The organism is Hyphomicrobium sp. (assembly GCF_019753045.1).
GTDB lineage: Bacteria > Pseudomonadota > Alphaproteobacteria > Rhizobiales > Hyphomicrobiaceae > Hyphomicrobium_B.
On the sequence record NZ_JAIELN010000012.1, the window covers coordinates 228,236 to 281,715 of the forward strand.

Consider the following 53,480-nt stretch of genomic DNA (forward strand, 5'->3'; position numbering starts at 1 on the left):
GTGCCGAAAGTGACGTCCGCGGCGTTCGAGAAATATGGCTTTCACAGCGCCGAGATCTTGTCGTCGTGGGAAACCATCGTCGGCGCCGACGTCGCAAGGCTTACGCGTCCGGAAACGATCAAGTGGCCGCGTGGCGCCAGGGCGCCGGTCGATGCCGATGACGCCGGGCAAAGCGCGGGCGCGACACTGATCGTTGCCTGCGACCCGGCATTCGCGCTTGAGGTCTCTTACCGCCACAAGGAAATCATCGACCGGATCAACCGGTATTTCGGATACCGCGCGATCGGCCAGCTCAAGGTTCATCAGGTTCCTCGTGTCGAAAGCGCGGCTTCGCCACAGAAGCCAGTTCAGCCCAAACTTCCGGCCGACAGCACCGCCGCTGCTCCGGGGGACATTGCCGCGGCCCTGGAAGCCCTCGGCAGAAGCGTAGCGGCCGCGTCGACGCGCTGACAGCATTCCGGGATATAACTCGGATATTACCGGCCCTTTAGTTGCCATCTCCAGCGGTTTCGGCTTATTCCGGCGGCAGATCCGTGCTAGGCGGCATTCATTGGCCGCCGTTACCCCACGGTTTGCATCGCGATGAGGAGTTGGACCTTGATAGAGTTCAGAAATTTTATGCCGGGCCTGTCCTCTCAGCGAGGCGTTCGCTTTGGTCTGTTGGCTTTGGCCGCCGTCGCCGGACTGGCGTTCGCGAGCGTCAACTCGAGTTTTGCTGCAGGCAAGGGGCCTGCCGAGGTTTCGGTCGACGAATTGATGAAGCCGACGGATCTTCCCGATCTCGCCATCGGGCCCAAGGACGCGAAGGTGACCATCGTCGAATACGCTTCGATGACGTGCCCGCACTGCGCGCACTTCTCCACCGAGGTCTTCGAGCCCATCAAGAAAAAGTACATCGATACGGGCAAGGTCCGCTTTATTTACCGCGAGTTCCCGCTCGATAATCTTGCAGCCGCAGTTTCGATGCTGGCGCGTTGTGCGGGCAATGAGAAAGTCTTCCCGCTGATCGAGACGTTCTACGAGAAGCAGGCGGATTGGGCGTTCGCCCAGGGAAGCCCCGTGCCGAAGCTGTTCGATATTGCGAAGCAGGCCGGCTTCACCCAGGAAAGCTTTGATAAGTGCCTGACGGACCAGAAACTTCTGGACCAGATTACCGCGCAGCGTTCGCGTGCGAGCGATACCTTTGGCGTCAATGCCACACCGACCTTCTTTATCAACGGGAAGCGGTTGCAAGAGGCTCCATCGGTCGAAGCTTTTGATAAGGTGCTGGAGCCGCTACTGGCGGCGAAGTAACTGGAAAATCATTGATGCTCGTCCGTTCGCTGGGCCTTACAGCCATCCTCCTCGTCTCTGGTTGGCTATCTGGCTGCGGCGCGGATATCCCGTCGCTTGCTCCGGGGGCGACGGCGAGCATTTCCGCTGACGGCAGCGCCTCCGGCGCTGCCTACCCGACCATCGGATCTGAAAAGCCCGATGGCATGCCGAGCCCCTTCGGCGATCCAAATGCGACTGCTTCTGGCGTCGGTGGCCGCGAGGTCATTCAGAACCCGACGGTCGCCGACATCATGGCGCCGAGCCCGTTGCCCGAAATGAGCTGGGGGCGGCCTGACGCCCCCGTGACAATCGTGCAGTACGCGTCCCTTACCTGCCCGCATTGCCGCAACTTTCACGAGAAGACATATCCCGAGCTCAAGCGCCGTTTGATCGACACCGGTAAGGTTCGATACATTCTCCGCGAATTCCCGATCGGCAAGACGTCGGGCAATGCGACGATCGCACTACGCTGCGCACCGCCCGATAAGTACTTGGAACTCTACGGGAAATTCATGGAGCAGCAGTCGTCGTGGGTCTCGCAGGAAGTGCGACTAGACGCCATCTACGCTGTTGCGCGACAGGTGGGGATGACTCGCCCGCAGTTTGACGCTTGCCTGCAGAATCAAGGCATGATCGAGAACTTGAAGTGGGTGAAGGACCGCGGTCGCAAACTCGGGATTGTTGGTACGCCGAACTTTTTCATCGGAACCAAGCTCATCAAGAAAGAGCTGACGCTCCCGGAGATCGCTGACTACGTCGAGCAGGCCAGTCGAAGCGGCACGCCAACGGCGGCTGCGACCCCCTAGGGGCAGCACGCGACGGTCCTGAGCCACGACGACACGGCATCGAGGACTGACAAGACGAATGAAAATCACCCGGCTCAGGCTTCTGGGATTCAAGTCCTTCGTCGACGCGACGGAGCTTGTGATCGAGCCTGGCTTGACGGGTGTCGTCGGGCCGAACGGCTGCGGAAAATCGAACCTTCTCGAAGCGCTTCGCTGGGTGATGGGTGAAAGCTCGCACAAGTCGATGCGCGCGGCGGCGATGGACGACGTTATTTTCTCGGGCAGCGGCGGGCGGCCCGAACGGTCGAGCGCCGAGGTCACGATGTTCCTCGATAACAGCTCCCGCAAGGCTCCCGCCGAATTCAACGACGGCGACATTCTCGAGATCACGCGACGCATCGAGCGTGAAGCCGGTTCCGCTTATCGCATCAACGGACGCGAAGTGCGGGCGCGCGACGTCAAAGTCTTGTTCGAAGACGCGGCGACCGGAGCGCGGTCGCCGGCACTCGTGCGTCAGGGGCAGATCGGCGAGATCGTCAATTCGAAACCCGAGCAACGCCGTCGCATTCTAGAAGATGCCGCGGGCATCGCGGGTTTGCATACGCGCCGGCACGAAGCCGAACTCAAGCTCAAGGCGGCCGAGGCCAACATCGAACGGCTGAACGATGTCGTCGGGCAGCTCCAATCGCAGACGGAGTCCTTGAAGCGGCAAGCGCGGCAGGCGCGGCGCTACAAGGAGCTGTCGAACGACATCCGCCAGCAGGAAGCGCTCGCCCTGCATCTGACCTGGCAGGACGCGCACCAAAGCGTCGAGAACGAGGAGGCGCAGCTTACCGATACGATGATGCGTCTTGGCGCGGCGACGGAAGCGGAGGCCAAGGCCTTCAACGAAGAGCTTCGCCTCGCCGAAGGATTGCCGCCGCTTCGCGAAGCCGAAGCTGTGAAGGCTGCGGCTTTAGCCCGTTTCAAGATCGAGCAGGAAAACCTCGAGCGCGAGGCGAGCCGTGCTGCGGAACGCGCGCGCGAACTCGAAGCTCGCGCCAAGCAACTCGATTCCGATCTCACGCGCGAGCGGGGCTTCATTCACGAAGCCAAGGAGACCTTGCTGCATCTCGATGCAGATCTTGCTGCGATCCAGGAGGCCGGTGACAGGGCGATCGACGAAGAGGATCTAGAAAGAATCAAGCTCGATGCGGCCGAAGCGCGCCGCGTTCAGACGGATGCACATTTCGCCGACATCACGCATCGCGCTGCCGATGCACGGGCCCGGCTTCGGAGCCTTGAATCCGCGCTCGCCGAGCGCAAGGACCTCGTTGCGAAGATTGCGCGTCAGATCACGGCGTTCGACGCGCAGATCAACGACCTGAAATCGAAAGCGCCGGACGGCGAGCAAGTTTCCGATATGGCCCATCGCGGCCAGGCACTCGCCCAAGAAATCAGCAAGATCGAAGCCGATACGCTGGCGGCGGAAGAAAACGTCAGGACGACACAGGCTGACGCCAAGGCTCGTCGTGACGAGGCGCAGCGCGTGCGCCTCGCTGCCAACGCGTTCTCGACCGAGCGCGACACGATCGCAAAGCTGCTCGCACGATCGGATGAAGGCGCTTATCCGCCTGCTGTCGATTTCATCCGCGTTTCGCCCGGTTACGAGACTGCGCTCGGCGCGGCGCTCGGCGACGATCTCGAAGCGCCGATCGCGGCGGAAGCAAGTGTACATTGGCGAAGCCTCGATCTTCCCGCCAAGGATCACGCGCTTCCGGCCGATGCCGAACCACTGGTCATGCATGTTGAAGCCCCGCAAGAGCTGACGCGGCGCCTTCGTCAAATCGGCGTCGTCAAACGGTCGGAAGGCGCACGTCTGCAGCCGCACCTCAAAACGGGGCAGCGTCTCGTTTCGCGGGAAGGCGATCTCTGGCGTTGGGACGGGTTTGTGGCGGCGGCCGGTGGCGTTACTCCGGCTGCCCAGCGTCTCGCCCACAAGAACCGGCTGGCGGAGCTCGATCGAAGCGCGCAAGCGGTCCTGAACGAGGCCAAAGATACGATCGACGCGGAACGTATGGCGGCAAACGCTGCTCAGCAGGCCGAGGCCGAGGAACGCCGGTTGCGCCAGCTTTGGCGCGACAAGCAGAACGAGCTTGCACAAGTTCGCCAGCAGCTGACGGTTCTTGAAAAGCTTCAGCGCGAAAGCGAGACGCGGCTTGCGGCAGTGACAGCGCAGCGCGCGCGAGCCGACGAAGAGTTGACCAATGCGCAAGCGCGGCATGTCGAGATCGAAGCTCACATTGTGACGATGAGTGTCGGCGAAGATCTCGAACCGCTGCTCAAGACGGCGCAGACGGAAGCCGAGCACGCGCGGCGCGAGGTGGCGGAATCGCGGGTTCGTCTCGGCAGTCTCGAACGCGACAAGCAGATCCGAGCAGAGCGCATCCGCCACTCGAACGCCGAGATCACGCGCTGGCATGGCCGCCAGCACAGCGCTGAAGCACAGGTTCAATCGCTAGACGCGCGTCTCAAAGAGGCGCGCGATGAAATGGCGGCGACCGCAGATCTCCCGGCGCGCATCGCGGCCCAGCGCGAAACGCTGCTGTCGGCACTTTCGCGTGCCGAAGACGAACGACGCGCGGCTGCCGATGATCTGGCATCGGCCGAGAACGCGATCCGTTCTGCAACGGAGTCCCTCAGATCCATTCAAGCCGAGGTGTCGGCGGCGCGGGAAGCCAATGCCCGCATCGAGACGCGCCTCGAAAATGCGCGGCACCGGCGCCAGGAAGCAGCCCGGCATATTCGGGAGACGTTCGACGTTGCGCCGGAAGCGTGTCTTGTTCTCGCGGGACTTCCCGAGGCGTCCGCCATCCCGGCGCTTGCCGACGTGGAACGGCATCTGACGCGGATCAAGGCTGACCGGGAGCGTCTAGGCGGCGTCAACCTGCAAGCGGACGACGACCTCGTCGAGGTCAGCAAGCAGCTGGAGAACCTCGTCGCCGAACGGGACGATCTCGAACAGGGCATTGCCAAGCTGAGGAGCGCCATTCAGCAACTCAATCGCGAAGGCAAGTCGCGACTCGACGAAGCGTTCGCGACAGTGAACGGGCACTTCGAACGATTGTTCACGCACTTGTTCGGAGGCGGCGAGGCGCGCCTCGAGATGATCGAAAGCCCGGAGGATCCGCTCGAGGGCGGTCTCGAAATCGTCGCGAAGCCGCCAGGCAAGAAGCCTGCAACACTGTCGCTCCTATCGGGTGGTGAACAGACGTTGACGGCGCTGGCGCTGATCTTCGCCGTGTTCTTGACGAACCCCTCGCCGATCTGCGTTCTCGACGAAGTCGACGCGCCTCTCGATGACGCGAACGTCGATCGGTTCTGCCGGCTCCTCGAACAGATGTCGACCGAGACCGCGACGCGCTTTCTCGTGATCACCCACCATCCGATGACGATGGCGCGGATGAACCGCCTGTTCGGCGTCACGATGGCCGAGAAAGGCGTTTCGCAACTTGTCTCCGTGGACCTGCAGACGGCGCAGAGCTTCCGCGAAGCGAGCTAACTCAGAATTATATTTAATTTTCAGCCGCGCATTAGCGGGCCGGCTACCGTGAGGGGAACCCCTCCCGGCGGGCGGACGTTCCCTTTCATCGAGAAAGGAGATCGCCCAATGCAATCACCAATCGATCCTCGGTCGCGACGCGACTCGATCGACCCGACGGAAGCACGGCAGGCTTCGCCCAGGAGAACGAACTTTCGGGTTCTGCTGGGTTCGATGGCGCTTGCGGTCGTGGTCGGTGTCGCGTTGGTCGCAGGGTTCTGGCAGACGACACGAGACAGGATGGATTACTCCTCCGGCGGCAAGCTTAGTGAGCCGAGCGCGACGTCGCAGGCGGCGCCAGCGGGGGCGTCGACAGCACCTTCATCCGAACCTTCAGGGGCGGCATCCCCGCAGGCCAATCCCCCGGCTCAGCAGGCCCCATCCAATCCGTAAAACGAACCCGAAAAGCAGCGGCCCGAGTTGCTGCTTCGAGTTGATGAGCCTTCCCCATCGCGGGAAGGCTTTTCCATTTTGCAGCGCACGCAATATGGCATGGCAGGCCTGCGCGGTTTAGCCGTACCCCGAGGCGATGCTCATATTGCCCAATTCCTTGACACCCCTAGACCCCAAATCTATGGTCCGCGCCGTCGATCTCCCCCGAGAGGCCGTTTTTCCTCGTGTTCTGGAAGGATTGAACCATGTCAGCCGATGGCAAGGGTCAGCGTCCGGAACCTGGTGAAATTAGCCCGGAAGACCGCGAAGCAATACGCAAGCGGTCGGCGGAAATTGGCCAAAAGCTCGATGCGCTTCAATCAAAAAAAGCGCAGCGGGCGAAGGCCGATCGGTCGGCAACGGGTGGATCTTCGAAGTCCGCCTATGGAGCAGCCTCCAAGTTTGCTGCTGAGCTTCTTGTCGGCGTTGTCGTCGGCGGCGGGCTCGGATGGGCACTCGACAGGCAGTTCGGCACGGCGCCCTGGCTGATGGTCCTGCTTGTGATCATGGGCTTTGCGGCTGGTCTTCTGAATGTTGTCCGCGCAGCTCAAAAGGCGCAGGCAGAAAACGAGCCGCTACAAAGAGCGGCACCGTCCGTCAAAGATGACGACGACGGCGAATGAGACACTAGGGGGTTATCTTGGCCGCTGAAGGTGCCGGACATCACAGTCCGATGGAACAATTCGAGATCCGGAAACTTTGGGATCTCAATTTTCTAGGTCATGACATCTCGTTCACGAACTCATCGCTGATGATGGTCGTGGCGCTCGTTCTCATTTCCGGCTTCATGATTTACGCGATGAACGCCCGTTCGCTCGTCCCCTCGCGCATTCAATCGATGGCCGAGATCGTTTACGAATACGTCGCCGGAATGGTCAAAGAGAACCTCGGCGAAGAGGGAATGAAGTTCTTCCCGTGGGTGTTCACGATCTTCATCTTCATTCTCGTGCTGAACGTCATCGGCCTCATCCCCGGTAACTTCACCGTCACCAGCCACATCATCGTGACCTTCGCGCTTGCCGCAATGGTTTGGCTCATCGCGACGTTCATCGGCTTCTGGAAGCATGGCTTCGGGTATCTGAAGCTGTTCGTGCCCTCGGGCGTGCCGTTCTGGCTGATGCCCGTCATCGTGCCGATCGAGCTCATCTCCTACTTCATCCGTCCGATCAGCCACTCGGTGCGTCTCTTCGCCAACATGATGGCGGGCCACACGATGCTCAAAGTCTTCGCGGGCTTTGCAGTGATGCTTCCCTGGTGGGGCAAGATCGCGCCGGCGGGCTTCATGGTTGCCTTTACGGGTCTTGAGCTGCTCGTGGCGTTCCTTCAGGCGCTCATCTTCACCGTTCTCACCTGCATCTATCTCAACGATGCAGTGAACATGCACCACTGATCAGGTCCTGCTACAGGATCTCGAAATTCCAACGCAAAAAGCGAAGCAAAGGGAGACTTTGAAATGGAACTCGCAGCAGCAAAGATGATCGGTGCAGGCCTTGCCTGCTCGGCTCTGATCGGCGCCGGCGTCGGCATCGGCAACATCTTCGGCAACTACCTCTCGGGCGCGATGCGCAACCCGTCGGCTGCACCCGGCCAGTTCACGAACCTGCTCATCGGCTTCGCTCTTGCTGAAGCAACGGGCCTTTTCGGTCTTCTGATCGCGCTCATCATTCTCTACGGTTGAGACTGGGCTGAAGACTAGAATACGCCCAAGCAACCGGAGGCTACAATGTTTGCCGGCACGACCATGCTGCTAGCGGTCGCCGCAGAGGCGGCCGAGAAAGTCGCTGAATCGGGTGCGTTGCCTCCCGAGTCCGTCGGCTTGCCGCAGCTCAATACGCAACATTTTGCGCCCCAGCTCTTCTGGCTGGTGCTAACGTTCGTGACGTTGCTCTTCATTATGTGGAAGATTGCGCTGCCGCGCGTCGCCGACGTTCTCGAAGAGCGTCGCGACCGTATCAAACGCGATCTTGACGCCGCATCACGGCTCAAGGCTGACACCGACAAGGCGCTCGCCGATTACGAAAAGGCACTTGCCGACGCTCGTTCCAATGCCTCGAGCATTGCCAAGGACACGCGCGAAAAGCTCGCCGCCGAAACGGAAACGGAGCGTCACCGCGTCGACGATCAGATCGCTGCGAAGCTTCGTGACGCCGATAAGCGTATTGCCGCGACGAAGTCCAAGGCGACGTCGGCGATCGGCGATATCGCAACGGACACGGCGAGAGCCGTCGTCGAGAAGCTCATCGGGCAGAACGTATCGCCTGATGACGTGAAGAAGGTGCTCCGCCCTGTGGCGGGCGAGTGAGGATTTAGAAGATGTTTGATCCAAACGATCCTCTTTTCTGGGTCGCACTCTCCTTCGTCGTATTCGTGGCCGTCGTGCTTTATTACCGCGTGCCGGCCATCGTTACGAAGTCGCTCGATGATCGTGCGGACGCGATCCGCAAGGAACTCGACGAGGCACGGAAGCTGCGCGAGGAGGCTCAGGCTCTTCTGTCGGACTACCAGCGGAAGGCTCGGGAAGCCGAGACCGAAGCGAAGTCCATCATCGAGCAGGCCAAGATCGAGGCTGAGGCGCTTGCGACCGACTCACGAAAGGCGCTCATCGAGAGCCTCGAGAGACGTTCGAAGATCGCCGAGGATAAGATTGCTCGTGCCGAATCCCAGGCATTGAGCGAAGTCCGCTCGACGGCGATCGAAACGGCGATTGCGGCTGCGCACGAAATCCTGAAGACACGCGCATCCGGCACCACGGGCGAAGCGCTGGTGTCCAGCTCGATCAGCGACCTCAAGGGCAAGCTCAACTAAGTCGAGCTTTCCATCATCTGAAATCAAAAAAGGCCAAGCTCACGCTTGGCCTTTTTTGTTATGCGAGGAATGGGGTGGCTGGCTTCTAGTGCCGCTGTGGTTCTGGCCTCGGCCTGGAGCGGCTTCAGCGAGAACTTGCTTCAGCCAGAGCTTGGAGCGTGGCTGTCGAAGCCGACGATGAGCTCATATTCTCCGGGCCGCGATCCTTCCGCGATCGGGAAGGTAACGGTCCGCACTGTCGAGAAATAGCTGATCGGCTTGTCGAGGCCGACGTTGACGTCGACCTTCACGCTGTCGCTCGCGACTTTGGTGCGCTTGGAATCGTTGACGGCGACCGTGATCGGCAACGTGACGTTGCCGGGTTGTCCCTTCGGGCCGAGAAGGAGGCGGCCGGAGAAACCGTATTTCACCGTCACGCGTCCAGGCTCGATTTGGCATTCGCGAGCGGTCTTCGTGATTTCGCCGCGTTGCGCGACGGCGAGAGCGTCGCCCACGCGGCCAGCTTGATAGAATGTGATGTAGTTGTCATGCGGCGCGATAATGAGCCGCGGACAGCCGGCGTCGACCGCGCCCACAAAGGTACTGCCCGTCGTCGGGTCGCTCGATTTGGCGGCGTCGAGCAATTGGGCCTCAGACACCGAGGAAATCTGTGGATTTTCAGACGAGCCGCCGCCGAACATGCCGCCGCCGAGGCCTGACGTCAAAGACGACATCCCGCAGCCGCCCAGCGCCGCCAGCGTGACCGCAAGCGAAGCGGTTGCGCACGTCCGGGCCGGCGCAAACAAACGGCGCGCCGCCGTCACATCCTTGTTGTAAGGATGCCGATAACCCGAATTGAGCAACGTTGACCCCCAAGGTTCAAAGTCCCGGCCCCTTGTATTGTCCGAAAAGCACCGTAGCATCCGATACCTGCGGCCCTCAAATGCATTTTCATGCCTGTCGAACGAGTATAAAGGACGTCTTTCTTCCATGTCGGGCCTTAACCAAACCAAAGCGACCGTGCAAAAGCCGCCTCTCAAGATCCTACTTGCTGCCCCGCGCGGTTTCTGCGCCGGTGTCGATCGCGCGATTCAAATCGTAGAACAGGCTTTGACGAAATTCGGCGCCCCCGTCTACGTTCGACATGAAATCGTGCACAACCGTTATGTTGTTGATTCCCTGAGAGCTAAAGGCGCCGTTTTTGTGAAGGAGCTGGATGAGATTCCAGATACCTCGCAGCCCGTGATCTTTTCGGCACATGGCGTGAGCAAGGCGATCCCCGAAGCGGCGCGCGGCCGGAACATGTTCGTCGTCGACGCGACGTGTCCGCTCGTGTCGAAAGTCCATATGGAAACGGCTCGTCACCACGAGCAGGGCCGCGAGATTCTGCTGGTCGGCCATCGTGGGCATCCGGAAGTTGTCGGCACGCTCGGGCAGCTTCCCGAAGGCGCGATAACGCTCGTCGAATCCGTCGAGGACGTGCGCGCCTTCCAACCGAAAGACCCTTCGAACCTCGCCTATGTTACGCAGACGACGCTCTCGCTCGACGATACCGCCGAGATCGTTGCCGTGTTGAAGGAGCGTTTTCCCGGGATTGGCGGCCCGGTCAAAGAGGACATCTGCTACGCAACGACCAACCGGCAAAACGCAGTCAAAGCCTTGGCCCCGCAGATCGACGGCCTGATCGTTGTCGGCGGTCCGAAAAGCTCGAATTCGCTTCGCCTGGTCGAAGTCGCAGCACGCGCGGGCTGCAAATTTTCCTTCCTCGTCGAACGCGCGGCGGACATTCCGTGGGAGAAGCTCGAAGGCGCGCAGACCGTCGGCATCACAGCCGGAGCTTCGGCGCCCGAGATTATCGTCGAAGAAGTGGTCGAAGCCTTCCGCAGCCGCTATGATATCACCATCGACGTCGTCACGACGCTCGAGGAGCGCGTGATCTTCAATGTGCCGCGAGAAGTCCGAGTCGCGCGCGCTCCCATCGAGCAGCAGCACTAGCTCCATTCAGCGCGCGGGAACATGGCCGTCTATACCGAAGTCAGCGACGACGAACTTGCGCGTTTTATCGATGGATATGCGCTCGGCAGGCTGCTCTCATTCAAAGGTATCGCCGAAGGCGTCGAGAACACCAACTATCTGGTGCACACGACAGACGGAACCTTCATTCTTACGCTCTATGAAAAGCGCGTCGATCCTGCCGACTTGCCGTTCTTCCTCGGATTGATGGAACATCTTTCGGCGGCGGGCGTGACTTGTCCGCTGCCAGTGCGCGACAAGAGCGGCCGCATTCTCAACGAGCTTGCGGGGCGGCAGGCAGCGCTCATTACTTTCCTTGAAGGCGTTTGGCCAAAGCGGCCCAAGGTCGTCCATGTCCAAGAGCTTGGGAAGGCGCTCGCGCAAATGCATATCGCGGGCGAAGGCTTTCCGTTGAAGCGAGCCAATGCGTTGGGTCTCGCCGGCTGGCGGCCGCTATTCGACAAGTTTTCGTCACGAACGGAAGAAATCTGCGACGGCCTTCACGATCTGATCGCGGACGAGCTTCGTTATCTCGAGCTCTCGTGGCCGAAGGATTTGCCGCAGGGAGTCATCCACGCGGATCTCTTTCCGGATAACGTCTTCTTCGTCGAGGACGCGCTTTCCGGCATCATCGACTTCTACTTCGCGTGCAACGATGCCCTCGCCTACGATATTGCCGTGTGCCTCAATGCCTGGTGCTTCGACGCGAAATCGCAATACGAGCCGCAGAAGGGAGCCGCGCTTCTCGCCGGTTACGATAGCGTTCGCCCCTTGACCGATGCCGAGCGCGCGGCAATGCCGGTGCTTGCCCGCGGTGCGGCGATGCGCTTTCTGCTGACGCGCAGCTACGACTGGCTCAACACGCCGAAGGATGCGCTGGTCGCTCGCAAAGATCCCGCTGACTATGTTCGGCGGCTCAAATTTCACCAATCCGTCGGCAGTATTGCCGACTACACGGCACAGCTCACTTCATGACCGACGAACGACCGAAAGTTCTGATCTATAGCGATGGTGCCTGCTCGGGAAATCCCGGGCCCGGCGGCTGGGGCGCGATACTGATTTCCGGCGAGCACCGCAAGGAAATCAACGGCGGCGAGAAACTGACGACGAACAACCGCATGGAGCTCAAGGCGGCAATCTCCGCTCTCGAAGCGCTGAAGAAGAGGAGCGAGGTCGATCTCTTCACGGACAGCGTCTATGTCCGGAACGGCATCATGTCATGGATTCACGGCTGGAAGAAAAACGGCTGGCGGACCGCCGACAAGAAGCCGGTTAAAAACGCCGAACTCTGGCAAGAGCTCGACGCGCTCCGCAGCAAGCATCACGTGACGTGGCACTGGCTGAAGGGCCATGCCGGTCACCCGGAGAACGAGCGCGCCGATGAGCTAGCGCGCATCGCCATGGCGCCGTTCAAGTCCGGCGGCCGCGCTAGTCTGCCTGCCGGCAACTCAAAGTGAGCGGTCGATCATCGAACAGAGCGTCGCCGCGCTCGACTTCTCGGCGATGGGCGTGCTGTCCTCGACGTTCAAGACTTTGACAACGCCGTTGTCGACCAGCATCGCGTAGCGCTTCGACCTCAACCCGAGGCCGAAGTTCGATAGATCGATTTCCAATCCAACGGCCTTGGCGAAATCGCCGGAGCCGTCTGCCAGCATTTCGATCTTGCCGGTCGCGCCGGTGTCCTTCGCCCAGTTCGTCAGAACGAAAATGTCGTTCACGGCCGTACAGGCGATGGTGTCGATCCCCTTTGCCTTGAGTTCGTCGACGCGATCGACGAAGCCCGGCATATGGCTCTTGCTGCAGGTCGGCGTATAGGCGCCGGGGACGGCAAAGATCGCGACTTTCTTGCCGGAGAAGACATCGCTGATCGACTTAGGCTCGGGTCCGTTAGCTCCCATCACTGTGAACTTGCCGTCCGGCAGATGATCTCCGACCTTGATCGCCATATCGTCCCTCTGGGTTTGCGCGCCCCATGTCGCTCCGTCGGCTCGTGGCAGGCGGTTTCTATGTAGCGACTGCAAACGGCTACTCAAGCGTAATCGTCGTCTCGGACTGACCCTTGCCGTCGATCATCGTGACCGTCAGGGGCTTCCCTTTCAGATCCTTGATGTCGACGCCATCGGTCAGATCGACTTCGAATACGGCCTTGCCTGCATCGTCCTTTATCCGTTTCGGCAACGGCACATAAATGCCGCCTGGCCCTTCAACGAAAGCGTCGGCGGTTGGCGGAGCGGCCGTCTCGACGTCCAGAACGAGCTTCGGCTTGCCGGAGCTTTGATCGAGACGCCAAGCGGCGAGCGCCGGATCGATCCCAGGTCGCGGTTTCACGCCTGGAACCTCGGTGAGGACCTTCGACAGCTCGTCGGACGTTCCAACGTCGGGGGGAATGACAAGTTGCAGCTCGGCTTCTGCAGGAATGCAGATGTCTTTGCAGACCCCGTAAGAGACCTTGCCATGGAGCGTGACCGGTTTGCTCGCGTCTTTCGGCGTCACCAATACGGGAAAGAGGACGCCGCCGTTTTTGTATCCGACGACATCTCCCGCCTTGTCGTGCAGGCGATGCGGAGCCGGATAAAGCACGGTCGCCGAGGCAAGGTTGTCGGATCCCTGCCAGTCGAAATCGGGTGGTACGCCGCCCGCGTCACCCGGCGACTTCCAATATGTTTTCCAACCGTCCGGCATCGCCACATCGACGCCCGCGTAGAGTCCGGGCTCTTGCCCCCTCGTCGCGCGTCCGGCCACGAGCCGCGCCTTGTTGTTGAACCCTTCATGCCAATCGGAGGCGACGGGGCCTGGATCGCTCCACGCTGCGACGGTGCTGAGAACAAAAAACGCTATAGCCAATCTGATCACAACATTTCGCCTTTCGATGATTGGTTTCACGATCGCGCCTTCAGAGGCGTTCCCGGGCCGCATAAGTTTTCTCTCGAATTATACGCTGGGGCGAAGCTTGGCGTTAGAGAGGCGTCTTTATTGCATTCTTGGGCATCTTCACGTCGGCGTACTATGGGGTTAGTCTCACCCATATGAAAGCAAGCCGACAGACGGGCCAGACAGGCGGGCCAGACATAAAGCTCGAAGGGCAGCTCCTCATCGCCATGCCCGCGATGACTGACCGGAGATTCCAGCGCTCGGTCATCTACATGTGCGCCCATTCGCCGGAAGGGGCCATGGGCCTCATCATCAATCAGCGCGCTAACCACATCACCGCGCCGGATCTCCTGGAACGGCTGGGCATATCGTCCCGCAATCCCGATGATGAGATCACGAGCGAGGTGCTGTCGCTTTCCATTCAAGTCGGAGGCCCCGTCGAGACGGGTCGCGGGTTCGTGCTGCATAGCTCCGACTATTTTTCCGAGGATTCGACGCTCGCGATCGAGCAGGGCGTTTGTTTGACGGCGACGATCGACATTTTAAAGGCCATCGCGCAAGGCCGCGGTCCCGCCCGGGCGCTGCTGGCGCTCGGTTACGCCGGCTGGTCGCCGGGGCAGCTCGAAATCGAGATGCAAGCCAACGGTTGGCTGCATTGCCCGGCCGATCCGGAACTGATCTTCGACGAGGATCTCGAAAACAAATATTCCCGGGCGCTGGCAAAAATGGGAATCGATCTGTCGCACCTCGTCAGCGACGCCGGACACGCCTAGGGTCCCTGATTTCCCCTATCCCGTTGCCTTAATTCAGGCTCCCGAGCTCACCTTGGGGGCTGCCTTCTGCTCGCTCGTCGTCGCGTCGGGCGTAGCCGGGCCGCCGCTTGTTCGTCCCGTCGGCAGAGGCGTACCGGCTAGTCTTGCCAGGCTGGCTGCGATCGAGGGCGGCAGCGTCGAGAAATCCGGCTGTGTCGACGGCTGAGACGGGAAGCCGGCGCCATTGGACGGCAGGGGCGGCGGGGCGCCCGGCGGCGGTACAATGGTCGGCGTATCGCTTCTCAGCGACGCCGGCACGATCGACGGAGCGGCCAAAGGCGAGGTTGGAAGCGGGGGCATAGCCGCCGGGGCCGGTGGCGGCGCGGCGCTGGCTCGGGCCAACGCGTCCGCCAGCGGAGAGACGATATTCGGCTGGGCCTTTTCGGGGGCCCGATCCTTCGGAGGCTGCATGATTGAAGGCAGCGGACTTCCGTTTTGCAGACTTGGTTGCAACCCCGGCTGCGAATTTGGCTTCTGCAGGCCTGCTGGCGGCGGCGCGAGATGTGGCGCCACGTTGTGAGGCGGTGGGACCGCGTCAGCTCCCTTCGCTGCAAGAGGCCGTGATTGTGCCGGAGGCTGTTGCTTCGGCTGAGCCGACTGCGGGAACGGCGCCGGCATCGAGATCGGTGGGGCGACAGGCGCGTCGTTTGTCCGCTGGCGGTTATCGGAACGCCCATTCGCTGCGCCGTTCAGTGCACCGTTGAGTGCGCCATTCAAAGGGGGTGCGATCGCGGCAGCGCCGTTCATGCGCGCCTTGGCGTTTACGGGTGCCGGGGCTGGTGTCGGTGCCGCTTTCTGACGTTGGCGCACGACGGACCCTGATGGCAGGGCTGCTTGCTTTGCGGCCGCAGCAATCCGGGCCGGGTCGACCGGCTTCTCTTCGGGCGATGGTGTTTTGGCCGGAGGGGCAAGCGCGCGTGCCGGCTTTTTCGCAATCTCCTTGCTTGGACTTTTCGGCTTCGGCCGGAAGAAGCCGCGCGGCTGCAGCTTACGCTCGGAACGCCGGACCATCTTCAAGAGCTGGGAAACGGCGCGATCGGGGATCGGCTCTCCGAAATGGTAGCCCTGCGCGTATTCGCAGCCGATCGAGCGCAAGAAGCTGGCTTCGTCGGCGCGTTCGACGCCTTCGGCCGCAATCGTCTTCGTGAGTTCGTGAGCAAGCGCAACCATCGAGCGCACGATCGCCGCGCCGTCGCCCGTGCCGCTACCGCGGACAAGTTCGCCGTTGATCTTGATCGTGTCGAACGGGAAACGATGGAGATAAGCGAGCGAAGAAAAGCCCGTGCCGAAGTCGTCAAGCGTCAGCTCGACGCCCGAACCGCGCAACAGCTTCAGAACCTCTACTGCCTGCTCCGGATTATCCATGAGCAGGCTCTCGGCAATCTCCAGCCTCATTGTACCGACGGGCGCGATGTTGCGGCCGAGGATTTGTCGGATTTCCTGCACCGACTCGGGCCGGAAAAGCTGGCGTCCCGAAACATTCACGGTGACGAACAGCGGGCGCTCGGAACGCGGCAGCTCCAACACCCAGCGCGCCACGTCCTTTGCCGCTCGCAGCAGGAGATGAGAATTGAGCTTAATGAGAAGCTCGGTATCGTCAGTGTCGGAAATGACCGCGAGCGGGTTCACGAGACCGAGCTTCGGATGGTCCCAGCGCAACTGGGCTTCAAAGCCTGCGAGCTCTTTGGTCGGAAGATAGACGATCGGCTGATAGAGGACCTTGAGCTGGCCCTTTTCGATCGACCGCGCGAGATCGGCCTCGACCTCGGCATTGATATTGCGGTCGCGGCGCATTCCAGGTTCGAAGGTCTCGATACGGTCGGTGCCGCCTTGCTTCGCGCGGTACATCGCAAGCTGGGCATCATTCAGCAGATCGCCGTCTGCGCCCTGCGTTCCGTCCCAAAGTGCAATGCCAATCGAACCGGTCAGCACGACTTCCTGATTTGCGAGCGCTATCGGTGCGCGAAGCGAGCGGCGCACGCGTTCGGCAAGCGCCGGAAGGTTCCGCGCTTCGCGCTCGCCAGTGAACAACATAGCGAACTGATCGCCGCCGACGCGCGCGACGGTGTCCTGCGGTCCGCAATGACGTTGGAGACGGCTGGCAACTGTCAACAGCAGGCTATCGCCGCGGACGAGGCCGAGGGACGCGTTCGCACTCTTGAACTTGTCGATGTCGATGTAGATAACCGCGGGCTTCACGGTGTTGTCGGTCTTGGCGCGGATCATGACCGTCTTGAGACGATCGAGAAACAGCTCGCGGTTTGGAAGGCCCGTCAGGCTGCAATGGACGGCATCGTGCAGGAGTCTCTCATAGGCCCGCTTGGTATCGGACACGTCCCGCAGGAGGCCGACGCAGCGTAGCGTCCGGCCATCGGAGTTCGGCACGCTCGCCGCCTCGAGTTCAAACCAGCGCCAGCTGTTGTCCGCGTGGCGCAGGCGGAAATCGCTTTTGATCCTTATCCCGGAGCGTTCCTGAGCCGACATCAACGTGACGCGGAAGCGCTCCTTGTCGGTCGGGTGCACGTGCTTCAGGAACTCGTCGACCTTGGTCGATAGCTCGCCGGGCATTAACGAGAGCGCGACCTCGACTTCCGGTCCGACCTTGATCTCGTCGCGGCGAATGTTCCATTCCCAAACGGTCGATCCGGATGCTGCAAGCGCCAGCGATCTTCCTGTCAGTTCCGTCGGCGCGCCCGCGTAAGACATATCGGAGGAGCGGAACGCGAACTGCGTTACCGTGAAGCCCATCAGAATGACGACGAGGACGAGGCCGGCGACGAGGCTCGCGACTACGACGTCGCCCGACATGCGGCCGCTGAGCGTCATTCCCGTCGCAAAAATCCAGACGAGGAAGAGCAGCCATGTCGGCACGAGCGAGAGCGCGCGATCCTGTCCTTTCGCCGCCAGGAAAATGGTGAAGAGGCCGCCGACGCCGCCAATCGCAAGGAACGAAAGACGCGCAAACGTTGCAGCGAGACGAGGATCGATGACGGCGACGGCAATGAGCGTCAGCTGCGCCACCATCCAGACGCCGATCATCATCCGGACCAGGCCGTGCCATAACGCGAGGCGCAGAAATGTCGTGAGGAAGATGACGAAACTCGACGCCATCGCGGCTTCGCCCGCCGCTCGGTAGACGGCGTTATCCTCGGGCCGCAAGTTGAACAGCTTATGGAAGAAGCCGAAATCAACGCAGAGATAGGTGAGCACCGTCCAGGCGACGAGCGCCGCAGCGGGGAAGATCAGTTTATGGTTGGCTGCGAAAATCGCCGTCAGGAAGATCGCGAGCAGGCCGGTCAGGCCGAGCATCGCACCGTTGAATAGCTGACGGTCGCGGCTCTTGATTTCGTAATCGATCGGTTGCCAGAGATACATGCGCGCGTAGCGCTCGCCGGCAAGCTCGGCGACGTAGGTGATCGTCTGACCCGGCTCGAGCGTGATGCGGAACACGTCGGCCTTATCGCTCTTGATGCGCTCGGGCACGAAGCCGACCGAGGGCGTGACGCTTTCGATGCGGCGTGCATCGAGATCGGGCCAGACCGTTCCCGAGCCGACGATCGTGTAGCGGTCGGCGGTCAGCAGCCGTTCGAGGGATTTGTCGGTTTTGTTGGTGAGCGCGAACACCATCCAGTTCGGGCTGGTGCCCGGCACGGAGGCTCGCACCGTCATGCGGCCTGTAACGCCGTCAGCGCCCGGGGCGGTTTCGACCTGGAGACTGTCGCCGCGGCCTTCGTAGGCTTCGCCGAGCGTCGTGATCTCGAGGCGATCCTGATCGCCTTGCACGGGAATAGGGGTCAGGGCTTCGGCTCGTCCCGCGAGCGCCATGAGGCACAACGCCAGAACGCCCAGCATGGACAGCCAGGATTTGCCGTATCTCCCCCAGTCCATCCCCCCAGCTCCCATCAGCGCCCCCGCTCCGTTCCGCCGGGGACCGGCCCAACGGCAAGACGCGCGTACAGCAAGTGATCTTCCCACCGGCCATTGATCTTGAGGTAGGCGCGCGCGAGCCCTTCCCGCTGGAAGCCGGCAAATTCGAGAACACGCATGGACGCATAATTCGTCAACATGATCGCCGCTTCGATGCGATGCAGCCGCAGAACATTGAAGGCCATCGGCAGGATCATGCTGACGGCTTCGCGCATGTGGCCACGGCCTGCGTAGTTCACGCCCATCCAGTAGCCGAGCGACGCCGTTTGCGCGGATCCGCGCCGGACATTCGAGAGCGTTACGCCGCCGATCAGGGCGCCCGTCGCATTTTCAAAAATGAAATAGGGATACGAGATGTCGTTGTGCACGTCCTTCGCGTAGGCGCGCAGCCGACGGCGAAACATGGTGCGTGAAAGATCATCCTGCGCCCACGTCGGCTCCCAAGGCGTGAGGTGGGCTCGGCTGGCTTCCCGGAGGTCGGACCATTCGGCGTAATCCGACGCCACCGGTTGACGCAGCGTCAGCGCGGGGCCCTGTACGGTCTCGAAATCTTCATCAGGGCGGATGGAGCGAAGAAATGCCACGCTGTCTCACCTCGTTCCGTCGGCAGCAGCCATCCGCGTTTCGCGTGGCGTGAACCTTCCAGCAATGCGCGAGGCTTGGCCGTTGGACTTTCGGCCTGAACCGATCACCGCGACGGACGGCGCTTCTTCTGTCAACGTTTGCGCGAACGTCTTGATGCGCTCGTGATCGACGGCATCGACCTCGCGGATCAGCTCGGGAACGGGAATGAGGCGGCCCTGCGAAAGCAACTGCCGCGCCATCTGCTCGGCGTTGACGGCTGAACTCTCGAGAGCCATCAGCAAGCCCGCCTTGAGCTGCGCCTTGGAACGCTGAAGCTCGGCGTCCGTCGGGCCGGTCTCGGCGATCTCGGTCAGCTGTTGGACGACGACATCGGCGAGTTCGCCGACCATCTCCGGTCCAGTCGCTGCGTGCACGGACAGCATTCCGGTATCCCTCAGTCCCCAAATCGACGAGTCGATCGAGTAGCAAAGGCCTCGATCCTCGCGAATCTCCTGAAACAACCGCGACGACATCCCACCGCCGAACAACCCTGAGAACACCTGCGCCGTATAGAACGCCGGGTCCAGATACGAGGGTGACGGCAACCCGATCAAAACATGGCTCTGCTCGAACGGTTTACTCGACGCCGCAAAGCCACCCCGGTATTGCGCGGCCGAGTCGAGCCCCCGTGTCCTCTGAGTGAGCCCGCCGAATAGGGCCTCAACGTGGCGGACGATGTCTTTGTGCTGGACGGCGCCGGCAGCAGAAACCACAATCGTGTCAGGGATATAGTGCTCATCCAGATAGGATCTGAGATCGGCCGCGGTAAATCGGCCGACGCTCGCCTTGGTGCCGAGTATGGGCCTCCCGATCGATTGGCCCGGAAATGCAACGCCCTGCATCAGGTCGAAGGCGATGTCGTCGGGGTTATCGTCGGACGCAGCAATTTCCTGCTGGATGACGACGCGTTCGCGGTCGAGGTCGTCAGTTGCGAATTTCGAATTCAGCAGAATATCGGCGATGAGCTCCAGCGCGACGGGCTCGTCGCCCTTCAGGACGCGCGCAAAATAGGCGGTCGTATCGAGGCCGGTCGATGCGTTCAGGTCGCCACCGACGCTTTCGATTTCATCGGCGATCTGGCGGGCGGAGCGGGTTTTCGTTCCCTTGAACGCCATGTGCTCGAGGAAATGCGCGAGCCCGTGCTGGTCTTCGCGCTCGTGGCGCGCGCCGACCGCGACCCAGACGCCCAGCGAGACCGTTTCGAGAGACGGCATCCGGTGCGTGACGATGCGAAGTCCGTTCGGCAGCGTGGTGAGTCCGGTCGCCATCGCTATACCCCCGACGCGACGCGGCTGTGGTGCAGTACGAACTCTTGGATTGCACTCAAGCTGTTCGGCAAAACTTCGAACCGTTCGTCGTCGGTCATAAGGTGCTCAAACCCTTGAGGCAGTGCAGGTCGCTTGCCTGTGATCGCCTCGATGGCATCGGGGAATTTCGCGGGGTGGGCGGTCGCGAGAACAACCGTTTCACCGGCAGGCGCTTGTTCGGCCGCGAAGAGCGCGCACGCCGTGTGCGGGTCAACGACGTAACCGGTTTTCGTTGCGGTCGCGCGAATGGTGGCCGCCACATCGGTCTCGGACGCCGCCGTGGCGGCGAAGTCAGCCTTGAGCGCCGGCCAGAGGGCGCCGAGTTCAAAGCGCCGATTGGCTGCCAGCGAGCCCATCATGCTGCGGACGAGAGCCGCGTCGCGTCCCGAGGCCTCGAAGAGGTAGCGCTCGAAGTTCGAAGAGACCTGAATGTCCATCGACGGCGACGTCGTCGGAACGACGCCTTTCATCGCGTAAACACCGGTTTCCACTGCGCGCGGAAGGATATCGTTTTCGTTCGATGCGATGATGAGCTTGTCGATGGGCAAGCCCATGCGCTTTGCAACGTAACCTGCAAAGATATCACCGAAATTTCCGGTCGGGACGGAGAATGACAGCGGGCCCTGCAGACCGGTCAAACGCGACGCCGCGTAGAAGTAGTACGTCACCTGCGCGACGATGCGCGCCCAGTTGATGGAGTTGACGCCGGACAGCTCGACCCGGTCGCGGAATGCATGGTCGTTGAACATGCCTTTAACGAGCGCCTGGCAGTCGTCGAAGCTGCCGCGAACGGCGACGGCGTGAACGTTCTTTTCCTTCGGCGTCGTCATCATGCGCCGCTGCACATCGGAGACGCGGCCCTCGGGAAAGAGGATCACGACGTCGACGCGCGTTGAGGACCTGAACGCCTCGATCGCGGCGCCGCCCGTGTCGCCAGACGTCGCGCCGACAATCGTCGCCCGCGCGTTGCGCTTGGTCAGAACGTGATCCATCAGCCGCGCAAGCAGCTGCATCGCGACGTCCTTGAACGCCAGCGTCGGACCGTGAAAGAGTTCGAGGATCGTCTGTCCGGGCCGCAACGGGTGGATCGGCGTAACCTCGGCGCTGTTGAACGTTGCGTAGGCTTCCTCCGCCATGCGGGCGAGATCAGCGCGCGTTATGTCATCTCCCACGAACGGGTGAATGACGTCGACGGCGATTGCCGCGAATGACTTTTTCGGGAATGACGCGATCGTGGCGGGTGCGAGGGTGGGCCAGCTCTCAGGAACGTAGAGACCGCCGTCCCGCGCAAGACCAGCGAGGAGAATGTCCTCGAAACCAAGTTTTTCGACTTCCCCGCGCGTTGAGATGTATTTCAAATCTGCTCTCTTTGCCTAATTCTACCGGGCGAGCCTAGTTCGACGGGCGTAAGCGAACAACCGAGCCCTGGTCCGCGCCGACGCGAATCATTCTTTCTTTGGTTGTACTTCGTCGTTATTCGCACTCTCAAGTCGCTGCCGAGCAAAGATCGCGAACACGACAATCAGCGTTGCGGCGAGCCCATACCATGTAACGACGTACTGGAGATGGTTGTTCGGCAGATTGATCTCAGTCGTGCCGCCTTTCGGCCAGCCGCCCGGGTTTTCGGGCAGCGCATCGGCATCGAGGGAGAACGGTGCGTAAGCCTGGCTCTTCTCGGCATTGAATTGCAGCGGCGTGGGCGCCCCTTGAGGTCCCCACTGCATGGCGTCGAGGTCGCGCCAATACCAGCGGTTTCCCGCGTAATCGTTGTCGGGGGCGAACGCCGCTTTGGGCTGGGCGAGGCGCACGAGGCCGGTGACCGTCACGGGGCCCGAAACCTGCCCTTCGGCGCGCTTCGAGGGATCCTTCAACTTGTCGGGGACCCAACCCCGATTGACGAAAATGGGCGGCAAGCCGCCTTCCGGGACCAGCAGCGTGTAGACGTGCCATCCCTGCGAGGCTGTTGTCGGGGCATAGAGATGGCGCTCGCGGCTATGGTCGAACGTGCCCGTGACGCGCATGTGCTTGTATTCGACATCGCCGGATTTGACGTATTCCGACAGCACCTCCGGATAGGACGCGGGGTCGGCCTTCACCCGCTCGTCGATCTTCGCGATCAGCGAATCCTTCCAAGCCATCCGGTGCCATTGCCAGTTGCCGAGCCCTATGAGGACCGGCAGCATGGCGAGGGTCAGAATGGTGGGTACGATCAGACCTGCGGCGCGCCAGCGCGCGAACATAGTCACTCCTTGGCGAGACGGCCTTCCTCGGCCTTATTCTTGAATTGCAGCGCGATCAGCGACGCCTTGAGGAAGCGCAAAAGAAAAACGGCGATGACGGGGGTGAGGATACCCCAGAGCAACACATGCATCCACCACGGCACGCCGAACTTGAATTCCGCGACGAGCGCGCCTCCGACGCAGAGAAACCCGAGAATGAAGATGGCGAAGACTGCCGGTCCATCGCCCGTATCAACGAACTTGTAATCGAGACCGCAATTGTCGCAGCGGTCGCGCATGTTCAACAGATTGACAAAAAGCTTGCCCTTGCGACACCGCGGGCACCGGCATGTCAGTCCGGTTACGATCGGCGAAACGGGCCGGGTGGGAGTGACCACAGCAATCTCGATTTCTGACAGCTCAAATTTGCAGAGGACCCTGGCGCGTCAGGCCCCGCAGTGCAACTCCGAATAGCGCCGCGCCTGAAATACAAGAGGCGGCTTTCGGCCGCCTCCTGCAAAGTTCCGTTTGCTTCCGATGAGCGAGCGTTAGTGGGCGCCCGGCGCGATCGGACCCGCGCCCCAGACGTAGATGCAGGCGAACAGGAACAGCCAGACGACGTCAACGAAGTGCCAGTACCAAGCAGCAGCCTCGAAGCCGAAATGCTGTTGCGGAGTGAATGCACCGCGCAGGGCACGGACCAAGCACACGAGCAAGAAGATCGTGCCGATGATCACGTGCGCGCCGTGGAAGCCGGTCGCCATGAAGAATGTCGCACCGTAGCTGTGGCCAGGGAAGCTGAACGCAGCTTCGCTGTATTCAATCGCCTGAAGCGTCGTGAACGTCATGCCGAGCAGGACCGTGAGGATGAGGCCGATCACGAGGCCACGACGGTCGTTCTTCAGCAGTGCATGGTGCGCCCAGGTGACCGTGCAACCCGAAGTCAACAGAATGAGCGTGTTGACGAGCGGCAAATGCCAGGGGTCGAACGTATGCTTGAAAAAGCCCGGAACCGTCGCTGCAGTCGGATCGACGGCGGCCGGCGGCCAGTGGCCACCAAAGAGCTCGTCACGTGCGACCAAGCCGACGGTCTGGCCTGGGTTGTTCATCAGTTCGTGGACGCCCGCGGGAAAGAGTGCGACATCGAAATAAGCCCAGAACCAAGCGACGAAGAACATCACTTCCGAGGCGATGAACAAGATCATGCCGTAGCGCAGATGCAGCTGAACGACGGGTGTCTGGAAACCCTGATTGGCTTCGCGGATGACGTCGATCCACCAAGCCCATGCGGCTGTGATGACAGCGAACGCGCCAACCCCAAAGAGCCACGGCCCCTTGACGCCAAGGACGCCTTCTCCATCGACGTGCGTGCGCATCCATGCGATGGCGCCGACCGCCATGATGAACGCCGCAATTGAGGCCGCGACCGGCCAAGGGCTCGGATTTACGAGATGATAATCGTGGTGTTTTGCGTGCGTATCAGCCATTTCCGTCTCCGTCCCCTTCAGGCTCTGGCCCGTTCTTGCTTGGATCGAAAGCTCGACGTGGCGGTGTTAGCGCCCCGTCTCGTCCTTCGATCCTCTTTCATGTTTTCTTCAGTCTGCATTCGTCTTCAGCCCCCCGTCTTCGGCGGCGCGGGCGCAACCTCGGCTGTCGCCTTCGGATGCTCGGCTGCGAAGAAGGAATACGACAGCGTGACCTCAGGCTGGAGCGCCGTCGAACTGTCTTCGACCAGCTTTGGGTCGAGGAAGAAGGTCACCGGCATTTCCACACTCTGGTGCGGCTGCAGCGTCTGCTCCTTGAAGCAGAAGCATTCGATCTTGTTGAAGTAGGAGCCAAACGCTTCGGGCGTGACGTTGAACGTCGCCTGCCCTGTTACCGGCTTGTCGGAATTGTTTGTTGCGCGGAAGAAAGCCAGCGCTGTCTCGCCGATCTTCACTTCCATTTTCCTGACGTCCGGCTCGAAGGTCCAGGAAAGACCCGGCGCAATGTTTGAATCGAACCGCACCGTGATCGTGCGGTCGAGCACCTTGCCCGTGTTGGCATCGGCGCGCTGCGTCGTGCCACCGTATCCGGTCGCCTTGCAGAACATCGTGTAAAGAGTCGGCGAGGCCGCGGTTATCGAGCCCATGACCGCGAGGCCAGCAAGGCAACCGTAAACAGCCCGCCGGTTCTGGCGAGCGGACTTTGCGGCAACTTCGGCATCCTGCTGTCCGAGTGGGTTCTTCGTCATGCCTTAGAACGTCCCTTTTGCGACGTTGCCGCCGAGGTGGACAAACGTCGCGACGTAGAATGCGAGAACCATAAAGCCGAGCGTCAGCGCGATCGCGATCGAGCGCCGGCGGCGGATCTTCTCGGCGGCCGGATCAAGGCGTTGGGGAAATTTGGGATCGTCGGTCAAAGGAGCCTCACGCAAAAAAACGATGGAAAATTGCTTCACCAAAAAGAACTGCGAACAGCACGTAGAGATAAAGTATCGAGAACCAGAAAAGCTGCCGCGCCGCCGTATCGGCTTCACGGCCTTCCGTCGTCACGTAGACGCGAAGGGCCAATCCCAAGAAGACTGCTCCGAGCGCCACTGAACACACGAGATACGTCATTCCGCCGAGGCCGGTGAAGAAAGGCACGACCGCCAACGGAACGAGGATGAGGGAGTAAAGAACGATCTGCTTCCGCGTCTCAGCGGGGCCTGCAACGACTGGCAGCATCGGCACGCCGACGCGCTCATAGTCCCGGCAGCGATAGAGAGCGAGCGCCCAGAAGTGCGGGGGCGTCCACATGAAGATGATGAGGAACAGCAGGATGCTATCGATGCTAATGCTGCCCGTCACGGCTGCCCAGCCGACCATCGGAGGGAATGCGCCGGCAGCGCCGCCGATGACGATATTGTAGGGCGTCCGCCGCTTCAGCCACATCGTGTAAACGAATAGATAGAAGGCGATCGTAACCGCCAACAGCGCTCCGGCCGTCCAGTTGACCAAGACGCCGAGCGTCAGAACGGAGCAAACGCTCAACACACCGCCAAAGTTCAGCGCCTCGTCGCCCGTGACGCGGCCGCGCGGCAAGGGGCGGGCGGCCGTACGTGCCATGCGCGCGTCGATATCGGCGTCGTACCACATGTTGAGGGCGCCTGAAGCGCCCGCGCCGATGGCGATTGAGATGATCGCGATGGCGCCAAGAATTGGATTGATCGGGCCCGGGGCCGCGAGCATTGCGGCAAGTGCCGTAAACACGACAAGCGTCATCACCCGCGGCTTCATCAGCTGGATGAAATCGCTAACGCTGGGTTCCAGCGTCAGGTCTGCTTGGCCGACTTCACTTTGAATGCTCATATCGCGGGCGCCGTCATAGAAATTGAGCTTCGAAACCGGATGGCGACGGGGCTAATGCCTCGCCCCGTCGCTCACCCATTTATTGTCAGTGATGGTCCGTCGCGGCGATCCGCGGCAGCGTTTCATAAGAATGGAACGGTGGCGGTGACGACAGCGTCCATTCCAGAGTTGTCGCTCCGACGCCCCACGGGTTCGCCGCCGCTTTTTCCTTACGGATGAAGTAGGCGTAGAACATACCGAACAGGAAGACGACCACGCCAAGCGTCGTGATGTACGAGCCGTAAGACGAGATGCGGTTCCAGTAGGCAAATGCTTCGGGATAATCGGCGTAGTGGCGCTGCATGCCGGAGAGGCCAAGGAAGTGCTGCGGGAAGAACAGCACGTTGGCGCCAATGAACGTCAGCCAGAAGTGAAGCTTGCCGAGCGTCTCATTGTACATGTAGCCGGACATCTTCGGGAACCAGTAGTACCAGCCCGCGAAGATCGAGAAGACGGCGCCAAGCGACAGCACGTAGTGGAAGTGCGCGACGACGTAATACGTGTTGTGCAGCGAACGATCGATGCCCGCGTTAGCGCACATCACGCCCGTCACGCCGCCGACGGTGAAGAGGAAGATGAATCCCAGCGCCCAGAGCATGGGCACGCGGAACTGCAGCGAGCCGCCCCACATCGTTGCGATCCAGGAGAACACCTTGATGCCCGTCGGCACCGCGATGACCATCGTCGCGAACATGAAGTAGGCCTGCGTGTCGACGCTCAGACCCGCCGTGTACATGTGGTGGGCCCAGACGATGAAGCCGACGAGGCCGATGGCGACCATCGCGTACGCCATTCCGAGGTAGCCGAAGATCGGCTTCCGCGAGAACGTGGAGACGATGTGGCTGATCATGCCGAAGCCGGGCAGGATGAGAATGTAAACTTCCGGGTGACCGAAGAACCAGAAGAGGTGAGCGTAGAGAAGGGGATCGCCGCCACCTGCCGGATCGTAGAAGGTCGTACCGAAGTTGCGGTCCGTCAGCAGCATCGTGATGGCGCCGGCCAGAACCGGCAGCGACAGAAGCAGCAGGAACGCAGTCACGAGCACCGACCAGGCGAACAGCGGCATCTTGTGCAGCGTCATGCCGGGGGCGCGCATGTTGAAGATCGTCGTGATGAAGTTGATGGCGCCGAGGATCGAGGACGCGCCAGCAAGATGGAGCGCCAGGATACCGAAGTCGACCGCGGGGCCCGGGTGGCCGATTCTGCCCGACAACGGAGCGACCAGAATCCAGCCTGCGCCAACGCCATCGGCGTCTGCAGTGCCCGGCACGAACAACGAAATAAGGAGAAGCGCGAACGCCGCCGGCAACAGCCAGAACGAGATGTTGTTCATGCGCGGGAACGCCATATCAGGCGCACCGATCATCAACGGCACGAACCAGTTGCCGAAGCCGCCGATCATCGCGGGCATGACCATGAAGAAGACCATGATCAAACCGTGACCCGTGACGAAGACGTTATAGATGCCTTCGTTGGCGAAATACTGCAGGCCCGGCTCCTGAAGTTCCAGTCGCATCATCACCGACAGGAACAAGCCGATGCAGCCCGCGAAAATCGCGAACAGCAGGTAGAGGGTGCCGATATCCTTGTGGTTCGTCGAAAAGAACCAGCGCTTGAAAAATGGCGGGGCGTGATCGTGCCCGTCGCCTTCTGCGTATGCCGTGCTTCCCATTTCGTAGAGCCCTTGTCCCGGAAGTTTTGTCTGATCTTTTCTTGTTGAGCGTCAGATCTGTCGGGCTATTGCCCGGCCATCAATGAACCGCCGTTACTGCGCTTGAGCTACCGACTGAACGTCAACCTTGCTCGCAGTGTCCGCATCGAGGATCTGCTGCGCCTTCTTCTTGTCCTTGGCTTTCACCGCGGCCATCCATGCATCATAGACCGGCTGATCGACAACGCGAACGGCGATCGGCATAGCCGAATGGAGCTTACCGCATAGCACCGCGCACTGGCCGTGGTAGGAGCCGACCTTCGTCGCCTTGAACCACACAGCTGCAACGCGACCCGGAACGGCCTGCATCTTCACGCCAAACGAAGGGATCGTCCAGGAATGGATGACGTCGTTCGACGTGACCAGAACGTCGACAACCTTATTGACCGGCACTGCGATCTCTTGATCGACCGTCAACCGCCGAAGCTTCTTCTCTTCGTTCCAAATCGGAAGCGAAGCTTTGTAAAGAGCGTTGTGAAGTGCGGCGCCTTCGAGCGAGCCGAATTGCTTGTCGTAAGCCTCGTCGCCGATTTTCGCCCGCAGCACGTCCTCGTCGTTGACCATGTTCGAGGTGATGGTCACCTTGTCATCGACGTACTCATGCTCCCAGAACCAGGCGTTGCCGGTCGCCTTGATCGTCAGATCAGGCTTGGGAAAATTGTACTGATTGAAGAGGAGGTGGAAGGAGGGGATCGAAATACCAACGAGGATCAGGATCGGAAGGATGGTCCAGGCAACCTCGAGCATCGTGTTGTGCGAGGTTCTGGATGGGGCGGGGTTACGCTTCTCGTTGAAGCGATACATCACGTAAACCATCAACACGAGCACGAACAAAACGATGACCGTGATGATCGTATTGATGACATGAAAGAGGTCGAAGATCTGGCCCATGATCGGGGTCGCAGGGAGCTGCAGACCGAGCTCACCATTCGAGGGCTGCCCGAGCCCGGCCAACGCTGGGGCCAACCCACCAAGGGCAACCGCCAAACACGCGGCCGCCATAATGGCAACCGCGCCAAACATCCTATTCGACATTCCTTCGCTCCCAATTCGTCGGTTCAGATCCCCCTGGACCGACAGCCTCCCAGATTTACCTGACACCCCGGGCCGGCGTGTCATCCCGTTCTTTATTTGCCCAGCTTGCACACCGGGGATGGCCCGCCGACGTCGCGGACCGAATGCCTCATCGATTTGTTAAGGCGGGTTGATAAAGAGCACAATCTCGTCGCACGCCTCAAGTCAAGCTTTCTGCGTCATTTCTTCGCGAAACAGCTGTGCCGAATCGGCGAATCGATCATCCTCCCCGGTCAGTGGCGTCATTTTTCGCGACAGAATTCGGCCGGATTCCTAGACGACGAAGCGCGCTCTTCCTTCGTCGCTTTATCAATTGGGCGCCGCCCGCGAAAGCAAGGATCATCGATTGTCACCGCATAAAACGGGCTTCTGGGGCCATTCGGCAATTCATTTGCGCAAAATGATCGCTAACCGGATGCTGATCTTGGGAGCGCTCACCGGCCTTCTCGCAATTGCACAACTGGTGGGCGGGCTTGCCTTGCCGGACAAAGCGTTCGCCGTCGATGCGCCGGAGGGAACGGTCAAGTCTCAGCACGGGGATTGGCAGGTCGTTTGCAAAGACCCGCCACCGGGATCCAAGAACCCGATCTGCGCCCTTGTTCAGAGCGTGACGGCCGAGGACAAGAACAATATCGGTCTCACCGTCTACTTCCAGAAATTCTCGAACGGCACGCGCGTTCTCAGGGTTTTTGCACCGCTCGGCGTACTGCTGCCGCCCGGGCTCGGCCTCAAGATCGACGACAAGGACGTCGGTCATGCGCCCTTTCTCCGGTGTCACAGCTTCGCGTGCTACGCCCAGGTCGTTGTCGAGGACTCGCTCGTCGAGCAGCTGAAGACGGGAAAGACCGCGATCTTCATCATTTTTCAGACCGAGGAAGCGGGTATCGGCATCCCGATTTCGCTCAAAGGCTTTGGCGACGCCTTAGTCGAACTCAAATGACGAAGGCCGATTGGCGAAACCAATCGGCCTCTATTTCTGTCGGTCTCGGTTGGCTGACGTGAACGTCAGGCGACCTTGCGCTCGGGAGTTTCGCCGGAAGGTTTCCGATCCAGAAGTATCAAACCGTCCCTAGCCGGCTTGGCCGGCAAGGGCAGCACCTTCGGCGTGACGGCCTCGGCGGCTTTCTCCACCGCAGCAGCGACGCGCGGGACGGTCTCTATGTATTGCCCGGTGACCGTCGCCCAAAACTGAGCATGCGCACTGAAGACGTCGACCGGCGTCGCCGGCTGCATCATTCGATGCGCCCAATGCACAAATGCCTGGGCCTGGCGCGCGTGCAAGCTCGCGACCTCCAGCTGCGTCCGGCCAGCAGCTTTCAGAAACGGCTGCCAGAACATCGATGTATTGTCGGCCAATTCAAAGACTTGCTGATAGAAGGGGTAATATAGTGAAGTATTCGCGGTACGCGTGCCCTCTTCATATGCCATTGCTGCGTCCTCCCAGACACAAAATATCCTGCGGCCTTCGACGGCCAACTTTTTAAAGCTTCTGCGCCAGTAACTCTAACTTGCGCTAATTGTGGGTCAGTAACACGGCAGCCCAGGGGCCGCAGTTCACAGATGCGTGCTTTGGCGATCCATTCAAGGGCAGCAATTGCATCTTTACGATCCGCTTAGGATTGTACGCTCCGTTCACTGCAGTTCGATGACTCAGATCAAATGTAATCGAGTTGAAAAATGTCAGTAGACTGAAAATCCCACGCTACACAACCATAGTTATACATTCGTAAATTTTACTTATTTCTAATTGAACTTAAGTCCTTTGCTTAGTTCATCTTGCGTTCTTCTTGACGCTCCTCTTTTCATTCAGCGTTATGTTCAACGTGGTTAATACCTGCGTTTGTAAGAGCGTCGGCGTCAATGTTGCGTTTGGGGGAGTGCCGTGGGTGCCTGCTCTCCGTTGTGGCCCCTTCGGTCATCGCGGTCGCGCAGATTTTCCTTACCAGCGCTGCTTCAGCGCAAGCGAGTGATCCGCCTACAGACTGGGTCCAGGAGAAGTACGGCTGGCGAGAAGCTTACGGCGGGTTCGACGTGGCTCGCGATCAGTGGCTCGCCTATTCGGGAATGACTTTCGCCCTTGGCAGCCCGGATATCTACAGCGACGGATGGCGTCTTCGTCTGGGCGGAGGATATGGCCGGTACGGCTACGACAGCATCCAGCCGCACACGAATTGCGGAGACGCGACCTCGAACGACATTTGCGGCGAAGACGGGCGCAGCCGGAAACACTACCAAGTCGGGCATTCCTACGCCGAGGTTCTTCTTGGATATTATCTGCAGTTGGGCCGGCTGACTGCGAAAGCGTTCGCCGGCGCGGCGATGTCTTCGAAGGATCATCTCAAGAGCGATCCGGATACCCGCGATGACGGTACGCGTTACGGCGTTAAAGGCGCCTTGGAATTCTGGCTCACACTCAGCGCGGATTCATGGACATCGCTCGACCTCAGCTATTCGACTGCGAGGAACGAGTCCGGGTCGCAGTGGCGGTACGGCTGGCGTGTCTCACCGAAGCTATCGATCGGCCCCGAGCTTCGCTATGACAAGAATGTCGAAACGGGCGACGGCGCCTGGAACGGACGGGCCGGCCTGTTCACGCGTTACGAATGGAGCGGCGGCGAGATTTCACTAGCCGGAGGCGGGCTTTGGAGGGTCGAGAATTGGGCGGCGAAAAATCCCTCGGCCTATGGAACCGTCAATGTGCTTTTTCAATACTAAGCCGTGTCATATCGATTGATTACAAAGCGGCGGGGCAATCTTCGGGGATAAACAAAATGAATACGTCTCTGGCGAGGGTCACGGCTCTGATGCTCGCATTGCTTTTTCTACTCGCCGCCTTTCCAATATCCGTTTTCGCTGGCAGCTGCTCTTCTTCGCCGGTCGTCGCGCGAGGAGAAGAAGCCAGTTACGTCTGGCTCGCGAAAACGAAGGCCCGAGCGAACTGGCGCGCAAAGGTTCGCGCAATTCCATCACTTGGGCCGAACTTCGCAAATTGGGCGCGAGCTCAAGATACGGAAGAACGGTGCCTTACTGGATCAACGGGAACGTTGTGCATCTTTACAGGAACGCCCTGTGCACCCTGATCACGTGAGGCATTTCAATCTCACCTCGCGACGGATTCCATTCAATCAACGCTTATCGGGAAACATTTTAGCGATTTAAGAATTGGGCTTCCTGGAAGTGCGCTATAAGACTGTGGGATGAGACGCGCCCGTGTTGATTGCACTGCCGATCACCGAGGGGCCCGCGATACCGACGACGAACGAAATTACTCAATACCTGCGCATTTCATTGCCGTATGCGATGTTCGGATTACCATTTAGAGGCGCGCCCATATGAGGCGAAGTTCGTCTTCGATCATATAATCAATTTCAGGGATCGCGCGGGGCCGTTTGGTTACCGGCCTGCGACGCGCTATCGATCTCGCGAAATTGCGGAATCCGCCCGGCCGTAGGGCTCGGGCGGTTAAGAGAGGAGCGGTGGGCTGCGGGACCTACTGCTCCTCTTTTTTGCAAAGACGATATTTCCTTGGCCCGGCTGACCGGCCCCGCGCTTTTGCTCACGGATGCGCCGTGTTGCCGCTGCATCTATCCCCGTGACCCCGTGGGATCACCCCAAATATTTTACAAAACGAACACCTGTTCGCCTTGACCTCTCCGCAATCGTTCGACAAACAGAACGCTCGTTCGTTTTTGTTCGAAGCTCCCCGCACGGACTATCGCCGCGATGCCGAAGCTCAAACCAGACACACAGCGCGCCAGACGAGAGCACATTCTCGACGCTGCGCTCACCTGCTTTGCTCGTGGCGGATTTCACGCCACCGCGATGCAGACGATCTGCCGGGAAGCGGGCGTCAGCCCGGGTGCGCTCTATGTTTATTTCGACAGCAAGGAAGCGCTGATTGCGGGCCTCTGCGAGCGCGACCGCGCAGAATTTGCCGAACGCTTCGCTTCGCTCGCCACGGCACCGGACTTCCTCGAGGCGCTCAACGCAATCGGTCAGCACTACTTCATTGATGAGGGCGCCGAGAAGCAGCGGTTCGTCATCGAGATGGGTATCGAGGCGACGCGCAATCCGCGCATCGCCGAAATCTTCCTGAGCGTCGACAAATTTTGTTCCGACAGCTTCGAAGCGCTGTTTTGCCGTCTCCAAGAAGAGGGGCGCATCGCGCCACGGACTGACGTCCAGACACTGGTCAAGGTTTTCAATGTCATCGGCGACGGCATGTTCTGGCGTCGAGCCATCCATCCGACGGCAGACATGCGCGCCGTCCTCCCAGTCATGATCGACCTCATCGGCACATTGCTCAATCCAGTAGAGCCGAAGACTTCCAATTCGAACGTTTCCGCACGCGAGGCGCGCCGATGAATATGAGAAAGTTTTTCTTCGGCCTTCTCGCGGCAAGCGCCGTGGCTGGTGGGGGCTACGTCTACCTCGAGAAAAAACACGCAGCCGCTGTGCAAGCTGAAAGGCTCGAAGCGGCGAAGTCGGTCGCGGCCCCGACAATCACCGTCTCGAAGGTCGGCATCGATAATTTCGTCGAGACAGCCGCAGTTTCCGGGTCTCTCGTGCCGCGTGAAGAGATCCTTGTCTCGCCCGAAGTCGAAGGTCTCAGAGTTCTCGAGCTTCTTGCGGACGAGGGCGACAAGGTCAAAAAGGGTCAGGTTCTCGCCCGCCTCGTCGCGGAGCAGCTCGATGCGCAGCTTGCGCAAAACGACGCCAATCTTGCGCGGTCGGATGCTGCGATCGCGCAGGCCGAGAGCCAAATCGTGCAATTCGAAGCGCAGTCGAAAGAGGCCGCCGCGCAGTTCGACCGTGCGGTACCGTTGAAGCAGTCCGGCTATCTTTCGGGCGCCACCTACGATCAGCGCGAGAGTGCTGCGCACACGACAGCGGCGCAGCTTATTGCGGCGCGCGATGGGTTGACCGCGGCAAAAGCCGAAAAAGCCCAAGTCGAGGCCCAGCGCCGCGAACTGATGTGGCGGCGGAACAATACCGAAGTGACCGCGCCTGCGGACGGCGTCATCAGCCGGCGCGTTGCGCGCATCGGTGCGATGGCTTCGACCGCCGGCGAGCCGATGTTTCGCATCATCCAGAACAGCGAGATCGAACTCAATGCCGAGATCGTCGAGACCGAGTTGAAGAAAGTCAAAGTCGGGCAAAAGGCCATCGTGACGGTGCCGCAGACGGGCGACTTTGAAGGAAATGTTCGCCTCGTCTCGCCCGAAGTCGACAAGGCTACCCGGCTCGGCCGGGTCAAGATTTTCCTGGGCGACAACCCCGTGCTCCGGATCGGGTCATACGCGCGCGGACGAATAGAAACAGCGCGGAGCCGCGGCCTCGCCGTGCCTTCTTCGGCAGTGACATTCGATCAGGGTCTCACATCCGTTCAGGTCGTCAAGGACGATAGGGTTCAAAAGCACTCCGTCACGATGGGCCTGATCGCGGGCGATCTCGTCGAGATCAAAAAGGGCGTCAACGAAGGCGATCTGGTCGTGACGCGAGCAGGGACATTCCTGCGCGACGGTGACGTCGTACGCCCGGTCATTCCCGAGCCGCGGTTGAGCGAGGCGAAGTAATGCGCATCAACATCTCAGCCTGGTCGATCCGCCGGCCCGTCCCCGCTATTGTGCTCTTCGCGGTCTTGATGCTGCTCGGCGTTCTGAGCTTCAAGTCGCTGCCCGTGACGCGCTTTCCGAACATCGACGTGCCGATCGTCTCAGTGAAGGTCATACAGTCGGGTGCCGCACCTGCGGAACTCGAAACGCAGGTGACGAAAGTCATCGAAGACTCGGTGGCGAACATCACGGGTGTCAAACACATCACGTCGACGTTGACCGACGGCCTGTCGGCGACTGTCCTGGAATTCCGCCTCGAAACGAATAGCGACCGGGCTTTGAACGACGTCAAAGACGCGATTGCGAAAATTCGAGCCGATCTGCCGCGCACCATCAACGAGCCCGTCATCGAGCGCATCGACGTCGAAGGACAAGCGATCCTGTCGTTTGCGGCGACGTCGCCCGGCATGACGCTCCAAGAGCTTTCGTGGCACGTCGACGATGTCATAAAGCGGAAGCTGCAAGCAACGAAGGGCGTGGGCCGCGTCGAGCGCTACGGCGGCGTCGACAGAGAAATCCGCGTCAATCTCGACCCTGACAAGCTTCTTGCCTATGGCATAACGGCAGCGCAGGTGAATGCCCAGGTCCGCTCGACGAACGTCGATCTCGGATCGGGCCGCGGGGAAATCGGCAGCCAGGAACAGGCGATCCGCACGCTTGCCGGAGCGCGCGAAGTCGAAGCCTTCGCCGACGCAAAAATCATTCTAGCTGGCGGCCGCGAGGTTCGTCTCCGCGATCTCGGCCGTGTCATCGACGACGCCAGCGAGCAGCGATCGTTTGGCCGCCTGAATGGCCAACCCGTCGTTTCGTTCTCGATCTTCCGCACGAAGGGAACGAGCGAGCTTTCGGTTTCGGATGCCGTCAACGCTTCACTGAAAGCACTCGAAGCAGAGTATCCCGACGTCAAGCTAACGAAGATCGACGATGCGGTCGCGTATACGCGCGGCAACTATATCGCGGCGATGGAAACGCTGATCGAGGGCGCCGTGCTGGCGGTTCTCGTCGTGCTGGTCTTTTTACGCAATTGGCGGGCGACGGCCATTGCAGCCGTTGCGCTACCGCTTGCCGCGATCCCGACGTTCTGGGCGATGAGCTCGCTTGGCTTTTCGCTAAACCTCGTCAGCCTGCTCGGCATCACGCTCGCAACCGGCATTCTCGTCGACGACGCGATCGTCGAGATCGAGAATATCGTGCGCCACATGCACATGGGCAAATCCCCTTATCGTGCGGCGCTCGAAGCCGCAGATGAAATCGGTCTGGCCGTCATCGCCATCACGCTGACGATCGTCGCGATTTTCGCGCCCGTGTCGTTCATGGGCGGTATCGCCGGACAATACTTCAAACAGTTCGGCATGACCGTCGCGGTCGCGGTTCTCATTTCGCTATTGGTCGCGCGCCTCATCACGCCAATGATGGCCGCCTATTTCTTGCGGCCCATTCCTGAGAAGCCGCATGTGGACGGCGCGATCATGCGCACCTACACGCGCTTTCTTTCGGCAACGCTTCGTTGGCGCTATCTGACGCTCTTATCGGGCGTCGCGCTGTTCTCCGCATCGATCTACGCGACGACGCTGCTTCCCACCGGGTTTTTGCCCGATGAAGATACGTCTCGCGTCGTCGTTTCTGTTGAACTTCCACCGGGGACGCAACTGAACGAAACGCGAGACAAAACCGACCAGCTCGTCAAATCGCTCCGGACGATTCCGGAAGTCGAGAAAGTGTTCGTGCTTGGGGGCACGAGCCCGACCGGTCAGCTTGAAGTTCGCCGCGCAGCGCTTTTCGTGGAGCTTGTTCCGAAGACACAGCGCAAGCTCACCCAGAAACAGCTCAAGGCCATCATCGCCGCGAAGATTTCCGACGTTCCCGATACGCGCGCCTGGTACGTCAACGAGCGTGGCGAGCGAGAGTTGTCGTTCTCGATGCTGTCGCGCAGCGGCGAAGATCTCAATCTTGCAATCGGCAAGGTGGAGACGGCATTGCGCAGCGTTCCGGGCTTCCGCAACGTTGCCGCGTCCGGCTCGACCGAACGGCCGGAGATCCGGATCGTTCCGCGCCTCGACGAAGCCGCTCGCCTTGGCGTCGCGCCTGATCAGATTGCGGAGGCCATTCGCGTCGCGACGATCGGGGACGCTGGTTTCAACCTCGCAAAGTTTACGGTTGGCGACCGGCAAATCCCCATCCGCGTACAGCTTGAAGAAAGCACGCGGACTGATCTCAAGCAGATCGAGCAATTGCGCCTGACCAACGCGGCCGGCAAAGCGATCCCGTTGACGGCGGTTGCGACCGTCGAATTCGGACGTGGACCGGCCTCCGTCGAGCGCTTCGACCGGTTGCGGCGCGCCGTCGTAGGTGTCGATCTCGATCGCGGCGTCGCCCTGAGCACGGCCCGCGAAAAGTTTCTCGCTGTCGTCAATGACCTGAAGCTGCCCGCATCGGTGACGCTGCAGCCATCGGGCGATGCCGAGGTTCAGGACGAAGTCGCCGACGGTTTCATCTCGGCAATGGGAACGGGTATTCTGATCGTGCTCGGGCTGCTGCTCCTGCTGTTCGGCAGCGTCTTCCAGCCGATCACTATCTTGCTGTCGCTGCCGCTGTCGTTCGGCGGGGTGGCGTTGGGTTTGCTCGTCACCAACAATCCGATCAGCATGCCGGTTTATATCGGCCTGTTGATGCTCATGGGCATCGTGACGAAGAATGCGATCATGCTCGTCGACTTCGCAATCGAGGAGATCGCTGCCGGTGTCGAGCGCAGCGTGGCGATCATCGATGCCGGCCGCAAGCGGGCGCGCCCCATCATCATGACGACACTCGCTATGGCCGCGGGCATGCTTCCCAGCGCGTTTGCTCTCGGAGACGGCGGCGAATTCCGCGCTCCTATGGCGATTGCTGTCATCGGCGGCCTGTTGGTTTCGACGATGCTGTCGCTGGTGTTCGTGCCATCGTTCTTCACCGTGATGGATGATCTCGGCAAGCTGATGCAGCGCATTTTCGGGCGCTTCGTCGGTCCGACGGACGAGCCGGATGACGAAGCCAAGCCGCCGGCCCATGGCTCGCCGGAGACCACGGGCCATCAGAGCGGGCAGAGCCATCGTCCAATGCCGCTCGCGGCGGAATAAATTCGAAAGGAAAGGTCCGGCATCGGATTGTCCATGACGGGGTGCGTGCCTACCTTTCAGCCAGCGGCCGCAACTGAAGGAACCCCGATATGTTCGACGCCAAATCGTTGCTTGAAAATGTTGTTCGCGGCGCAGCGCCCGCGGGCCCATCGACATCAACACCAACGCAGCAGCCCAACGGCGGCAGCAGCATTGGAGATATTTTGAATGAAATCCTCCGGAGTGCCGGAAGCGGAGCTAATCCCCAAGGCGGAACTCAGGCGGCGCCGAGCGGAAGTGGCGGGGTAGGCGATATCCTGAACCAGATCAGCAGGAGCCTTTCGCAGGGGCAGGCTCATTCGCCCGGAGCAGGAGCAGCGCCCGCTCAAAGCGGCCCTCCAACGGGAGATGCTGGCGATCTTGGAAGCATCCTCAGCCAGATCAGGGAGAAGCTTGGCCAAGCAGGCGGCTCGGTGTCAGCGAGCGGCGGTATCGGCGATATTCTGGGCCGGGTTCTCGCGCAGGCCACGCAAGGCGTCAAAGAGGGTTCAGCGCGGATCGGGCAGGAAACCGGCGCAACCGATGCTCTTGGGCGGCTAACCTCCGACCCGCAAACGGGTCAGCTGATCGGTAAGCTCAAAGACCTCATTCAAAACAATCCATATGCGTCCAGCGCGGCGGCCGGTGGCCTCGGCGGTCTTTTGCTTGGAACACGCACCGGCCGGTCGGTTGCGGCAAGTTCAGCGAAGCTTGGCGCTCTCGCGATGCTCGGCGGCTTGGCCTACAAAGCGCTTCAGAACTACGAGGCGGGAAAGCCGCTGCTTACTGGCGATGACTCGGCAGACAAAACCGGCGCTCCACAGGCCGCCATGTCACCCGAACCGCCTCCGGCGGGATCGGGTTTCGAGCCTGCTGCGATGACGAATGATGCTGCGATCCACTATCTTCAGGCGATGATCGCAGCCGCCTTTGCCGATGGGCGCATAGATCCCAGCGAGAAAGAGAGGATCATGGGCGGGATCAAGCAGGCAGGTCTCGACAGCGAGGCCGAAGAGTTCCTGGCGCGCGAACTCAATGATCCGCCAACAATCGAAGAGCTGGCGCAATCCGTCCGCACACCTCAGGAAGCCATCCAGCTTTACATTGCGGCTCGCATTGCCGTTGCCGACAATTCTACTGCCGAAGAGCGGTTTTTGGCGTCACTCGCGAGCGCGCTCAGGCTCGATCCGAAGCTGACCGCGCAGATCGATGCCACGGCGCGGCAGACGGCCGCTTAACGTCTGCTTGCTCAGTCGAACGGTTTGACAAAGAAAAAGGGCGCCCGAGAAACGCGGACGCCCTTTTTGCTATCAGGCTAAAGTGTTCAGTTGGCTTTCGCCGTGGCGGCCGATGCATTGGCCGCTTGATTGTCGAGCTTGAAGAACGTGTCGACGCGCATACCGGTGAAGAGCGGCGGATGATCGTCAAGGGAGACCATCACTTCGACGACTTCAACATCGTTCGGGCGGCGGGGGCCGCGGGTCGCGATCCGCGGAGCGGCCAACGACTGCGAGATCGACGTAACGGTGCCTTCGAACGTCTTGTCCGGGAAGGCGTCGGCCTTCACGACGACGCGCTGGCCGACATGAACTCTTGCAGCATCGCGCTCTTCGACTTCGGCGCGAAGGCGGAGGCTCGACATGTCGCCAAAGACAACGACGGCGCTCTCCGGCGAGGGCACGGCCGTTTCACCGACGCGTCCCAAAACATTCAGAACGGTGCCGTCGGCCGGGGCGCGGATGCGGGTGCGCTCGAGGGCGAGTTCGGCAGAGGTCAGATCGGAACGGGCAAGAGCCAGCGACGATTCCAGACGCTGCTGCAGCGGCATGTTTGCCTGAGCATTGACCTGCGTGAGCTTCGCCTTCGCAGCCGTCAATGCGTCTTGTTTGGCAACCAGATCCTTGCGAGCCTTGTCGACTGCTTCGGCATTGCCCTTATCGGTTTTCGAGGCGCGGAATGCTGCATCGAAAGCCTCATGGGCGGCGAAAACGCCACGCTGCGCTTTAGAGACTGCATCCTCGGCGTTGCGGCGATCGAGTGCCGGACCGGTTGCCGCTTCCTCACCGCGTTCACGTTCGCGAACGCTCGCTTCAGCGGAGGCGGCGGCAATCTTGTTGTAATAGTCTGCGTCCTCGAGACGGATCAGTAGATCGCCGGCTTTTACCTGGTCGTTCGTGTTGGCCAGGACTTCAGCAATCTTGCCGCCGACTTCGCTCGCAATGCGGACTTCACCATCCTTCGGCTCGACGCGCGCGGTGGCGGATGCCGCCCATTGCGCAGCCGGAGCTGTGGTGTCGGCATGTGCCGTGCCCGCCACGCTGGAGAAAAGCGTTTCGCTTTTCGTCAGCGCATTAAATGCAAAGCCACCTGACAGCGCTATGGCGGCCGCAACCACAATGGCTGAGACGGTGGGATCAATCTTCTTAAGCATGCAGCTTTCGCCTCTTCGTCAAATCCGTGATTTCGGGGGCATCTATGCCTTCCGGCCGGCGCTCTTCGCCGACGATTCTGCCGTCTTCGATGCGTATGACGCGATCGGCGTAACCCAAGGTTCGCGGGTCGTGCGTTACGGCGAGCACGCTGCGATGTTGTTCCTTGGCGATGCGAGATAGGAGAGCCATCACCGCGTGTCCATTCTCGCTGTCCAGAGCGGCGGTCGGCTCGTCAGCGAGCACGACCGACGGCGAACTTGCGATGGCACGGGCCACGGCAACGCGCTGCTGTTCGCCGCCCGAGAGGTTGCGGGGATAGTTGGTCAGCCGATGGCCGAGACCCACCTCACGCAAAACCTCTTCCGAGCGGCTGGTGGCAGCGAAGCCCTTAATGCCCCTGACGTCGAGCGCGATGCGAACGTTCTCGATGGCGTTCAGCGTCGGGAACAGATTGTAGGACTGGAAGATGAAACCGAGGTGCTCGCGTCGCACCTTGGCCAGATCTTCGGCGGAGAGACCGTCGATCACCGTATCCGCGATGCGGAGGGATCCCGATGTCGGTTTCATGATGCCGCCGAGGATCGACAGAAGCGTCGTCTTGCCGGAGCCCGAGGGCCCCATCAGGAGTGTCAGCTCGCCGGGAACCAGCTCCAGCGATACGCCTTTGACGGCGACCACCAGGCCGGCACCTGAGCCAAGCTCCTTGACGATATTGTCCGCCTGCATGACGGGAGTCGTTGTCATCGCGCAAACACCGTAGCCGGATCTATCTTCGTGACCTTGACGATGGCCGAAAGCGCCGAGATCGCGCACATGAAGAGCGTCAGTGCGAAAAGCCAGAATGCCAATCCCGGCGTCATCACCAGCGGCAACGACGAATTCCTACTGAGGTAGAGTATTATTAAGGCGATTATCATGCCGAGCACGTAACCCATGATCGCGCTCAACCCGGCCTGAGCCAAGATCACCTTATAGATATAGCCTCTCGACGATCCGAGCGCGCGCAGCGTCGCAAATTCGTGAATATGGTCTTTCGTGCTCGAATAAAGCGTCTGCGCGACGATCACCGTGCCGACGAGACTGCCGAGGATAGCGCCGCCAATGAGGGCCAAACCCGCACCCGTGCGGAACAGCCACTGCTTCAGGCTGCGGCTTTCGAATTCATCCTTGGTCAACACGTCAGCTGAATCGAGGCGCTTCGCGAGATCTTGCTGAACTTCCGTGATGTTCGCTCCCGGGGCAAGCTTCACGAGGAGGAACGTCGACTTGTCGTCATCGGCACCGAGCAACTGACGAGCACGGTTAAGCGTCGTGTAAGCATACGGCGATTGGGTGAAGGAGCGGATACCTTCCGTCAGCGCACGGATCTTGACGCGGCCACCAGCCGCCTGCGCGGTGTCACCGATGCCGTTGACGCCGAGTTCGCTCAAATAGGTGCTATCGACGGCGATGGCGTCAGGCGCTTTGATGTCCTCGACCGTGCCTTGAATAAGGCCCCACGGAAGGAGGCCCTGATCGTCGGCGTCGGCGCCAACGAGGACCACGCGGGAGGAACCGCCCTCAGGCTTCCGCCATTCTGCAAAGGCGACGACGAGAGGCACGACGCTTTCGACGCCGGGCGTCGCCAAGGCTTGATGGCGTTCACGATCGCCCAAAAGGAGCCCGCCGTCCTCGAAGCTTTTGGCGCCGAAGGTCGTTACGATCAGATCGGCGTTGGAGCGGGCAATGTTGGCCGTGATCATCCGGCTCGACCCGAGGTACAAACCGAGTTGCACTGCCACTAGAACGATGGAGAAAAGAATACCGATAAGCGTAACCGCCAAGCGAACGCGATCGTGCAACAAGTTACGAAGCGCGAGAGTAAAAACCATGTATCTGCCGGATCTCTCAGAATGTTTCTATTGGGCCTTCGGGCCTGCAACAGGCGCGAGCTCCGCATAAATACCGGTGCGCCTCATGCAGGGTCATATAGCTCTATTGTCTCGTCGCGACCACAGTGAAACGCGAAAACGAGCCGCGTCACGTTCCGCCTCGAACCATGCCGCCGGGGTTAATTCACGGCGGAAAAGGCTTTCTCCTAAAGCCTTAGCAAGGGTTTAACAAATAAGTTCCAATGTTTTGCCGTTTTCGGGGCATAGGAGTACTGAAGTTGAACTTTTATCTGCGGTTTATTGTCATGCGTAATATGAACATTGCGAATTGTTCAGGCGTTGCTCTGGTCGCCGCAGCTTGCTTACTCGGTTTCGCAATGCGCCCGACTGCGGCCGCGGCCGATCCCAAAGAAGTGGGCGTCTGGTACGACGACACCGGCAAGGGTGCGGTCAAGATCGAGATCTGCACTCCGACAACGCTTTGCGGAAAGATCTATTGGCTTCAAGAGCCGATGGCCGCCGACGGCCAACCGAAGATCGACAGATATAATCCCGATGCTTCGCAGCGTACGCGTCCGATTTGCGGCTTGCCGGTTTTGGGCGATCTCTCGCAACTGTCGGGCGGCGGTTTCGACAACGGCTGGGTTTATGATCCGAAGGAAGGCAAATCCTACGATGTCGCCTTGGATCTCGTCGACGCCGACACTCTCAAAGTGACCGGCTACAAGGGAATGCGTTTTCTAGGCAAATCGTTCATCTGGACGCGAGCGCCAGCGGACTTGCCGTCATGTGCTCCCGATGCCGCAGCCGCGCCGACCCAAGTGAAGCCGGGCGATGCGAAAAAGCAGGCGGCAGGCACTGCGAAAAAGACGACGAAGTCCGCGTCAGACGCCTCCAAACTTGGAGGCGCCAACGTCGCGACTGCGCCACAGAAGAAAAAGGCTGCCGTAAAAGAGGCGGCTACTCAGCCGCCCCCAGCTGCTTCGAATTAGTCGAAGCCGGTTTCTGAACCACGACCTTGTCGGCCTGGCGGGCCAACAGGCGGTCAACGAATTCGGTTGTCCGGTCAACGACATAGCCGCGTTGACGGTCAAGCGTAACCAAGTGGTAGCTGTCGTCGAGAACTGAAACTTCAACCATGCCGCCGAGCTGGCGCTGGAGTGCCATCGTATTCTTGATGTCGCTCTGGTCGTCGTGGCGCGGATGGAAGATCAGCGTGTGCAGCTTCACGAGCGGCAGCATCGGCCGGACGTTGCGCACGAGGCAGAAGAATTCGTAGACGGTGCCGCCACCACGCTCGGTGATGTCAGCCGGCATGTTATCGCTGCCGCGCATCGAATCGAGAGCGAAGTTGCGTACGCGCTCATCCTTGATGCCGTAGGGCGCCGGTGTGCGGAATTTGAAAAGGCGCGCGGTCCACTTGTCGGTGACGAGGTGGAAAAGCTTGATGGCCTTCGGGATCGCCCAGCCATTAACAGCAAGCGTCGGCGCATAAAGCATCACGCCGCAGGCTTGGTCTTGACGGTAGGCTGCAAGCCGCAGAGCCAAGATAGAACCAGCCGAAGCGCCGCCGATAATGACGTTGTCACATACGCTGCGCAAATGATCGAACGCGTCCGAGACCGACCTATACCAGTCCTGCCACGTCGAAAGGCCGGAGACGTCGGTACCAAACGTCAGTCCAGGAACGACCGGACAATAAACTGTCATTCCCTTGCGGGAGAGCGCATGCGCAACGGCCTTCATCTCAAGCGGCGAACCGCCGAGAGAATGGATCAACAAAACCCCCGACTTCCCACCGGGAATGTAAACGCTTCCGCGAGGAGGCTGAAATTTTTCTTGGTTTTTCATTACCTACGTTGAACTCGTTATTACCCTGTGGAACGCTAATTACGACGCAGCAGCTTCAGATGCCAACGCAACTTTGTCGCGTCGCCGCAGATTTGAGCTTTTTTGCATATACCCGCAGTTGAGATTTGGTTTGTGAAGGTATTACGAAGTTGCTGAAAACACCATAGGTTTTGGCGTCAGGTTACTGACGATTGGTTAAGGTGGACTTCATGCCGCGCCGCCGTTTGCCGCCAGCCGTTGCTGCATTGCAGCATGCAAACGCGCCTTTTTGACAGAGACTATGATTCATTTCACTTCCTCGGGTCACTTCCTCGGGTCAGAGGCCCGTCCTAGATCGCGTCATTGGCGCGAAAATATGAAATAGGGTCCGCGCGGCACGATTATCGACCAACCCAAAGCTTCTAGACACTGTTCCCGTGGAAACGATGCTTTATACTTAAACTGGCGTTACCGGCCGCGTCCCGCGGAAGCCCACCGGTAGGATCTGCCGGGGACTGAGTTGAAGTGACTGTTTCCTTGCGCCTGCCCGTTTCGCTGCTGACAGCCACGGCTTTGGTGTTGTGTCAGCTGCCTCTGCCGACCGCCGTTGCAGACCCGATCAGCCGTGCGGACTATGAAGCCTGTCAGGCCAAGGACGACGGGGCTTTAAAGGCCGCCGTCATCGCCATTGCGACAGACGCCATCTCGAACGGCACAAAATCCATCGACTACAATGCGTTGGTCGCGGATCAATGGCGGCAGAGGAACCTCGACCAGATCATCGACAGCCGCGTCGATATCGCGGTGGCGGAGATAACGAACGAGACGAGCTGGTCCGACCGGCTCCAGTCCCTCGCCAATAGTGAAAAGTCCCAGCAGCTCGCCACGATGGTCGCCGAGCGCGTGTACCGTTCGGATGCCGTCAAGGCCGGCATCGAGGATTTGGCGTCCGGTGTCGCCGCGGAAGTCGGCAAGTCCATCGAATTCGCCAGCTCGGACGCAACCGGCCCGCTGCTCGATTGCCTCAAAGCCTTTGTCGGTCCGCGCTACGGGAGTGCCGTCGCCGACGCTCTTGCCAGCGACGCCAGCAAAGGTGTCGTGGTCGATCCGAACAAAGGATCGGGCGGCGTCGGGGCAGGTTCGGTGCTGAAGGAGACGAGTGGCGGACTTGCTGGAGCGACGATCCTGATCGTACGCCGGCAGCTCGCAAATCTCGCCCAGCGCGTTGGGCAGCGCATCGTCGGCAGCGTTCTTTCGCGGCTCGTGTCGGTCGTGGCGGGCGGCGTCGGCCTGGTCCTGATCGCGAAAGACCTCTGGGACTTCCGCAACGGCGTGTTGCCGATCATCGCGACCGAAATGAAAGCTCCGGCGACGAAAGACAAGGTGCGCGAAGAACTCGCCAATACTCTCAAAGAGCAGATGAACGAACACGTGGCGGCGATCGCGAACGCGGCAGCCGAAAACGTCATCGACGTTTGGCAGACGTTCCGGCGGGCGCACGCGCTCGTGCTCCGGATCGCGGACGAGAATGGTGAATTCCGGAAATTCCTCGACGGCGTGAAGCCCGACGCCTTGCCGCGGCTCGATGAAGTGGTTTCGATCCTCGTCGCTTCGGAAGGCGAGCCGTCGATCCTGCAGCGCCTTCAGGACGGTTCGCTCAACAACGCCGTACACCTGATGCCCGACAAGGGCCTCGATATCGCGCGCGACTTGAAATCGGTCGGGGCCGGCCTCGACTGGACGGCGCTCGCGGGCGATCGCCTTGGGAGCGTAACCGAATACGAGTTGCATAAGCGAATGTCGCCGAAAGACCTCACCCGGGCTTCGCTCGACCGCATACTCGCCCTCAACGACCGGATAGCGATTATCAGGATCGCGAGTGTGCCTCCGGAGGCGCGAGAGATGCTGTTCACGCTCAACTCGAGCGATCTGGACAGCCTGCTCAGGTCACTTTCGGAAGACGAGCTTCGGGCGCTGGCGGGTTACCTCTCAGGATTGAAGCCAGGCCCGCGGGAGAAGGTTTTGCGGGCCGTCTCGGCTGACCCCGCCAAAATGCAAATCCTCGCCTCGCGTCATGTTCGCGAACGCATTTTAGCAAGCAGCGATCAGGGCGCCGCGGCCGACATGATGCTCGCGTCGTCGTCGGGCTATTCCACCAAGGTGCTGGGGGATGATCTGAAGCTCGTCTGGGATGGCCGTGTCGAGCCGCTTTTGCTCTGGGATAAGCATCCGCAAGCTGTGGCGGGCGCCGGCATCGCCGGCCTGATCCTGCTCGCCTGGTTCGCCCGGCTGTTCCGTCCGAGGCGGATGCCGGGTGGTGCATCGGCTGGCCGCACCTAGGCAAATCGGCACCGCTCGAAGCTTTCCACATGCAATCGCCGGCGGCCGGTCTCAAGGCGGTGCGACGCCTGCTATAAAGATTCGCGATTGTGAACCCATGAGACCAAGGGGAGCAGACACATGCGCGTTCGATTTAGAGCCGAGGAGGGAGTGCACGACATGGGATTGAAGGCGCCGGGTATTGTAACTTTTATGCTTTCAGTGATCCTGACGGTGATCGTTTTGATGTCGAAATTCTTCGGTGCAGAGATCCCTTGGCTCACCGGAAACGAATCCTGGGCGATGCTCATGTCGTACGCGATCCTTATGCTCGGTTGCATGGTCCGAGGGATGTAAGCGCACGCCGAATCCAATCGCCGTTCACTGAGGGTTTGTAGCAATTTTTCTTCTTTATGAGACCGTCCGTTCACGATGTGCGCAGGTGTCGCGCGGCATCCGGCGGACTAGAGCGACGTCATGCTGCTGAGTATCGGTCAAGGCATGACGAAAGAGATTCCTCAAGTCTTTGCACGGCGCGCGCGGCTTTCATCGAAAGCCATCTTGGCTGCTGTTGCATTGACGCTTGCGGCTCTCGCGGCGATCGCCGTTGCTTCTCATCACGAGACGAAGACTTCGTTGAAGACGGTCAGCCCCGTCTCGCAATGGCCCGTCGATAACGGAGCCGACAAAGGATCAGTCCTGGTGCCTGTGGTCGCCCGATAGGGGAGGCACAAGAGGCTCGGCGCGAACAAGGCCGCGCACCGAGTTTCCGAGGTAGATCGCGCGTGCCGAGTTGATATCCTCAATCCTCAGCGGGGCCTCGACAGCCCTCCCCTCATCGATAAGCGCAGCCCGAAGCGTTCCGGGCAAAAGGCCTGCGGCGAGCCGTGGCGTTACGAGCTTGCCATCCCTTTCGATGAAGATCGTGGTGCGGCTTCCTTCCGTGAGTTCGCCGTTCTCGTTGAGGTAGATCACTTCGTCGGCGCCGAGTGTATCGGAATAGTGTTTCCATTCCCGGTCATAAAGCTCTCGACGCGTTGTCTTGTGGTAGAGAAACAAGTCGCCACTATTCAAGCGCGTGTCGGAGATGACGTAGCGCATGACGGCGTCGGCGGCGGTTTCCGGCTGCGGAGTTGCGGTTGCCGACACTGCCCCATCCTCATCGAGAAGGAGCCTTACGCGCAGCCGGTTATCGGGCTGTTCAGCGATCGCCGCATCGATTGCGTCGCGCACTTTCGTCGCGTCATAGGCAAATCCGAAATAAGCCGCCGATGCGGCCAGCCGTGCGAGGTGATAGCCCCTTAGCCACACGCCGTCGCCCGGCACGTAGACCATCGTTTCGATCAGCTCGAAGCGGCGAACGGGGTCAGTCAGAAACTTCATCTTGAGCAGGCACTCGGCATATTCTTTCGGGCCATCGGAATCGGCGACGACGCCCGAGCCGATGCCCATTTCACCAGCGCCCTTACGATCGATCACAGCGGTCCGGATCGCGACGTTGAATTGCGCCGAACCGTCCGGCGAGAAATTTCCAATGGCGCCGCAATAGACGCCGCGAGCTTCGGTTTCGAGTTCGCGGATCAGCTCCATCGCCCTGATCTTCGGAGCGCCGGTGATGGAACCCGGCGGAAAGATAGCCTTCAGAATGTCGGTAATGCCGACGCCGTCCTTCAGATGTGCGCGAACGCCCGATGTCATCTGATGAAGGGTCTTGAATGTCTCGATTGTGAAGAGATCCGTCACGCTTACGGAGCCGAGGTCGGCGATGCGGCCCAAGTCGTTGCGCATCAAATCGACGATCATCAAATTTTCGGCGCGGTTTTTGACGTCGGTCGAAAGTCCCTGTCGCACTTCCGCCTCGCCTTCAGGCGTGCCGGCACGCGGCGCGGTTCCCTTCATCGGCCGAGTTTCGATGACGCGATCATGGAGATCGATGAAGAGCTCCGGCGACGCGGAGAGGATCGTGACGTCGCCCGTATCGACGAGGCCCGCATAAGCGACGCGCTGTTTCAGGCGCAGGTCGCGGTAGAGGGCGAGCGGCGAGCCTTCGAGATTGAACTTCGCTTTGAACGTGAGGTTGAGCTGGTAGATGTCGCCACTTCGGATATTCTTTTGAACTTCATCGAAGCGCTTCAAATACGAGACGCTATCCCAGCTATGAGCCAGCTCGCCCAGCGTCGGATTGCCGATTGCCTCTTGCGTCAGCCATCCCTGGACCTCGGCGCCCGTCATTTCTCGGGGCGCGGTGTATAGGCCGAACCAAAGGAGGGGCACCTTGCGCCGGGCCGGCAAAAGATGCGTCAACCTCGGTTCAAGCAGGTATCCAAGCTCATAAGAGAAAAACCCGGCCGCGTGCAGGCCTCGGGCAATGCCGGCCTGAAGGGCCGCCAGCGCCGCTTCGACGTCTTCTGGCGCGTCGGCACGAATGATTTCGACCGGCTTCTCGAAGAGCTTCGATACGGCGTCCAGGCTTGTGCTGTTGTCGAGCAGCACGAAGCCTTCGGCGAGGGTCGGCGTAGGTCTGGCCGATCCTTCAGAGCTCACATTGTACGGGGCCGAAGCGACGACCCCTGCGATTTTTGAGGAAGAGGAATTCATAGGGCGCTTCTAGCCCGGCCGCCGTGGGATTACCACACCGTCGTCACCGGCAAATCTGCGCGATTTCGCCGTCATGGCTTCCCCCTACTAGCCCCTTGGCTCAGCTAGCCCGACCTGCTCGACGACGCCGGTCGTGCGATTGACGGATGCGCCACCCGGCGACTGAACCGAAATGAAGAATGCGCCTGGGTCATCCTCGGGGATGAAATCCGGCGATGATGGCGATTGCGCTTAGAAAGGATATCCGGGCCAACCGCCGGTCTATCAATCCATAACCGGGCGCAACAACTCCGCGCACGGATCTCTATCCACGCACGCATGCGAGATGATCTCTCTCACTACGATCGTTGGATCTCGCCTCGTATGTGTCAACGACGTATGGGCGGCACGGGCCTTACAGGGCGAGACGGCGCCCGCCATACCGAATAGCCGTGCGCCAAAAGACCGATGCCCCAGCCGAGGAGCACCCAGTAGAACCAGATCGTTTGTGGGTTCATGAGATTTATGATTATGAGGATCACATTGACGATCACATAGGCCGTCAAGTGAATCCTGAAGCCTTGGTTCTGCAGCAGCCTGTTCATTTCGGTCTCCGACCGTTAAATTCAGTGCTGTGTTTATAGGTTTTTCTTAGCTCGCGCTCGAATTTCTATTCTTAATCGGCCGTTCGCCGTATCGGAACTGCTGCTTTCGTTAAAACGTTCAGTCACATGGAGCCCAATCTGCCACGCGTCGGCTGGGTGGTGGGCGCTTGGAGAACCTCAATGAGTAACGAGAAGCCGAAGGCTCAAGTGGACAAAGAGCTGAATGAAGCTTTGAAGGAAACCTTCCCCGGTAGCGATCCGATTGCAGTCGATCGCAAGGAGGACGAACCGGTGCGGCCCATCGATCGCAGACCGCCCCTTATCGATAAAGATCTCGTCGAAAAGCTGTCAGAAAAAGCAAAATCCGAACGATCCAAATCGAAATAGCCCGAACTTCCACAATACCCGGATCGTCATCGGGCCGCCGCGTAGTCGTATCCGGGCTTTCGCTCTTAGGGGCCTGGGTTCGGCGACGGAGCCGGGCGTGCCGGGCTCGCATTCGGGGTTGGAGGCGACGTAACGGGCGCGGTGACAGTAGACGCGCCAGTGTTCGTCGTGTTGACGGTCGGACTGACGCGGCCGAAGAAATACCAGCTTATGAGCGCCAGCACGATCAAGAGTGCGACGATCCCAAGCGAAGAACTCGCCCTGGGGCGCGAAAGATCATCCACTTCCCGGCGCTGACCCGTTTGTGGATCGGTATAGAGAGCCATTAGGGGGGTTCCTCTATCGATACTCTGGAAAAATAACAGGGCCCGTGAGAGGAAGGTTCCAGAGACGCGTTGAACAAAGCCCCGTTCCGTCAAATCGGTGATAAGGGCGCCGTCGCCTATCTGCTGGAATGGAAGACAATTTATGACAATTCTGCAGGTTGGAGCTCTTCCCGTCCGCAAGTCGCGCGGCGGTTTCGAGATCCTTCTCATATCTTCCAGAGAAACGGGACGGTGGGTCATTCCGAAAGGTTGGCCATCGAAGCGGCTGAGCGATCCCGCCGCGGCTGCGCGCGAGGCCAAACAGGAGGCTGGCGTAACGGGCAAGATCTCCCGCGTCCCAGTCGGCAGCTATCGCTACCGGAAGAAAACGGGCGAAAACATTCGCGTCCTCACCGTCACCTGCTACGTCTTATGGGTGAAGAAAGAGATGAAGCGGTGGCGCGAGCAGGACCAGCGGACGCGCGTGTGGTTTTCGCAAGGGGATGCGGTCAAAAAGGTCCGGGAGCCGGGATTGAAGATCCTCATCGCGAGTCTTGAAGTCCGGCCAAAAAGCTAGCGCGCTCCGCCGGCCTTGGTCATCGGCGCCGTCACACCCTCCCAACCGAAAACAGAGCGGCCGCCGAGAGACGGCGAGGCTGCTCGTTCGCGGGCGATATGTGTTTCGAACAATGGACCGTTGGCTGTCCGTTCCAGCATTCTCGCCTGATCATCGAGCCTCTTCAGCGCGGCGAGCGTTTCGCTATTCCCAAGCTTGGCTTTTTGAACCGCAGACTTCAGGACTTTAATCGTTTCATCGTAGACGCTTGTCGCAACGGGGTAGGGATGGCTGTCCTTGCCGCCGTGCGCGAGTGAAAAGCGTGCGGGATCCTGAAATCGATACGGCGCGCCGTGCACCACTTCGGCGACCATCGCAAGCGATTGAACGGTTCTTGCGCCTACTCCCGGTATCAGGAGCAGGTCAGGAAAATCTTTAGGTCCTTGCTCGGCAGCGGCGGCGAGCGTTCCGTGCAGGCGGCGGATGAAGACGTCACTCGATCGCACGTCGTGGTGAGCGGGCATCTCGAGATGGGGCAGCGACAGCTGCTCGGATGGTTCGGGCGTCGACTGCTCCAACAGTTCATCTAACAGCTCGGCGACTATTTTATCTGGCCCCAATGTCGACAGCAGGTCGAGTTGTGCTGATCGCGACGCGTTCGCCCGACGATCGGTTAGGTTGACGATTTCACCCTGCGCCGGTCCATCTATTGCGGCATGGGGTTCATCGATGAAGTTCGATCGCGATTTGGAAAACCAATGGTAACGGCGGGCCTGTCCCTTATCCGTGTTCATGCCTTGCTGGACGACAGTCCAGTTGCCTTCGCGGGTCACGAAGAAGCCGTGGAGATAAAGATCGAAGCCATCCTGAACGGCCGCGCTGTCGACCTTGGCGACGAGGCGGCTTGCTTTGCTCAGTTCGTCGGCATCGATGCCGACGCGCTCACCGATTGCGCTCAATTCCTCGGGCGTGCGCCGCGAATGCTTGCCCCGGCCGCCACAAACGTAGATGCCCAGTTCGTCCTTCGCGGGTTCCAGTCCGCGTTTCAATGCGCCGATGACTGTCGTCGTCACGCCAGATGAATGCCAGTCCATGCCCATGACGGCGCCGAACGACTGGAACCAAAAGGGATGGGCGAGACGGCTCAGTAATTCGTCTCGCCCATATTCCTGTACGATCGCTTCGCAGATCACGGCGCCAAGCGAAGCCATCCGGGCCGAGAGCCACGCGGGCACGTGACCGCCATGCAGCGGAAGATCAGCGCTTCCCGTTCGTTGTGCCATCGGCTCCATCAGAACTGCTTCTTATAAACGTATGATGAGTCGCCGGACGCGACCACAGCGCCGTACCTTCGGACAAATTTAAATCGCGGCGAGCCCGCTCGAAGGCTGCCTCATATTTTGCCTTCCTGTCCAACCGGGACGCACGTGCGCGCCGCGTGAATTCGCCTATCTTCATGCACCGATACCTCTGTGAATGCAGAATACCCGCGGAAAATATCGCGGTCGATTTTCCTCGAAAGTGGGAGGCCTTGCCCCCTCGCCGATCATGAACTACGCCTGAGGTCGGTTGTTCCCGAACACAGCGTTCAAACCTATTTCTTGCGGCGAACGAACGCAGGCTTCACCCGGTGATGACGCCGCCGATGCAATATCTGCCTAACGGCTCGACGATCTCCCGGTTCCAATAGAGCTTCGGGTGGACGTCGCGCCAGGGGTGCTAGACGTCCCGCTTGTTGGCCCGGCGGCTGGCGGCAAGGTGCTGCCGGTGGTTACCCCGATACCCGTCAAACCGCCCTGGAATTGCGATAGGAACGCCGCGGTAGAGGCCGGCACAGCAAGTGGCGATGGGTAGAAGCTCGGAGAAATCGCCGATGGAGCGGGCGGAGCCGATAGTCCGGATTGAGTCACAAAAGCGTTGAGTGCGAGCCCCGTTGCGGGCGGCGTCGACGACGTTATCACGTCGCCATTGAGAATGGCGGTGTTTGAATTGGTGGGGCCGATCACCAGACTCAGTGAACTCGGAGCAGACGGATCTATTCTGATCGTCTCGGGCGGGGATTGCACAAGAAACGATGGTAGCTGCGAACTCGATTGCGAAGTCGTGGCGTTGTTCGTGAGCACCGGATTGGCAATCGTCGGCGTCAGCGGGCTGCTCGTCGTGCTGGTCGCCCCCGTTGCGCCAACGGGCGCTGTCGTGCTCTGCGCGAATGCAGCTGACGACATGCCAATGATCAAGCCGGATGAGAGCGCGATTAAAAATTTCGTCATCATCTTCAATCCTATTCGCCCCATCTTCACATAGGAACTTAGGAGCCAAATCACAGTTCCGGACGAGAACCCGGAGTACGTTTTCGGATGAGCATGTTCGTAATGACCTTCAGGCACAGCCTGGGTTAACCAGTCGCAGCCCCGGCGACGTTCGATAGCCGCATCTGCAGAGTTGAATAAAAAACGTCGCTTTTAAAATTGGTGCTCGACCGCGTCTTCCGCGGACATTGCGAACCGAGGCCGGAGTTCAAGCCCCGCCAAACTGAAGTGCCCGAGTCTTGAGGGAAGCGTATCTTGACGAATGACTTGTCGGCTTTTGCAAAGCACCCATACCGTTTTATCATTGCGATCCTTGGCAGCTATCGCTGGAGCCATATCGCGATACTCGCGTCGGTCATCGCGGCCGTTACATTTTCCGTGTCGACGCAGTATGGCCTGAAGAAGCTGGTCGACGCCTTATCCAATCCCTCACAACACGGAGCTGTTTGGATCGCCTTTGCGATGGTCATCGGCTTTTTCGAGGCCAGCAGCATCGACCGCCACGTGCGCGGCCAGACCACGCCGCGGCCGCTGACGCACGACCTGCTCGTGTCGGTCGTCGAGGGACTCGGCGCCACGCTGCAAGACGTGGTGATCACCGAGCTGCGCGAGCACGTCTACTACGCCCGCCTACGCGTCCGCCACGACGGCGAGCTGGTCGAGATCGACGCCCGCCCGAGCGACGCGATCGCCGTCGCCGTCGCCTGCGACCCCCC

Annotated in this window: 52 protein-coding genes (1 of these 52 cut by a window edge); 28 read left to right on the forward strand and 24 right to left on the reverse strand. The window is 60.3% G+C overall.

The genetic code is table 11. The features are described 5' to 3' along the window. The 10 genes from K2Q04_RS15165 to K2Q04_RS15210 all read left to right on the forward strand — a co-directional run. On the forward strand, positions 1 to 450 hold the 3' portion of the coding sequence (locus K2Q04_RS15165) for a DciA family protein (RefSeq protein WP_291165441.1). It extends 93 nt beyond the left edge of the window; 450 of the gene's 543 nt are visible here — the last part of the coding sequence; its start codon lies beyond the left edge, outside the window; its stop codon occupies positions 448 to 450. 147 nt (positions 451 to 597) lie between these two features. Next, on the forward strand, positions 598 to 1,293 hold the full coding sequence (locus K2Q04_RS15170) for a DsbA family protein (RefSeq protein WP_291165443.1): 696 nt from the start codon (positions 598 to 600) through the stop codon (positions 1,291 to 1,293). Positions 1,294 to 1,307: 14 nt separating this feature from the next. Then, entirely contained in the window at positions 1,308 to 2,120 is an 813-nt protein-coding gene (locus K2Q04_RS15175) for a thioredoxin domain-containing protein (RefSeq protein WP_291165445.1), read from the forward strand. 58 nt (positions 2,121 to 2,178) lie between these two features. Beyond that, positions 2,179 to 5,640 (forward strand): chromosome segregation protein SMC, encoded by a 3,462-nt coding sequence (smc, locus tag K2Q04_RS15180; protein ID WP_291165447.1) that lies wholly within the window; start codon positions 2,179 to 2,181, stop codon positions 5,638 to 5,640. Between the two features lie 108 nt (positions 5,641 to 5,748). Then, the gene (locus tag K2Q04_RS15185; RefSeq protein WP_291165449.1) at positions 5,749 to 6,072 is read left to right on the forward strand and encodes a hypothetical protein; all 324 of its coding nucleotides are present in this window, start codon (positions 5,749 to 5,751) and stop codon (positions 6,070 to 6,072) included. A gap of 245 nt (positions 6,073 to 6,317) precedes the next feature. Beyond that, on the forward strand, positions 6,318 to 6,734 hold the full coding sequence (locus tag K2Q04_RS15190) for an AtpZ/AtpI family protein (RefSeq protein WP_291165451.1): 417 nt from the start codon (positions 6,318 to 6,320) through the stop codon (positions 6,732 to 6,734). A 50-nt stretch (positions 6,735 to 6,784) separates the two neighbouring features. Beyond that, positions 6,785 to 7,501, forward strand: a complete 717-nt coding sequence (locus tag K2Q04_RS15195) for a F0F1 ATP synthase subunit A (RefSeq protein ID WP_291165546.1) — start codon at positions 6,785 to 6,787, stop codon at positions 7,499 to 7,501. A 63-nt stretch (positions 7,502 to 7,564) separates the two neighbouring features. After that, positions 7,565 to 7,789: a F0F1 ATP synthase subunit C gene (locus K2Q04_RS15200; RefSeq protein WP_045835060.1), complete on the forward strand. Its 225-nt coding sequence runs from the start codon at positions 7,565 to 7,567 to the stop codon at positions 7,787 to 7,789. Positions 7,790 to 7,834: 45 nt separating this feature from the next. Further along, entirely contained in the window at positions 7,835 to 8,413 is a 579-nt protein-coding gene (locus K2Q04_RS15205) for a F0F1 ATP synthase subunit B' (RefSeq protein WP_291165453.1), read from the forward strand. 11 nt (positions 8,414 to 8,424) lie between these two features. Continuing rightward, positions 8,425 to 8,916: a F0F1 ATP synthase subunit B gene (locus K2Q04_RS15210; protein WP_291165455.1), complete on the forward strand. Its 492-nt coding sequence runs from the start codon at positions 8,425 to 8,427 to the stop codon at positions 8,914 to 8,916. A 140-nt stretch (positions 8,917 to 9,056) separates the two neighbouring features. Here K2Q04_RS15210 and K2Q04_RS15215 read toward each other — a convergent pair whose 3' ends face one another. Next, positions 9,057 to 9,758 (reverse strand): hypothetical protein, encoded by a 702-nt coding sequence (locus K2Q04_RS15215; protein WP_291165456.1) that lies wholly within the window; start codon positions 9,756 to 9,758, stop codon positions 9,057 to 9,059. 127 nt (positions 9,759 to 9,885) lie between these two features. Between K2Q04_RS15215 and ispH the strand changes: the two genes are divergently transcribed. From ispH to rnhA, 3 genes are read left to right on the forward strand one after another with little or no spacing between them, the layout of a single operon-like run. Further along, positions 9,886 to 10,890 carry a 4-hydroxy-3-methylbut-2-enyl diphosphate reductase gene (gene ispH, locus K2Q04_RS15220; protein WP_291165458.1) on the forward strand — a complete coding sequence of 335 codons (1,005 nt, stop codon included), beginning with the start codon at positions 9,886 to 9,888 and terminating at the stop codon, positions 10,888 to 10,890. A gap of 21 nt (positions 10,891 to 10,911) precedes the next feature. Next, on the forward strand, positions 10,912 to 11,883 hold the full coding sequence (locus tag K2Q04_RS15225; RefSeq protein WP_291165459.1) for a homoserine kinase: 972 nt from the start codon (positions 10,912 to 10,914) through the stop codon (positions 11,881 to 11,883). Further along, positions 11,880 to 12,365, forward strand: a complete 486-nt coding sequence (gene rnhA / locus K2Q04_RS15230; RefSeq protein WP_291165461.1) for a ribonuclease HI — start codon at positions 11,880 to 11,882, stop codon at positions 12,363 to 12,365. Before K2Q04_RS15225 ends, rnhA begins: the two co-directional genes overlap by 4 nt. Here rnhA and K2Q04_RS15235 read toward each other — a convergent pair. Together K2Q04_RS15235 and K2Q04_RS15240 are read right to left on the reverse strand one after the other, a co-directional pair. After that, positions 12,357 to 12,854 carry a peroxiredoxin gene (locus tag K2Q04_RS15235; RefSeq protein WP_291165463.1) on the reverse strand — a complete coding sequence of 166 codons (498 nt, stop codon included), beginning with the start codon at positions 12,852 to 12,854 and terminating at the stop codon, positions 12,357 to 12,359. The genes rnhA and K2Q04_RS15235 overlap by 9 nt on opposite strands. Positions 12,855 to 12,933: 79 nt before the next feature. Next, on the reverse strand, positions 12,934 to 13,761 hold the full coding sequence (locus K2Q04_RS15240) for a protein-disulfide reductase DsbD domain-containing protein (RefSeq protein ID WP_291165465.1): 828 nt from the start codon (positions 13,759 to 13,761) through the stop codon (positions 12,934 to 12,936). A gap of 173 nt (positions 13,762 to 13,934) precedes the next feature. Here K2Q04_RS15240 and K2Q04_RS15245 point away from each other — a divergent pair, with 173 nt between their 5' ends. Continuing rightward, complete coding sequence (locus K2Q04_RS15245) at positions 13,935 to 14,552, forward strand: YqgE/AlgH family protein (protein WP_092868422.1); 618 nt, start codon at positions 13,935 to 13,937, stop codon at positions 14,550 to 14,552. A gap of 33 nt (positions 14,553 to 14,585) precedes the next feature. Here the strand turns inward: K2Q04_RS15245 and K2Q04_RS15250 are convergent, their stop codons facing one another. From K2Q04_RS15250 to coxB, 12 genes are all read right to left on the reverse strand, one after another. Further along, a complete protein-coding gene (locus K2Q04_RS15250) occupies positions 14,586 to 18,479 on the reverse strand; it encodes an EAL domain-containing protein (RefSeq protein ID WP_291165468.1) in 3,894 nt (1,297 codons plus the stop codon). Between the two features lie 14 nt (positions 18,480 to 18,493). Beyond that, positions 18,494 to 19,102, reverse strand: coding sequence for a GNAT family protein (locus K2Q04_RS15255; RefSeq protein ID WP_291165470.1), 609 nt, complete (start codon positions 19,100 to 19,102; stop codon positions 18,494 to 18,496). Positions 19,103 to 19,108: 6 nt separating this feature from the next. Next, complete coding sequence (locus tag K2Q04_RS15260; RefSeq protein WP_291165472.1) at positions 19,109 to 20,410, reverse strand: pitrilysin family protein; 1,302 nt, start codon at positions 20,408 to 20,410, stop codon at positions 19,109 to 19,111. 2 nt (positions 20,411 to 20,412) lie between these two features. After that, positions 20,413 to 21,807, reverse strand: coding sequence for a threonine synthase (thrC, locus tag K2Q04_RS15265; RefSeq protein WP_291165474.1), 1,395 nt, complete (start codon positions 21,805 to 21,807; stop codon positions 20,413 to 20,415). A gap of 87 nt (positions 21,808 to 21,894) precedes the next feature. Then, the gene (locus K2Q04_RS15270) at positions 21,895 to 22,689 is read right to left on the reverse strand and encodes an SURF1 family protein (RefSeq protein WP_291165476.1); all 795 of its coding nucleotides are present in this window, start codon (positions 22,687 to 22,689) and stop codon (positions 21,895 to 21,897) included. 2 nt (positions 22,690 to 22,691) lie between these two features. Then, the gene (locus tag K2Q04_RS15275; RefSeq protein WP_366935758.1) at positions 22,692 to 23,036 is read right to left on the reverse strand and encodes a DUF983 domain-containing protein; all 345 of its coding nucleotides are present in this window, start codon (positions 23,034 to 23,036) and stop codon (positions 22,692 to 22,694) included. Positions 23,037 to 23,216: 180 nt separating this feature from the next. After that, positions 23,217 to 24,155: a cytochrome c oxidase subunit 3 gene (locus K2Q04_RS15280; RefSeq protein WP_291165478.1), complete on the reverse strand. Its 939-nt coding sequence runs from the start codon at positions 24,153 to 24,155 to the stop codon at positions 23,217 to 23,219. 125 nt (positions 24,156 to 24,280) lie between these two features. Then, complete coding sequence (locus K2Q04_RS15285; RefSeq protein ID WP_291165480.1) at positions 24,281 to 24,901, reverse strand: cytochrome c oxidase assembly protein; 621 nt, start codon at positions 24,899 to 24,901, stop codon at positions 24,281 to 24,283. A gap of 3 nt (positions 24,902 to 24,904) precedes the next feature. After that, positions 24,905 to 25,069: a protein CoxF gene (locus K2Q04_RS15290; RefSeq protein ID WP_291165482.1), complete on the reverse strand. Its 165-nt coding sequence runs from the start codon at positions 25,067 to 25,069 to the stop codon at positions 24,905 to 24,907. Between the two features lie 7 nt (positions 25,070 to 25,076). Continuing rightward, positions 25,077 to 26,000: a heme o synthase gene (locus K2Q04_RS15295; RefSeq protein ID WP_291165484.1), complete on the reverse strand. Its 924-nt coding sequence runs from the start codon at positions 25,998 to 26,000 to the stop codon at positions 25,077 to 25,079. 85 nt (positions 26,001 to 26,085) lie between these two features. Then, positions 26,086 to 27,711 carry a cytochrome c oxidase subunit I gene (ctaD, locus tag K2Q04_RS15300; protein ID WP_291165486.1) on the reverse strand — a complete coding sequence of 542 codons (1,626 nt, stop codon included), beginning with the start codon at positions 27,709 to 27,711 and terminating at the stop codon, positions 26,086 to 26,088. 93 nt (positions 27,712 to 27,804) lie between these two features. Then, positions 27,805 to 28,785 (reverse strand): cytochrome c oxidase subunit II, encoded by a 981-nt coding sequence (gene coxB / locus K2Q04_RS15305; RefSeq protein ID WP_291165488.1) that lies wholly within the window; start codon positions 28,783 to 28,785, stop codon positions 27,805 to 27,807. 385 nt (positions 28,786 to 29,170) lie between these two features. Here coxB and K2Q04_RS15310 point away from each other — a divergent pair, with 385 nt between their 5' ends. Continuing rightward, the gene (locus K2Q04_RS15310; protein WP_291165490.1) at positions 29,171 to 29,764 is read left to right on the forward strand and encodes an invasion associated locus B family protein; all 594 of its coding nucleotides are present in this window, start codon (positions 29,171 to 29,173) and stop codon (positions 29,762 to 29,764) included. Between the two features lie 65 nt (positions 29,765 to 29,829). Here K2Q04_RS15310 and K2Q04_RS15315 read toward each other — a convergent pair whose 3' ends face one another. Further along, positions 29,830 to 30,252, reverse strand: coding sequence for a hypothetical protein (locus K2Q04_RS15315; RefSeq protein ID WP_291165492.1), 423 nt, complete (start codon positions 30,250 to 30,252; stop codon positions 29,830 to 29,832). 432 nt (positions 30,253 to 30,684) lie between these two features. Between K2Q04_RS15315 and bcsS the strand changes: the two genes are divergently transcribed. The 5 genes from bcsS to K2Q04_RS15340 all read left to right on the forward strand — a co-directional run bounded on the left by bcsS (position 30,685) and on the right by K2Q04_RS15340 (position 38,811). Continuing rightward, positions 30,685 to 31,539: a cellulose biosynthesis protein BcsS gene (gene bcsS / locus K2Q04_RS15320; protein WP_291165494.1), complete on the forward strand. Its 855-nt coding sequence runs from the start codon at positions 30,685 to 30,687 to the stop codon at positions 31,537 to 31,539. Positions 31,540 to 32,547: 1,008 nt separating this feature from the next. Beyond that, the gene (locus K2Q04_RS15325; protein ID WP_291165496.1) at positions 32,548 to 33,189 is read left to right on the forward strand and encodes a TetR/AcrR family transcriptional regulator; all 642 of its coding nucleotides are present in this window, start codon (positions 32,548 to 32,550) and stop codon (positions 33,187 to 33,189) included. Next, complete coding sequence (locus K2Q04_RS15330; RefSeq protein ID WP_291165497.1) at positions 33,186 to 34,400, forward strand: efflux RND transporter periplasmic adaptor subunit; 1,215 nt, start codon at positions 33,186 to 33,188, stop codon at positions 34,398 to 34,400. The genes K2Q04_RS15325 and K2Q04_RS15330 overlap by 4 nt, the downstream gene beginning before the upstream one ends. Further along, complete coding sequence (locus K2Q04_RS15335; RefSeq protein ID WP_291165498.1) at positions 34,400 to 37,555, forward strand: efflux RND transporter permease subunit; 3,156 nt, start codon at positions 34,400 to 34,402, stop codon at positions 37,553 to 37,555. The genes K2Q04_RS15330 and K2Q04_RS15335 overlap by 1 nt, the downstream gene beginning before the upstream one ends. An 89-nt stretch (positions 37,556 to 37,644) precedes the next feature. Next, positions 37,645 to 38,811: a DUF533 domain-containing protein gene (locus K2Q04_RS15340; protein ID WP_291165500.1), complete on the forward strand. Its 1,167-nt coding sequence runs from the start codon at positions 37,645 to 37,647 to the stop codon at positions 38,809 to 38,811. A gap of 86 nt (positions 38,812 to 38,897) precedes the next feature. On the opposite strand, the gene K2Q04_RS15345 is transcribed toward K2Q04_RS15340, so the two are convergent. Genes K2Q04_RS15345 through K2Q04_RS15355 form a run of 3 tightly spaced genes read right to left on the reverse strand, consistent with a single transcriptional unit; the run spans position 38,898 to position 41,876 of the window. Continuing rightward, positions 38,898 to 40,004 (reverse strand): efflux RND transporter periplasmic adaptor subunit, encoded by a 1,107-nt coding sequence (locus K2Q04_RS15345; protein WP_291165502.1) that lies wholly within the window; start codon positions 40,002 to 40,004, stop codon positions 38,898 to 38,900. Beyond that, positions 39,997 to 40,749 (reverse strand): ABC transporter ATP-binding protein, encoded by a 753-nt coding sequence (locus K2Q04_RS15350; protein ID WP_291165504.1) that lies wholly within the window; start codon positions 40,747 to 40,749, stop codon positions 39,997 to 39,999. Before K2Q04_RS15350 ends, K2Q04_RS15345 begins: the two co-directional genes overlap by 8 nt. Next, the gene (locus K2Q04_RS15355; protein ID WP_291165506.1) at positions 40,746 to 41,876 is read right to left on the reverse strand and encodes an ABC transporter permease; all 1,131 of its coding nucleotides are present in this window, start codon (positions 41,874 to 41,876) and stop codon (positions 40,746 to 40,748) included. Before K2Q04_RS15355 ends, K2Q04_RS15350 begins: the two co-directional genes overlap by 4 nt. Positions 41,877 to 42,253: 377 nt before the next feature. Here K2Q04_RS15355 and K2Q04_RS15360 point away from each other — a divergent pair, with 377 nt between their 5' ends. Next, the gene (locus tag K2Q04_RS15360; RefSeq protein ID WP_291165508.1) at positions 42,254 to 42,868 is read left to right on the forward strand and encodes a DUF2147 domain-containing protein; all 615 of its coding nucleotides are present in this window, start codon (positions 42,254 to 42,256) and stop codon (positions 42,866 to 42,868) included. Here K2Q04_RS15360 and K2Q04_RS15365 read toward each other — a convergent pair. Continuing rightward, positions 42,837 to 43,655 carry an alpha/beta fold hydrolase gene (locus tag K2Q04_RS15365; protein WP_291165510.1) on the reverse strand — a complete coding sequence of 273 codons (819 nt, stop codon included), beginning with the start codon at positions 43,653 to 43,655 and terminating at the stop codon, positions 42,837 to 42,839. The two genes, K2Q04_RS15360 and K2Q04_RS15365, sit on opposite strands and share 32 nt — an antisense overlap. Before the next feature lie 576 nt (positions 43,656 to 44,231). On the opposite strand from K2Q04_RS15365, the gene K2Q04_RS15370 reads away from it, so the two are divergent. The 3 genes from K2Q04_RS15370 to K2Q04_RS15380 all read left to right on the forward strand — a co-directional run bounded on the left by K2Q04_RS15370 (position 44,232) and on the right by K2Q04_RS15380 (position 46,748). Next, positions 44,232 to 46,046, forward strand: a complete 1,815-nt coding sequence (locus tag K2Q04_RS15370) for a hypothetical protein (protein ID WP_291165512.1) — start codon at positions 44,232 to 44,234, stop codon at positions 46,044 to 46,046. 120 nt (positions 46,047 to 46,166) lie between these two features. After that, positions 46,167 to 46,382 carry a hypothetical protein gene (locus K2Q04_RS15375; protein WP_291165514.1) on the forward strand — a complete coding sequence of 72 codons (216 nt, stop codon included), beginning with the start codon at positions 46,167 to 46,169 and terminating at the stop codon, positions 46,380 to 46,382. 120 nt (positions 46,383 to 46,502) lie between these two features. Beyond that, positions 46,503 to 46,748, forward strand: a complete 246-nt coding sequence (locus K2Q04_RS15380) for a hypothetical protein (RefSeq protein ID WP_291165516.1) — start codon at positions 46,503 to 46,505, stop codon at positions 46,746 to 46,748. Here the strand turns inward: K2Q04_RS15380 and pabB are convergent. Together pabB and K2Q04_RS15390 are read right to left on the reverse strand one after the other, a co-directional pair. Continuing rightward, positions 46,719 to 48,623: an aminodeoxychorismate synthase component I gene (pabB, locus tag K2Q04_RS15385; RefSeq protein ID WP_291165518.1), complete on the reverse strand. Its 1,905-nt coding sequence runs from the start codon at positions 48,621 to 48,623 to the stop codon at positions 46,719 to 46,721. The genes K2Q04_RS15380 and pabB overlap by 30 nt on opposite strands. A 368-nt stretch (positions 48,624 to 48,991) precedes the next feature. Beyond that, positions 48,992 to 49,207, reverse strand: a complete 216-nt coding sequence (locus K2Q04_RS15390; protein ID WP_291165519.1) for a 2TM domain-containing protein — start codon at positions 49,205 to 49,207, stop codon at positions 48,992 to 48,994. Positions 49,208 to 49,387: 180 nt separating this feature from the next. Between K2Q04_RS15390 and K2Q04_RS15395 the strand changes: the two genes are divergently transcribed. Beyond that, positions 49,388 to 49,594, forward strand: coding sequence for a hypothetical protein (locus tag K2Q04_RS15395; protein ID WP_291165521.1), 207 nt, complete (start codon positions 49,388 to 49,390; stop codon positions 49,592 to 49,594). A gap of 65 nt (positions 49,595 to 49,659) precedes the next feature. Here K2Q04_RS15395 and K2Q04_RS15400 read toward each other — a convergent pair whose 3' ends face one another. Continuing rightward, positions 49,660 to 49,920 carry a histone deacetylase gene (locus tag K2Q04_RS15400; RefSeq protein WP_291165523.1) on the reverse strand — a complete coding sequence of 87 codons (261 nt, stop codon included), beginning with the start codon at positions 49,918 to 49,920 and terminating at the stop codon, positions 49,660 to 49,662. Between the two features lie 142 nt (positions 49,921 to 50,062). Between K2Q04_RS15400 and K2Q04_RS15405 the strand changes: the two genes are divergently transcribed. Then, the gene (locus K2Q04_RS15405; RefSeq protein WP_291165525.1) at positions 50,063 to 50,476 is read left to right on the forward strand and encodes an NUDIX hydrolase; all 414 of its coding nucleotides are present in this window, start codon (positions 50,063 to 50,065) and stop codon (positions 50,474 to 50,476) included. Here K2Q04_RS15405 and K2Q04_RS15410 read toward each other — a convergent pair. Beyond that, the gene (locus K2Q04_RS15410; RefSeq protein ID WP_291165550.1) at positions 50,473 to 51,738 is read right to left on the reverse strand and encodes a DUF763 domain-containing protein; all 1,266 of its coding nucleotides are present in this window, start codon (positions 51,736 to 51,738) and stop codon (positions 50,473 to 50,475) included. The genes K2Q04_RS15405 and K2Q04_RS15410 overlap by 4 nt on opposite strands. A 634-nt stretch (positions 51,739 to 52,372) precedes the next feature. Between K2Q04_RS15410 and K2Q04_RS15415 the strand changes: the two genes are divergently transcribed. Together K2Q04_RS15415 and K2Q04_RS15420 are read left to right on the forward strand one after the other, a co-directional pair. Beyond that, a complete protein-coding gene (locus tag K2Q04_RS15415; RefSeq protein ID WP_291165527.1) occupies positions 52,373 to 52,759 on the forward strand; it encodes a hypothetical protein in 387 nt (128 codons plus the stop codon). Positions 52,760 to 53,031: 272 nt separating this feature from the next. Further along, positions 53,032 to 53,480 (forward strand): bifunctional nuclease family protein (locus K2Q04_RS15420; protein WP_291165529.1); only part of this gene is annotated, 449 nt, incomplete at its 3' end.

What these genes read in the sequence shown, in the direction of transcription:
- K2Q04_RS15175 (WP_291165445.1), top strand. Translation starts at nt 1,308, where the DNA reads ATGCTCGTCCGTTCGCTGGGCCTTACAGCCATCCTCCTCGTCTCTGGT.
- smc (WP_291165447.1), top strand. Translation starts at nt 2,179, where the DNA reads ATGAAAATCACCCGGCTCAGGCTTCTGGGATTCAAGTCCTTCGTCGAC.
- K2Q04_RS15185 (WP_291165449.1), top strand. Translation starts at nt 5,749, where the DNA reads ATGCAATCACCAATCGATCCTCGGTCGCGACGCGACTCGATCGACCCG.
- K2Q04_RS15190 (WP_291165451.1), top strand. Translation starts at nt 6,318, where the DNA reads ATGTCAGCCGATGGCAAGGGTCAGCGTCCGGAACCTGGTGAAATTAGC.
- K2Q04_RS15195 (WP_291165546.1), top strand. Translation starts at nt 6,785, where the DNA reads ATGGAACAATTCGAGATCCGGAAACTTTGGGATCTCAATTTTCTAGGT.
- K2Q04_RS15200 (WP_045835060.1), top strand. Translation starts at nt 7,565, where the DNA reads ATGGAACTCGCAGCAGCAAAGATGATCGGTGCAGGCCTTGCCTGCTCG.
- K2Q04_RS15205 (WP_291165453.1), top strand. Translation starts at nt 7,835, where the DNA reads ATGTTTGCCGGCACGACCATGCTGCTAGCGGTCGCCGCAGAGGCGGCC.
- K2Q04_RS15210 (WP_291165455.1), top strand. Translation starts at nt 8,425, where the DNA reads ATGTTTGATCCAAACGATCCTCTTTTCTGGGTCGCACTCTCCTTCGTC.
- ispH (WP_291165458.1), top strand. Translation starts at nt 9,886, where the DNA reads ATGTCGGGCCTTAACCAAACCAAAGCGACCGTGCAAAAGCCGCCTCTC.
- K2Q04_RS15225 (WP_291165459.1), top strand. Translation starts at nt 10,912, where the DNA reads ATGGCCGTCTATACCGAAGTCAGCGACGACGAACTTGCGCGTTTTATC.
- rnhA (WP_291165461.1), top strand. Translation starts at nt 11,880, where the DNA reads ATGACCGACGAACGACCGAAAGTTCTGATCTATAGCGATGGTGCCTGC.
- K2Q04_RS15235 (WP_291165463.1), bottom strand. Translation starts at nt 12,854, where the DNA reads ATGGCGATCAAGGTCGGAGATCATCTGCCGGACGGCAAGTTCACAGTG.
- K2Q04_RS15245 (WP_092868422.1), top strand. Translation starts at nt 13,935, where the DNA reads ATGAAAGCAAGCCGACAGACGGGCCAGACAGGCGGGCCAGACATAAAG.
- K2Q04_RS15250 (WP_291165468.1), bottom strand. Translation starts at nt 18,479, where the DNA reads ATGGACTGGGGGAGATACGGCAAATCCTGGCTGTCCATGCTGGGCGTT.
- K2Q04_RS15260 (WP_291165472.1), bottom strand. Translation starts at nt 20,410, where the DNA reads ATGGCGACCGGACTCACCACGCTGCCGAACGGACTTCGCATCGTCACG.
- K2Q04_RS15270 (WP_291165476.1), bottom strand. Translation starts at nt 22,689, where the DNA reads ATGTTCGCGCGCTGGCGCGCCGCAGGTCTGATCGTACCCACCATTCTG.
- K2Q04_RS15280 (WP_291165478.1), bottom strand. Translation starts at nt 24,155, where the DNA reads ATGGCTGATACGCACGCAAAACACCACGATTATCATCTCGTAAATCCG.
- K2Q04_RS15285 (WP_291165480.1), bottom strand. Translation starts at nt 24,901, where the DNA reads ATGACGAAGAACCCACTCGGACAGCAGGATGCCGAAGTTGCCGCAAAG.
- K2Q04_RS15295 (WP_291165484.1), bottom strand. Translation starts at nt 26,000, where the DNA reads ATGAGCATTCAAAGTGAAGTCGGCCAAGCAGACCTGACGCTGGAACCC.
- ctaD (WP_291165486.1), bottom strand. Translation starts at nt 27,711, where the DNA reads ATGGGAAGCACGGCATACGCAGAAGGCGACGGGCACGATCACGCCCCG.
- coxB (WP_291165488.1), bottom strand. Translation starts at nt 28,785, where the DNA reads ATGTCGAATAGGATGTTTGGCGCGGTTGCCATTATGGCGGCCGCGTGT.
- K2Q04_RS15315 (WP_291165492.1), bottom strand. Translation starts at nt 30,252, where the DNA reads ATGGCATATGAAGAGGGCACGCGTACCGCGAATACTTCACTATATTAC.
- bcsS (WP_291165494.1), top strand. Translation starts at nt 30,685, where the DNA reads ATGTTGCGTTTGGGGGAGTGCCGTGGGTGCCTGCTCTCCGTTGTGGCC.
- K2Q04_RS15325 (WP_291165496.1), top strand. Translation starts at nt 32,548, where the DNA reads ATGCCGAAGCTCAAACCAGACACACAGCGCGCCAGACGAGAGCACATT.
- K2Q04_RS15330 (WP_291165497.1), top strand. Translation starts at nt 33,186, where the DNA reads ATGAATATGAGAAAGTTTTTCTTCGGCCTTCTCGCGGCAAGCGCCGTG.
- K2Q04_RS15335 (WP_291165498.1), top strand. Translation starts at nt 34,400, where the DNA reads ATGCGCATCAACATCTCAGCCTGGTCGATCCGCCGGCCCGTCCCCGCT.
- K2Q04_RS15340 (WP_291165500.1), top strand. Translation starts at nt 37,645, where the DNA reads ATGTTCGACGCCAAATCGTTGCTTGAAAATGTTGTTCGCGGCGCAGCG.
- K2Q04_RS15345 (WP_291165502.1), bottom strand. Translation starts at nt 40,004, where the DNA reads ATGCTTAAGAAGATTGATCCCACCGTCTCAGCCATTGTGGTTGCGGCC.
- K2Q04_RS15350 (WP_291165504.1), bottom strand. Translation starts at nt 40,749, where the DNA reads ATGACAACGACTCCCGTCATGCAGGCGGACAATATCGTCAAGGAGCTT.
- K2Q04_RS15355 (WP_291165506.1), bottom strand. Translation starts at nt 41,876, where the DNA reads ATGGTTTTTACTCTCGCGCTTCGTAACTTGTTGCACGATCGCGTTCGC.
- K2Q04_RS15360 (WP_291165508.1), top strand. Translation starts at nt 42,254, where the DNA reads ATGCGCCCGACTGCGGCCGCGGCCGATCCCAAAGAAGTGGGCGTCTGG.
- K2Q04_RS15375 (WP_291165514.1), top strand. Translation starts at nt 46,167, where the DNA reads ATGCGCGTTCGATTTAGAGCCGAGGAGGGAGTGCACGACATGGGATTG.
- K2Q04_RS15380 (WP_291165516.1), top strand. Translation starts at nt 46,503, where the DNA reads ATGCTGCTGAGTATCGGTCAAGGCATGACGAAAGAGATTCCTCAAGTC.
- pabB (WP_291165518.1), bottom strand. Translation starts at nt 48,623, where the DNA reads ATGAATTCCTCTTCCTCAAAAATCGCAGGGGTCGTCGCTTCGGCCCCG.
- K2Q04_RS15390 (WP_291165519.1), bottom strand. Translation starts at nt 49,207, where the DNA reads ATGAACAGGCTGCTGCAGAACCAAGGCTTCAGGATTCACTTGACGGCC.
- K2Q04_RS15395 (WP_291165521.1), top strand. Translation starts at nt 49,388, where the DNA reads ATGAGTAACGAGAAGCCGAAGGCTCAAGTGGACAAAGAGCTGAATGAA.
- K2Q04_RS15400 (WP_291165523.1), bottom strand. Translation starts at nt 49,920, where the DNA reads ATGGCTCTCTATACCGATCCACAAACGGGTCAGCGCCGGGAAGTGGAT.
- K2Q04_RS15405 (WP_291165525.1), top strand. Translation starts at nt 50,063, where the DNA reads ATGACAATTCTGCAGGTTGGAGCTCTTCCCGTCCGCAAGTCGCGCGGC.
- K2Q04_RS15410 (WP_291165550.1), bottom strand. Translation starts at nt 51,738, where the DNA reads ATGGCACAACGAACGGGAAGCGCTGATCTTCCGCTGCATGGCGGTCAC.